Genomic DNA, 51,009 nt, shown 5'->3' with positions numbered 1-51,009 from the left:
GACGATGACCTTGGCGCCGGCCTCCACCGGTTCGGCTGCGGTTTGCGCGGACGCGGAACCCGCCACCAGCATTTCGGCGATGAGCGCCGCCAGTACGGTCTTCCGCATGTGGGATTTTTGCATTTTCGTCTCCGTTGGTTTTTATGATTGCGCTTTTGCCAGCGCTGAATTCATGCTACGCAATTGCAGAATGGCCAACCAATCTCCAATTCGATCAAACGTATGATCATTTCGTATAGCTCAGGCCGCCAAGGCGATGTGCGCGCGCGCGCAAGCGCACCGGGCGCCGCGGCGCCCGGTGGCAGAGGTATGGCAGGCCTTAGAACTTGTACGTCAGGCCGAGGTTATAGCGGCGGCCGAACTCGGTCACTTCCTGCTGGTATGGATTGTTGGCGCTGGTGTAGACCACCTTCTGGTTGGTCAGGTTCTCGATGCCGAAACGAAGCTGCAGCTGCGGCGTGAGCTGCCTGGCCAGGTTCATGGAGACAAAGGTTTCGGCCTCGTTCTCGATCAGCTGCCCGGCGTTCCAGGTCGGATTGCGTACGAAAGCGCTGTGGTAGTTGGCCGACAGGCGCGCCTCGTAGCCGTTGCGCTCATACCAGAGCGTGGCGCCGCCGTTGTGCCGCATCAGGCCTTCGATCGGGAAGCGGTTCCCAGCCGGGAAATGCTCCTTGATATCGCTGCTGGTGTACGAGTAGTTGCTGGAGATGCCGAAGCCGTTGGCGAAAGACTGCTGGTAGATCAGCTCCAGCCCGCGCACATAGCCGCCCTCGCCGTTTACCGAGCGCGTGATTTCCGCTGCGCGCCCGTTGATGACGGTGGAGTCGGTGGTGATGCCGATGTAGCGGCTGATCTTCTTGTAGAACAGGCCCGCCGACAGCAGCGAACCCTTGTCGAAGTACCACTGGTACGCCAGGTCGGCCTGGTTGGCCATCATCGGCTTCAGGCCGGGATTGCCGGCGCTGCCGGTGAGCGGCTGGACGGGGTTGGAATCGACGTTCAGGTTGCGCGAACCGCGCATTTCATCCAGCGGCGCGCGCGACATGGCGCGGGCCAGGCTGAAACGCACCTGGCGCTCCTGCTTCTCGTCCAGGTTGAAGATCAGGTTCAGGCTGGGCAGGAACTCGGTGTAGCTGCTGTTCTCGCTGACAGCGGTGGGCGCGGCGCCGTTCAGCGACTGCATGCCGGCGCCGGTCTGGCGGGTGCGCAGCACGCGCAGGCCGATATTGCCGCGATAGTTAGCGCCTTCCAGTTCGCCCTGTCCGTACAGCGAAGTGCTGCGTTCGGTGACCTTCCAGCCGGACAGCAGGTCGTTCTGCGTCGGCGTGCGGCCGGCCGGATCGAAGGCACTGGCGCCGAACACCTTGGAGGTGGTGCCGAGGAAGTCCCTCAACGCGACGTAGGGTGCGAAGCCGCTCACCACCACGCGCTCGTAGTCGGCATCGGCGATGCTGGCGCCGGCGGCCGGCGACAGGCTCCATGTGGTCTGGCCGTAGCGCTTCTCCCGATCGGTGGCGCGCGCGCCCAGCTTGATGCGCTTGAGCGGACCGGCTTCCACGTCGCGGGCTGCGCTCAGGTGCAGCGCGGCAAGCTTGTCGTTCAGGTGGCCGTCGGTATCGACATACAGCGTTGCCGCGCCGAAAGCGGCCGGGTTGCCGGTGTCCTGGCCGAAGGAATAGTCCTGGCGCTCATTGCCGGTGAATGCCCAGCTGATGGTGCCGGTGCCCTTGCTCACCTGGCGCAGGTCGCGCCACTGGCTGTCGCGGCCTGAGCGCGAGCTCGACAGGTCGCCTTCCAGTTTCCAGGCGCCTGCGTTGAACTTGCCGTTCAGGCCCAGGGCCAGCGTGTCCATGTCCTGCGTCCACAACGTGTCGTTGGTGGTCAGGCCCACGTCCTTCACGCTGGCGCCGACCACATAGCCGTCGCGGATGTCCACGTTGCTGTAGTTCGGCTTCTGCCAGTTGTCCCAGTTGCCCACGTCGCCGCTCCAGTGCGACAGGCCCGGTTCACGGATCCTGGCCGACGAGTAGTAGGCGTCGGCCGTGATGAAGGCGTCCGGGCTGGCCTTGAACTCGACCTTGCCCAGCACGCTGGAACGCTTGTCGGTACCGCGCTTGACGCCGTCCTCGAAGCCCCATGGCGACTTGTCCACCTTGCCGTCGCCATTCAGGTCGCCGGAATTGAATTCGTTGAAGCCCCAGTGCTTGATGTTCTTCTGCACCGAAGGCTGGTCCTGGTAGCTGAAGGCGAGCGCCACGCCCAGCGTGCGGTCGTTGAACTGGTCGATGTAGACGCCGCCCACGCGCGGCGCGGTCTTGTCTGCGCCGGGAACGTCCCTGGCGATCGGGTAGTACAGCGCATCGGCGCGCAAGCTGGCCTGGCGGCCGTTGTACTTCAGCGGCTGCACGGTCTGCAGGTCGATGGTGGTGGCCACGCCGCCTTCCACCAGTTCGGCCGACTGCGTCTTGTACACGGTGGCGCCGCTGAGCGACTCGGACGGGAACTGCTCGAAGCGCACCGCGCGCGCCGGTTCGGAAGAGGCCAGCTCGCGGCCGTTCAGGGTGGCGCCGATGAAGCGCGGGCCGAGGCCGCGCGCCACGATCTGGCTGGCGTTGCCCCGGTCCAGCCCGGACGACAGGCCCGGCAGGCGCGCCAGCGATTCGGCGATGGTGGTGTCGGGCAGCTTGCCGATGTCTTCGGAGGCGATGACTTCGACCATGCTGTTGGACGCTTCCTTGACGGCCAGCGCGTTGCGCACCGAGCTGCGGATGCCGGATACGGTCACTTGCTGGACCGCTTCAGCCGCCTTGGCGTCGGCCGTTGCCTGCGCCATCGCTTCCGTGGAGGCGAGCGGCATCGTGAACAGACTGGCGATCAGCCAGCTGAGCTTCTTTTGTTTCATGGAGATCTCCCTCGATTTTGTTTGTATGCGTTTTTTATGGTTGTATTGCCAGCGTGTAGACCGGCGTGACTTTCACGCCGCGCAGCTCCGCCACCTGCTGCTTGCCGCCGAAATCGGGACGGCCTTCCCTGGGAAGATAGATGGGCGCGTCGGCGCGCAGCGGCAGCACCGACAGTGTCAGCGGGCCGGCGCCCGCCTGCGCCACCGGGTACTGCCAGCCATAGCCGCTGTAGTACCAGTCGTCCAGCATGCGGGTACCGTTGAACAGGCGGCCGATATCGCCCACGAAGTCCAGCTCCATCAGCGCGTTCTTCTCGCCCTGCGGCAGCTCGATGCGCCAGGCGGCCGCGTTGCGGAACGATTCCGGTATCGGCTGGATGGCGGCGCGCGCCAGGCCGCCGACCACCACGGGCGCTACGTTTTTCGCTTCGCGCAGCGGCGTGATCCTCGCTTCGACGCGGCGCTCCGGCAGCTTCGCTTCAAAGGCCTGGAACACGCCGTCCGCGCTGGCGCGCAGCGGCGTGCCCGACTTCGGCGCTTTCGCCAGCGCAGGGTAGACCGCGAAGCGGAACGCAGGATCGCCGTCCGAACGCATGCGCAGCGCGCGGCCGTCGAACCAGGCCTGCTGCCCGCTCAGCACCAGGCGGCGCTGGCCGGCGAACTGCTCCACCGTCATGCTCTCGGCCTGCTGCGGTGTGAGCACCAGCAGCGTGACGGGCGGCTGCTGCGGACGCTGTATCGTCACGGCCGCGCCGGTGCCGGGGGTAATGCCTTCAACGACCAGGTCGCCGTTCGCGGCGCCGTTCGCCGTCACCATCCGCGCGCCGGGCGCCGACAGCCGGCCGGCTGCGCCGCCTTCAAACGCCAGCTCCACCGGCACGCCGGCGCTGGCGGCGAACACGTAGGTAATGCCGGCCTTGCCGCTGTCCAGGCGTGCCACCGGCTGCGCAGTGGCGTAGGACAGGCGCGTACCGTCCAGGTCCATATTCACCGGCCAGATGAAATAGCTGCCGTTGGCAAGGTCCACCGGCTGGCGCGGGAAGGTCTTGGTGCCGCCGGGCAGCTGCACCGAAAAGCGCAGCTGTTTCTGGGCCGGCATGGCGTACTGGCGCACATGGTTGCTGACAAAGAGGAAACCGCTGTCGCCCTTGCTGCGCAAGGCGAAACGCGGCGTTGCCAGGTCCGCCGGAGTGCTCGGCGTGACGTCCGGCTTGCGCACCGTCATCGGCGCCAGGCGGTCGCCGAAATCGCGCATGAACAGGTGGTAGGGGCGCAGCTTGGCCAGCACCGGGCGCTGCTGGCCGTCCGGGCCGAGCGGCGCCTGGAAGTCGTAGCTGATCATTGGCGTGTCGTTGTAGCCGCCGCTCAGCGAGCTTTCCTCCAGCGAGGTCAGGTCCATGGGATTGCGGCCGCCGTGGAACATGTAGTAGCCGATAAGGTTCACGCCGGAGCCCAGCTGCACCGGCAGCATGGACGCGATATCGTCCGGCGACACCACGGTGCGGCGGCGGTACATGAAGGGCAGGCCCGCACCGTATTCGGCGCCGAGGAAAGGCGTGGTTTCCATGTCGGAGTCCGCCGTGCCCTTGCCTTTGGCCTTGGTCTGGGCACCGAGGTCGCCGCTGACGCGGCTGTCGAAGCGGAAAGCGTAGGTTTCCTTCGGCGGCAGCTCCTTGGTGCTGACTGCCCACGGCTCGTCGGGATAGCCGCCGAACACCGGCGTCACTTCGCCGGACGGGTAGACGGTCTGGTCCCAGCCGGTGACCGTGTATAGCGGCACGTCCACGCCGGCCTTGCGCGCCAGCTGCTTCAGCGCGCTGATGTGCGCAGCGCCCTCGCCCGGGCCGTCCAGGTTGTATTCATTCTCCAGCTGCACGCCGACCACCGGGCCGCCGTCTTTCCACAGCAGCCCCTTGATCTGCGCGGCGATCTGCTGGTACAGGCGCTCCGTGTGGCGCATGTATTGCGGGTCGTTGCTGCGGGTCGGCATGGCGTTCACCACCCAGTCGGGAATGCCGCCGTAGCGCACTTCCGCGTGCACCCACGGCCCCATGCGCACCACCACTTCCAGCCCGGCCTTGGCGGCCAGCTGCACGAAGCGGCGCAGGTCGCGCTGGCCCTTCCAGTCGAACTGGCCGTCGCGCGGCTCGTGGTGGTTCCAGATCACGTAGCTGGCGACGATGTCGATGCCGGCCGCCTTCATTTTTTTCAGCTCGGTTTCCCATTCGGCGGCGGGCGTGCGGCTATAGTGGAACTCGCCCATCACGGGCAGCCATGGCTTGCCGTCGCGGGTCAGGTACTGGCTGTTGGCGCCCAGCCTGACGCCAGCCGGCGACACGGAAGCGCCCATTTGCAGCTTGTTTTCGAGTGGGGTCTTGGCGGGGGCGCTGGCGTCGATGCGCAGCAGTGTTTCGGCGTTGGCCATGCCTGCGGCCAGCAAGACGCTTAACGCGTATGCTTTTTTCATTACGTTTCTCCGGAAGTCTAGTTATGTTTATTGCCAGTGAGTGTAAGTTCACCAACTAGAACGGAAATATGAATAATGACGCAAGATCTATACAATAATCACATAGGTGATTATTTATCCGCGAGCTGCGCGGCGCGGCAGCCCCACCACGCGGCTTCCTCGAACACGGAAAAACCGGACAAGTCCGCGTGCGCAAACAGGATGGGACCATCCAGTTCGCGCAACGCTTTCAGGCCGGCGTTGCTGCGGAATCCGGGCAAGGGCGCGGCCATGGCATGGCCGCGCAGCGTGATGTCGACACGCTCGACGCACGACGCGAACTGCGCCCCGTAAGCGGTCTTCAAATCGGCGCTGGCCAGTTCCAGAAGCTCCTCCGGTCTCGCCGTCACCATCCAGCGGCGCGCGCTGACGGGCGTGCGGTGCGACAGCGCGACGTAAGCGCTGAAGACGGTTTTCTCCGGCGGCGTCACGCGGATGTCCTGATGCGTGGATACCACAAAGCCGAGGCCGGGCTCCTGATAGACCACGTTGTCCCACGACAGCGGCGCATGCGGCAGCTCGGCCGGGAAGCGCTTGAGCAGGAAGTTCGCCACCATCCACGGCGCGTAGACCGGCGTATCGCGCTGCGCCTGATAGCCCATCTCGCCAATGCCCTCCACTACGCGCTCGGCGACGTACAGCGGCATGGCGCATATGGCCTTGCGCGCTCTCACCAGGTAGCTGCGCGGCTTACCATTTTCGAGGCGGAAGCAAAGCGCCTCGACACGCGCTCCGGCGCCGCTTCCAATGCGCTTCACCGACACCACCGTGCCACCCACGCGCTTGACTCCCGATGCGCGCTCCATGCCGGAAGCGAGCGGCTGCAGGCCGCCCGGCCACGTGAGCCAGGTGCCGTTCTCGGCGTTGGCCGCATGGCCCCAGCGGCTGCAGTAGTAGTGCAGGCCAGCCCATGCCGAGACCTGGTCGTAGCGCGCGCCGTAGTCGTCGCGGCAGCAGTAGTTCAGATACCAGTGCAAGGTGGGCGAACGGTAGCCGTTCTGTTCCAGCCACTGCTTGAGGGTGACGTCGTCCAGCTTGCGCCACTCGGGATCCTCCGACGACTGCACGGTGGGGAACACGAAAATCCGGCGTCCGTCGCTGCCGCGCGTCTGCCGCAGGCGCTCCACTTCGGCGAAGAAGCGTTTGTGCTCGGCCAGTTCTTCCGGTCCCACGCCCTCGGTCGGAATAAAGCCTTCCTGCCACTGGCCCTTGTACAGCAGGCGCTCCTCCGGCGCGTGCAGCAGGAAGCGCTCGTCGTAGTAAGGCTTATCGCCATACGGATCGCGCTGTATCACACCCAGGTCGGCCAGGATTTCCCGCACATGCAGCGACTCCGGCGACGGCAGCGGCAAGTAGTGGCCGCCGGTCGGATATTCGAGGTCGCCGAAGCGGCCCCCGGCCGCGTTGCCGTAGGGCTGCGGTCCGTCCACCATCAGAAAATCCTTGCGCCCCAGCTTGTTCAGCTTCCACGCGGCCGACAGGCCGGCGATGCCCGAGCCGAGAATGGCGACGTCCGTCTCCAGCACTTCGGACGGCGGCGGCAAGGCGCGGCCGCCGTGTCCTGGGCCACGCATCAGGTCGCGCATGAAATGGCCTTCATCGCGCCCCGGGAAATGCAGCGTGGGCGTGATCTCCTGCCAGCGCTGGAAGGCTGCCACGCTGCCGGCGGCGGCCAGTCCGCTGGCGCCGGCCCAGGCCAGGAAAGAACGGCGCAGCATCAGCGTATCACCCGTCGCCAGTCCTGCTCGAACTCGTGCACCAGGGACTGCGTGTTGAGCCGGTTGGGCTCCATCTTCAACGGCTTCATATCCGGCGGGAAGATGAACATTTCGCGCGTGGTGTCCGCGTTCAGATAGCGCATCGGCAGCTTGTAGCTGGTGGGCGGCGCGTATTCCAGCTGCGGCGACGCCAGGATGAAGCCCCATTCCCCGAACGAAGGAACATAGGCGTGATATGGATGCGTTCTGAGGCCCACCTCTTGCAGCGTGGCGTTCACAGTCCAGTAGGCGTGCGGCGCGAAGAACGGCGAGGTCGATTGCACGACCACCAGCCCGTTGGCGGCCAGGTGCTTCTTCACCAGGCCGTAAAAAGGTACCGAATACAGCTTGCCCAGCGCGAAGCTGGACGGATCCGGGAAGTCGATGATGACCGCGTCGAACATCTCGGTGGAATCCTGCAGCCACACCGCTGCGTCGGCATTGATGACGCGCGCGCGCTTGTCGCGGAAAGAGCCGCCATTCAGCTTCACCAGCTCGTCGCGCGTGGTGAAGGCGCCGGTCATGGCCGGGTCCAGGTCCACCACGGTGGCTTGCTCGATGTTCGGATAGCGCAAAATCTCGCGCAGCGCCAGGCCGTCGCCGCCGCCCAGCACCAGCACCCGCCTGGCCCACGGCAGCGCTTCCATCACCGGGTGCACCAGGGCCTCGTGGTAGCGGTACTCGTCGCGCGACGAGAATTGCAGGTTGCCGTTGATGTACAGGCGCAAGTCGTCCTTCCAGCGCGTGATGACCAGGCGCTGGTAGGGCGTGGTGGTGGAGTAGACGATTTCGTCGCCGAACAGGCCCTGCTCACCCCAGTGCGTCATGCGGTCGGCCGAGGCAAAGCCGAAGATCAGCACGCACATCACCGCCGAGGCGCGCAGCACGCGGCCGGTGAGGTTGGCCAGCTCGGCGCGGAACACGTAGATGGTCCACAAGCCCACGCCGACGTTGAGCATGCCGAACAGGAAGCCGGTGCGCACCAGCCCCAGGTAGGGCGCCAGCACCAGCGGGAACAGCAGCGACACCGCCAGCGCGCCCAGGTAGTCGAAGGTCAGCACGCGGCTGACCAGCTCACTGAATTCGGTGTTGCGCTCGTTGAGCGCGCGCATCACCAGCGGCACTTCCATGCCCACCATGCAGCCGATCATGAACACGGTGGTATACAGCAGCGCGCGGAACGGCGCGGTCATCCAGCTAAAGGTGAGGAACAGCAGCGCGGCCGAGACGCCGCCGATCAGGCCCACCGCCAGCTCGATGTCGACGAAGCGCGCCAGCACGTCCTCGTCCTTGACGTATTTGGACAGGTGCGCGCCCACGCCCATGGCGAACAGATAGCATCCAATGATGGTGGAGAACTGCAGTATGGAGTCGCCCAGCAGGTAGCTGGACAGCGCCCCGGCGATCAATTCGTACGCCAGCCCGCATGACGCGACCACGAAAACGGACAGGATCAGAATCTTTTTTGTCATGTGGGTGCGAATGTTTTATGATGAACAATTATCAGGATAGCCACTTTAACCGAGGAACGCCGTGCCGCCCATCCTAAACTACGTAATTCACCTGTTTCTGGCCGCTGTGCTGCTGGTGATGTTCTTCATGATCTACACCCGCCTCACGCCGTACAACGAGGTGCTGCTGATCCGCCAGGGGAACAACGCGGCCGCCCTGTCCCTGAGCGGTTCGCTGCTTGGCTTCTCGATGACAATCGCCTCCAGCCTGATGCACACGGCGGATTACCAGCAGTTCTTCCTGTGGGCTTTCGGCGCCATGGTGGTACAAATCCTGGCGTACTTCTGCACCACGCGCGCGCTGCGCATGGCGCAGGACCATATTGAATCGGGCAACACGGCGTTCGGCGGCCTGCTGGGCGCCATTTCACTGGCGATCGGCGCCATCAACGCCGCCTGCATTTCCTGACACCGCTTTACTTTAAGGACGACTATCATGGGTCTCGGCAGCTTTATCAAGAAGCAGTTTATCGACGTTCTGCAATGGACGGAAGACAAGGAAGGCGTACTGGCCTGGCGCTTCCCCATGGCGGATATGGAAATCCAGAACGGCGGCGTGCTGGTGGTGCGCGAGTCGCAGGTGGCGGTATTTGTCAACGAGGGCCAGATCGCCGACGTGTTCGGCCCCGGCACCCACACCCTGACCACGCAAACCCTGCCGCTGCTGACCAACCTGAAGAACTGGGACAAGCTGTTCGACTCGCCGTTCAAGTCGGACGTGTACTTCTTCAGCACCCGCGTGCAGACCGGGCGCAAATGGGGCACGCAGCAGCCGATCACCATCCGCGACAAGGACTTCGACATGATCCGGGTGCGCGCCTTCGGCATGTACTCGTACCGCGTGGCCGATCCGCGCAAGTTCTACACCGAATTGAGCGGCACCCGCGAGGAATACACGCGCGACGACGTGGAAGACCAGCTGCGCGGCATCCTGATGGCCACCATGGCCAGTTCGCTGGGCTCGGCCAACGTGGCCTTCCTCGACATGGCCGCCAACCAGGCGCTGATGGCGCAGGAAGTGCGCGGCGACCTGGCCGACGCCTTCGCGCGCTACGGCATCGGGCTGGACGAATTCAACGTGGCCAGCGTGAGCCTGCCGGAAGAACTGCAGGCGGCGCTGGATGAACGCATCTCGGCCGGCATGAAGGGCGGCCTGAGCGCCGACAAGATGAGCGGCTTCACCAAGTTCCAGACTGCCACCGCCATTCCGCTGGCGGCGCAGAACGAAGGCGGCATTGCCGGCATCGGCGCCGGCCTGGGTGCGGGCGTGATGCTGGGCCAGGCCATGGGCCAGGCGGTCGGCTCCACGCTGGCGCCGGCCAGCTCGCACCCCGGCGCACCGGCGGCAGCCGCAGCCCCGGCCGAAGAAGGCATCGAAGCGCGCCTGGAAAAACTCAAGGGCCTGCTGGACAAGGGCCTGATCTCGGCCGCCGACTACGACAGCGCCAAGTCCGAGCTGCTCAAGAAACTGATAGGCTAAGACCGCGTACATGCAAATTGTTTCCTGTCCCAGCTGCGGCGCGGAAGTCCAATTCCGCTCGCACGCCTCGGTCATGGCCGTGTGCGAGTACTGCAACACGCGCGTGCTCAAGGATGCGGACGCGGTCAAGGACCTGGGCAAGATGTCCTCCGTGCTGGAGGACTACTCGCCGCTGCAGATCGGCACCTCCGGCGTGCTGGGAGGACGCGCATTCAATGTGATCGGCCGCATCCAGCTGCGCTATGCGGCGGGGATGTGGAACGAGTGGTATCTGATGTTCGACGACGGCGCCACGTCCTGGCTGGGCGATTCGTCCGGCCTGTACACCGTCACTGCCGCCCGTGAAACACCGGCGCCGTTGCCCGCGTTCGACGAACTGCAGGCCGGCGAAATGGTGCGCGTGGGCGCCGAGCGGCTGATGGTCTCCGAGGTGCGCACCGCCGATTGCATCGGCGGCCAGGGCGAGTTGCCGTTCAAGGTCGGCGACGGCTGGCAAGCCAAAGTGGCCGACTTCCGGCGCGGCGGCACCTTCCTCACGCTGGACTATTCGGACGGCCCGGAGCCGGTGGTGTACACCGGCGTGTCCGTCACGCTGGAAGCGATGCAATGCCAGCTGCTGCGCGACGACGAGCAGATCCAGCGCAGCGCCGGGCGCTACCGCGGCAAACTGACGGCACTGGACTGCCCCTCCTGCGGCGGCGCCATCAACTACCTGCCCGGCCAGACCGCCAACCTGCTGTGCCCCTCCTGCCACGCCCAGATCGACGCGGCCAGTCCCAAGGCACAGGTGCTGGCGGCTGGCGAGCGCGTGGAAAAAGTGGGCACCACCCTGTCGCTGGGCGCTGAAGCCACCATCAACAAGCAGCGCTACCGCGTGATCGGCTTCATGGTGCGCGAAGACGACGAGGGTTCGCGCTGGACCGAATACCTGCTGTCCGGCGCCCGTTCCGGCTTTACCTGGCTGGTGGAGACCGACGACGGCTGGTGGCGCGCCAACGTCATGCCTGAATGGCCGGCCTGGGAACGGGTGGGCGCGGACACGGTAATGCTGGACAAGATCAAGTACGCCAAGCTGTACGACTACGACGCCAGGGTCGTCTACGCGGCTGGCGCCTTCAATTGGCGCGTGCAAGTGGGCGACCGCGTGCACGTCTACGAATTCGAGGCCGGCCAGACCCGCCTGGCGGCGGAACTGAGCGCCGAGGAGCTGACCTGGTCGCGCTCGACCCGGGTGCCGGCCGACCAGGTCCACCTGTGGTTCGGCGTGCCGGTGAAAAACCTGATGCGGGCAGCGCCGCCGCAAAAAGGCCGCTACGCCAGCGCGGCGAAAAAATTCATCATGGTGATGCTGGCCGTAAACGCCATTCCCATGCTGGTGAATTTCGGCGGCTCCTTCACCTTCAACCTGCTCGGCGCGCTGGCCATCTACTTGCCCGCCCTGTTCCTGGACTCCATCGATAAAGGGGACAAGTCTTGAGCCGCTACATTATCTATGCGCTGGTGGTGTTCACCATGACCAGCTGCAGTAGCTGGGGGCGCATGTTCAACTCCTTCGGCCCGTCCACCGGCGGCGGCTCCGGCTGGAGTTCGCATACGGGCGGCGGCGGCGGCAGTTTCGGCGGCGGTTCGGGCGGCGGGGGCCACAAGTGAGCGAGGCCGGCGCACACCGCCTCCACCTGCCGGCCGGCAGCCACCTGCTGGCCGACCTGTCCGGCATTGAAGCCAGCCGCCTGGGCGACTGCGACGAGCTGGAGGCCCTGTTGCGTTCGGCGGCTGCGGCGGCCGGGGCGCGCGTGCTGCATAGCCACTTCCACGGTTTCGGCGACGGCTACGGCGTGACCGGCGTGGTGCTGCTGGCCGAATCCCATATCTCCATTCACACTTGGCCGGAAGACGGCTTCGCGGCTGTGGATATCTTCATGTGCGGCGCCAGCCGGCCGCAAACTGCGCTGGAGCTGATCCAGGCCGCGCTGGCGCCACAACATTGCCAGTTAAACACCGTCCGCCGCGCTGCCGGCAATTGACTGTTTCTGCCTCCGGTGCGACACTGGCGGCTTCCCCCACTCATCCACAGGAGACTAAAAAATGCGTACCTTGGACATTGCCCTCCTGTCGGCTGCCTGATCGCCCGTCTACGCCCCTGTTCTGACCGAGCTGGTGTCGAGCCGCGCCTGATCGCGCGCCGGCCTATCCCTGACTTTTCGCGCCTCCGCTTTTCGCGGATGGCTGTGCTCGCGCGCGCCGCGAGCGACCCCGGATACAGGAACACCACTCATCATGATCGAATTCAATTTCGAAGTTTTACGCCGCATCGGATTTCAGCAATTCACCGCCAGCCAATTACATACGCTGGAGCCCGCCGCTGAAGGCGCACGCCTGATGCGAATAACCGAAGTGCAGCGCAGCTGGTTCACGGTTCACGATGGCGAGCGCGAATATAAGGCGCGCGCGCTGCCCCGGGTGTGGGCTGACTGCACGCTCGCGGTAGGGGACTGGATCGTCCTTGAAAACCATGGCGAAAATGAACTGTGGATAAGCCAACGCTTATCCCCAGTCAATCTAATCGCCCGCCGCGCAGCGGACGGGCACCGTCAATCAATCGCCAGCAATATCGATACAGCATTGCTGGTAATGGGCCTGGATAACGATTTCAATCTGCGCAGACTGGAACGTTATATCGCGATGGTGCAATCCGCCGACATTGCGCCGGTTATCGTTCTGACCAAATCCGACATTTGCCGGAATACCGGCCAGCGTATTGACGCTATTCGCGATCGCTTGCCCGCTTATATCCCAATAATTTACACCAACGCATTAAGTCCGGAAGCGATCGGTGAATTAAAACCCTGGCTGGGCGCCGGGCAGACATTATGCCTGCTTGGTTCATCCGGCGCGGGAAAATCGACGCTGACCAATACATTAAGCGCAGCGCATCAGGAAACCGGCGGTATCAGAAAAGGCGACGGCAGGGGACGCCACACGACAACCGCCCGTTCCCTGCATTTGTGCCCGGATGGCGCTTGTATTATCGACACGCCAGGATTGCGCACCTGGCGGCCGGACGCGGATGAAGAAGCCTTGTCATCGGTATTCTCCGATATCGACATACTGGCCGCCGCTTGCCAATTCCGCGACTGCCGACATGAATCGGAACCCGGTTGTGCCGTGCGCGGGAATATCCATGCCGACCGGTTATTAAATTTTCACAAGCTTATGCGCGATGCGCAGCGCAGCCTGCAAACCCCGCTGGAAAGGATTGCGCAGCGGGCGAAGTGGAAAGTGCTGAACAAGGCTGGCACCAAGCGCAGCCACGATAAACGGAACTAAGCCATCAGGCGGACGCTGTGGGGTTTCAGAGCGTCCGCCCGGCCCTTTTCCGCCAAATTCATGCCAGTTTCTGGCTTGATCGTGCCTGATTTGTGCATAATCAACCCGGCACGCTTGAATGCGTGCCGCAAAGCGCCTAGTCTAGGAAAGTCGACTTAGTTCAGGAGGTGAAAATGGCGTTATGCAAAATTGGCCAGATCGCACTGGCCGTATCCGATGCGGACCAGGCCGAGAAGTTTTACGGCGAAACATTGGGAATGCACAAGCTCTACCGTTTCGGCGAGCTGGTGTTTTTTGACTGCGACGGTGTCCGCTTAATGTTGGAAGGCACGGACCGACAGGTTTACCCAGGGCAAGGGACCTGTATTTACTTTACCGTGAAAGACATTGAAGCCGTCGCCGATAAGCTGAAAGAAAAATCCGTCCCATTCGATGGCACCCCGCATTTGGTGACAAAAATGTCGGATCATGAATTGTGGATGGCGTTCTTCCGCGATCCCGACGGCCATTTGCTGGCTTTAATGGAAGAGAAGCGCTGATTTCTGATACCATGCGGGTATTCAACTACTCACCGGTAATCCTTATGCGCCGCTACGCGCCTCTTTTCCTGTTGCTTGCCCTGGCCGCTTGCGGCGATAAGTACACTCCCGCCGACTTGTACCAGGCAAAAACGCCTGATTGCAGGAACTGGGTGGATGAATCGCGTTTTGATCTACCCGATGGCATTTATGTGACGGCCACAGCGCCCGTCGCAATACCGGAGGGCGGTGTGGAGATTGGGCTGGTTTATATGCTGCCTCGGAATACCCAAGCGCAATTCACCAGCCGCGCATTCAAAATTTACCAGCCCAAAGGCGCGCCGCTCATGAATGCAGAAATTGCCAGTATTTACCAGCGCGGCACCAGCGCGCGGCCTGAAATGGTGGAAGTCATCAAGGAAATGCCTGTGCTGATGGTGGCGACCGCAAGGTCGGACGCCACCCAATTCCGCTTCCGCCTGCAATTCAAAGGCAAGCTGCCGGACCGTTTCGATTTCACGCCGCCGCCGATGGTGATCGAACGCGAGCGTTATCCGGTCCGCACATTCACCTACCGTTATTTCGAAGACCGTAAAGCCTATGGCATGTGCAGTTGATTTTTCGCCGGCCGCGTACGGAGCCAGTATGGAGTAGTTGAAGGAGGCAAAAATGCACGCGACTGCCATTCAGGGCGACCCGCAAATCCAGGGGGTTCCAATCTTTGTCGGAACGCGTGTGCCGGTCAGAAACATGTTCGACTGCCTCGCGGCAGGAGATCCGCTTGAGGAGGTCCTCGATCAGTTCCCGTCCGTGAGCAGAAGCGCCGCTGTAGCGACATGGCTCGCCCAAACTGTACTAAACGCTTATGCCTTGGTACGCGACGGGCGGCTCAGTGTTCCTTGAGGGGCTGCTGCTGCAGACTGCGTATCGCTGCGGCCATCAGCGGACGCGCTTCCGCGCAGCTGAGCTTGGCGAGTTGCGCCGGGCTGCGGGATTTGCCCAGTTCCTGGGCGATCAGATAACCCAGCATATAGCCGCGCCGGGGCGGCAGCCCGCCTTCGCTACGGCCGTCCATCAGGAACAGACTCGCAAATTGCTGGCGGTCGCCACTGTCCAACACCTGCTCCAGTTGAGCCAGGCTGGCATAAATCCGGCTCCGGACGAGATCGGCGCTGCCTTTTGGCAGGTCAAGCAGCATTTCCTGGTCGCTGGCCTGCGGGTTCATGACTTTCGACATGTAGGTGGCCAAGCCCTCGGTCCACAGGCGGTCCGCCAGCCTGTCGTCGTCGCAGTTCACCGCCTGGGCCGCATGGTGGATATGGAACAGCTCGTGATGAAAAAAGGCGGCTTCGTCGCCGGCGCCGTGATAGCGCACCATGCCGTCGGCGCCGAAGATCAGATAGTTGCGGCCGTTCAGCTCGCGCGTGCCGCCGTCCATTTCGCCGAGCGAATGAACGAAGTAGGTGCTCACTGTCGGCTTAAACTCGGGAAACGCTGCAGTGAAGGTCGCGATGTGCCGCGGCAGATCCGCATCGAAGCGGGCCACTTTATCCAGGTAAGCCTGCCGCATCGGACCAAAGCCGGCCAGATTGCGGCGTATCAGCTCATCCTGCTCGGCCTGCGTGCGCGTGCCGGCGTAGCGTTCAGTACCGTAGAACTCCGGGAAACGCGCGCCGATCTGTGTTTTAAACGCCGCCACGCGCTGCGCTTCCGGCATGCCCTGGCTGCCGTCCCAGAAGGTCACAAACTCCCGCGCAAGGCTGTGCACCTCGATGGTCGGCGGTGCATCAGCCGCAAAGCAGGGCAGAAAGGCAACCAGGCCCAGGCAGGCGATCAGATACTGTTTCATATGCGAATTTCAACCGGGAAATGCGCAGTTTGCCATAAAAGCAATAGTATAAATATATTTCGAGCAATAAAAAAGGCAGCCGAAGCTGCCTTTTTGGCGTCTGCTGACCGAGCTTATTGCTTGGCGCGCAGTTTGGCGATGGCGGCCAGTTGGCCGATCGCGGCGGCCAGCTCGGCTTGCGCTTTCGCGTAGTCGATGCTGCCGGTGTTGTTGGCCAGCGCTTCTTCCGCCAGTTTCTTGGCGGCCGAGGCTTTGGCTTCATCCAGGTCTGCACCACGGATCGCGGTGTCAGCCAGTACCGTGACGGCGTTCGGCTGCACTTCCAGCAGGCCGCCGGCGACGAAGACGAACTCTTCTTCAGCCTTGCCCGCTACCTTGATGCGTACCGCGCCTGGACGAATACGGGTGATCAGCGGGGTGTGCTTGGGGTAGATACCCAGCTCGCCCTGCTCGCCCGGCAACGCGACGAATTCGGCTTCGCCCGAGAAGATCTGCTCTTCCGCGGAAACCACGTCTACGTGTATGGTATTTGCCATGTGTGTCCTATCGGGATATGACGGCCCCGCCTTGCGGCGGGGCCGAAGCAAACTCAGCGATTAGTTGAGTTTTTTGGCTTTTTCGATTGCTTCTTCGATCGTGCCGACCATGTAGAACGCCTGTTCCGGCAGGTGGTCCAGTTCGCCCGAAGCGATCATCTTGAAGCCCTTGATCGTGTCTTTCAGCGAAACGTATTTACCTGGCGAACCGGTGAACACTTCAGCGACGTGGAACGGCTGCGACAGGAAACGCTGCATCTTACGAGCGCGTGCCACCAGCAGCTTGTCTTCCGGCGCCAGTTCGTCCATGCCCAGAATCGCGATAATGTCGCGCAGTTCCTTGTAGCGCTGCAGGGTGCCCTGTACGGCACGCGCGGTGTCGTAGTGGTCCTGGCCCACGACCAGCGGGTCCAGCTGGCGCGAGGTCGAGTCCAGCGGGTCCACCGCAGGGTAGATACCCAGCGAGGCGATGTCACGCGACAGAACCACGGTCGAATCCAGGTGGCCGAAGGTGGTCGCTGGCGACGGGTCGGTCAAGTCATCCGCTGGAACGTACACGGCCTGGATCGAGGTGATCGAACCGGTCTTGGTGGACGTAATACGCTCTTGCAGGCGGCCCATTTCTTCGGCCAGGGTAGGCTGGTAGCCCACTGCGGAAGGCATACGGCCCAGCAGTGCGGATACTTCGGTACCGGCCAGGGTGAAGCGGTAGATGTTGTCCACGAAGAACAGAACGTCTTTGCCTTCGTCACGGAACGCTTCGGCCATGGTCAGACCGGTCAGCGCGACGCGCAGACGGTTGCCTGGTGGTTCATTCATCTGACCATACACCATCGCGACTTTGGAGTTTTCCGGGTTTTCCAGATCCACCACTTTTGCATCGGCCATCTCGTGGTAGAAGTCGTTACCTTCGCGGGTACGCTCGCCCACGCCGGCGAACACGGACAGACCCGAGTGCGCTTTGGCGATGTTGTTGATCAGTTCCATCATGTTCACGGTCTTGCCCACACCTGCACCGCCGAACAGACCGACTTTACCGCCTTTGGCGAACGGGCACACCAGGTCGATCACCTTGATGCCGGTTTCCAGCAGGTCTTGCGATGGCGACAGTTCGTCGTACGCAGGGGCCGTGCGGTGGATCGAAGCGATCTGGTCGTGCGCAACTGGACCGCATTCGTCGATCGGGTTGCCCAGCACGTCCATGATGCGGCCCAGCGTGGCTTTACCCACGGGAACCATGATTGGTTTGCCGGTGTTCTGGATCATCATGCCGCGGCGCAGGCCGTCGGACGAACCCAGAGCAATGGTACGGACCACGCCGTCGCCCAGCTGTTGTTGTACTTCCAGGGTCAGCTCGGAGCCTTCCATTTTCAAGGCATCAAATACCTTAGGCATCGCGTTGCGTGGAAACTCAACGTCCACCACAGCGCCGATACACTGAACGATTTTGCCATCAGCCATGTTCGTTCCTTCAAATATAGTTAAATTCGTTTAAACCGCAGCCGCACCGGCAACGATTTCGGAGAGTTCTTTGGTAATCGCAGCCTGACGCGTCTTGTTATAGATCAGCTTCAGTTCACCGATGACGCTACCTGCGTTGTCGCTGGCGGCTTTCATCGCCACCATGCGGGCCGATTGCTCGGACGCCAGGTTTTCCGCCACCGCCTGGTATACCAGCGCTTCAATGTAGCGCTCCAGCAGTTCGTCAATCACGGTCGCTGCATCCGGCTCGTAGATGTAGTCCCACTTGAGGCTACCCTTGTCGGCCGTGATGTTGTCCGCCGTCAGCGGCAGCAGCTGCTGCACTTGCGGCTCTTGCTTCATCGTGTTGATGAACTTGGTATAGCACAGGTACACTGCGTCGAGTTTGCCTTCCGTGAACTTCTCGAGCATGACCTTCACAGGCCCGATCAGTTTCTCCAGATGCGGCGTGTCGCCGATCTGCGTTGCTTGCGCAACAACAGGGACGCCTACCCGATTCAAGAACCCCAAACCTTTGTTACCGATGGCTACCGCTTCAACCTTGACGCCGGCCGTTTCCAGCTCGCGCGTTTTCGCCGTCACCATGCGCAGCACGTTGGTGTTCAGGCCACCGCACAGACCCTTGTCGGTCGTGACGATGATGAAACCCACTGCCTTCGCTTCGGTTCCCTGGGCTTGCGCCAGGAACGGGTGCGTGTATTCAGGGTTGGCGGTCGCCAGATTAGCGGCGATATTACGAACCTTGTCACTGTAGGGACGGGCGGCGCGCATGCGATCCTGCGCCTTGCGCATTTTCGATGCGGCGACCATTTCCATCGCCTTGGTGATCTTTTTCGTATTCTCTACGCTTTTGATCTTGCCACGTATCTCTTTGCCTACTGCCATGAGTCCTTACTCCTTCTGCGCTGAAGGCGGCCCGGGGTCGCAACCCCGGCCGCCGTGCCGCTTAAAATGCGCCGGATTTCTTGAAATCAGCAATGGCGGCCGACAGGGCGGCTTCGCCGTCTTTGTCCAGTTGCTTGGTTTCTTCGATCTTGGCCAGCAGAGCAGCTTGCTTGGTCTTCAGGTAGGCGTGCAGGCCGGCTTCGAATGGCAGTACTTTCTTCACTGCCACGTCGTCCAGGAAGCCCTTGTTCACTGCGAACAGCGATGCGCCCATCAGGGAAATCGACAGCGGCGAGTACTGCGCCTGCTTCAGCAGTTCGGTCACGCGTGCGCCGCGGTCCAGCTGTTTGCGGGTCGATTCGTCCAGGTCGGAAGCGAACTGCGCGAACGCAGCCAGTTCACGGTACTGCGCCAAGTCGGTACGGATACCGCCGGACAGGTTTTTGATGACCTTGGTCTGGGCCGCGCCACCAACGCGCGATACCGAGATACCCGCGTTAATCGCAGGACGGATACCGGAGTTGAACAGCGAGGTTTCCAGGAAGATCTGGCCGTCGGTAATCGAAATCACGTTGGTTGGCACGAACGCCGAAACGTCGCCAGCCTGGGTTTCGATGATAGGCAGTGCGGTCAGCGAGCCGGTCTTGCCTTTGACTTCACCCTTGGTGAAGGCTTCGACGTAGTCGGCGTTCACGCGTGCTGCGCGTTCCAGCAGGCGGCTGTGCAGGTAGAACACGTCGCCTGGGTACGCTTCGCGGCCTGGTGGGCGGCGCAGCAGCAGGGAGATCTGACGGTAGGCAACTGCTTGCTTCGACAGGTCATCGTACACGATCAGGGCGTCTTCGCCGCGGTCGCGGAAGTATTCGCCCATGGTGCAGCCGGAGTAGGCCGAGATGTACTGCATCGCTGCCGATTCCGACGCGGTGGCAGCCACGACAATGGTGTACTCCATCGCGCCGTGCGTTTCCAGCGAGCGCACGATGTTCTTGATGGTGGAAGCTTTCTGGCCGATTGCAACGTAGATGCAAGTCATGCCCTGGCCTTTTTGGTTGATGATCGCATCAACCGCCACCGCCGACTTACCAGTCTGGCGGTCGCCAATGATCAGCTCACGCTGGCCACGGCCAATCGGTACCATCGCGTCGATCGACTTCAGGCCGGTCTGCATAGGCTGCGACACGGACTCACGGGCGATCACGCCCGGTGCGATCTTCTCGATAGGCGAGGTCAGCTTGGCTTCGACCGGACCTTTGCCGTCGATCGGCTGGCCCAGGGCGTTGACCACGCGGCCGCGCAGTTCAGGACCGACTGGCACTTCCAGGATGCGGCCGGTGCACTTGACGGTGTCGCCTTCCGAGATGTGCTCGTAAGCACCCAGGATCACGGCGCCGACCGAGTCGCGCTCCAAGTTCATCGCCAGGCCGAAAGTATTGCCTGGGAATTCCAGCATCTCGCCTTGCATTACGTCCGACAGACCGTGGATGCGGCAGATACCGTCGGCTACGGAAATAACCGTGCCTTGATTGCGCACTTCAGCGCCGCCATCAATGCCTTGGATCCGGCTCTTGATCAGCTCGCTGATTTCAGATGGGTTGAGTTGCATACTAACTCCTAAATGTAGTTCTCTCCGCTTGCGCGAGGGTATATTTGGTCTGCCGTAGCGGCCAGCGGGTCTTAAGCGACCAGCGCGACGCGCATCTGCTGCAGCCTGGCGCGGACCGAAGTGTCGAGCACTTCGTCACCGACGACCACGCGCACGCCACCGATCAACGATGGGTCTACGGTCACGCTCGGGTTGATCTTGCGGCTGAATTTCTTTTCCAGCGTGGCAACCAGCTCGGCAACCTGGGCGGCGCTCATGTCGAACGCGCTCGTGATCTCGGCATCCGCCGCACCTTCCGCGCTGTTTTTCAACAGCTGGAATTGGGCGCCGATCTCCGGCAGCAATTCGATACGATTGTTGGCGACCAGCATGCCGAGGAAGTTATTGGCTTCCGCGTTCAGCGGCGATTTCACCAGAGACTGAATGGTGGCGATGACATCGCTTTCCGAAACTTTCGGATTGCGGGCATAGTCCAGCACATCGGCGTTGCCGCCGATCTGGGCCAGTTCGGACACCAGATCGGACCACTGCGCGAGGTTGCCGGCTTGGGCTACGCGGAAGAGGGCTTCCGCGTAGGGACGGGCGACGGTTGCGAGTTCAGCCATGATTACAGCTCAGTCGCGAGGCGGGCCAGCAGGTCGGCGTGGGCCGACGCGGTGACTTCACGCTTCAAGATCTGCTCGGCACCTTTGACCGCCAGGTCGGCCACCTGGGCGCGCAGAGCTTCGCGGGCCTGGGTAACTTGCTGTTCGGCTTCAGCTTTGGCTTGCGCAATGATGCGGTCCGCTTCGGCTTTGGCGTTGGCCTTGATTTCTTCAGCCACCAGTTGCGCACGCTTCTCGGCGTCCGCGACGCGCTGGGCAGCTTCGTCGCGGGCGGAGGTCAGGGCTTCGGAAGCACGCTTTTCAGCGATTTCCATCGAAGCCTTGCCCTGGTCGGCCGCAGCCAGACCATCGGCGATACGCTTGGCACGCTCGTCCAGCGTGGAATTCAACGCTGGGAAAACGAATTTCATCGAGAACCAAACGAGCACCGCGAAGGTGATCATCTGGCCGATGAGCGACATATTAATGTCCATACCTTGCTCCTAAAAAGTTTCCCCGGTTGGAGCGGTGATTACTGCGCTACAGCGGCGGTCAGGGCGGTCAGGAACGGGTTGTTGAACGTGAACAGCAGAGCAACACCAACGCCGATCATGGAGATCGCGTCCAGCAGACCGGCGATAACGAACAGTTTGGTTTGCAGTTGTGGCATCAGTTCTGGTTGACGTGCCGAAGCTTCCAGGAACTTGCCACCCAGGATAGCGAAGCCGAGTGCGGTACCGATGGCGCCCAGGCCAATGATGATTGCTACGGCCAGAACGGTCATGCTTTGTACTTGTGCGATCAGAGCTTGCATTAGATTTCTCCTAAATTTAAAAAAAACGAAAGATACTTCAAAAACTAAAAATAAAGTTGCTGATTAATGCTTCTCAACCGCGAGGGAGAGGTACACAACCGTCAACGCCATAAACACAAAAGCTTGCAGAGTTACAATCAGGATGTGGAAGATTGCCCATGGACCACCCAACAGCCACTGCGCCCACCAAGGCAACAACGCGATCAGAATGAAAATCAGCTCGCCGGCGTACATGTTGCCGAACAGTCGCAGCGACAGCGAAATTGGTTTGGCCAGCAGTTCCAGCATCTGGAAGATGAAGTTGACCGGCGCCAGGAAGATGGCGGCGATGCCGTGCGCGTGGAACGGGGCGGTAAACAGTTCCTTACCCCAGCCGCCGACGCCCTTGGCCTTGATCGAGAAGCCGATAATGCACAGCAGCACGCCGATCGACATGCCGAAGGTGTGGTTCACGTCGGCCGTCGGCACCACGCGCAGCTTGTAGACGCCGAAGAATTCCAGCACTTTCGGCAGCAGGTCAACCGGCAGGAAGTCCATCGCGTTCATCAGCCATACCCAGACGAAAATGGTGATGGCCAGCGGCGCGATGACGGCGCTCTTGGCGTGGAAAGCGGAATTGACGGTGTCGTTGACCAGTTCCATGATCCATTCGACGAAATTCTGCAGCTTGCCCGGCACGCCGGGGGTGGCGCGGCGCGCAGCCATGGCGAACACGCCGATAAACACCAGGCCCAGAATGGCCGAAACCCAGAACGTGTCCAGGTTGATGGTGGCGTCCGCATTTTTCAGGTGCGACAAGTGGTGCTGAATGTACTCTGTGGCGTTAGCCGGGGCCGCGTGGCCCCCGTGTTCAGTGGTCATAATGTTTGCCAGATATTGTTAATTAAACTGCTAGCAGCGCGAACCAGTAAGCCAGGGTCGCTACCGCGAAACCTATGATCAGCCATAACCATGCGGCCGACGAGAACAGTACCAGCGCCGCAATGAACAGCGCTGCCGTTATGAAAACTTTAACCATCTCGGCGCGGAAATGCGTCCGGAATGCTTTCTTGGCGTCATTCGTTTCGCCCGCGACAATCATCGCGTACACCAGGCTCCCGATGACTGCGATCGCTCCGCCTAAAGCGGCAGACCAGCCTCTCTCAACGCTGCCGAAATATGCGGTGGCGGCGGAAAAAAACGTGGCGATTGTGAACTGCAAGGCAACTACTTTAAACACCGGAGAGGCAATGCGCTGAAAAAAATCACTCACTTGCCGGGTTCCCAGAGAAAGCGTATACACCTAAAGACACGGGATTATATTAGGAATTGCTTAGTTTGGTCAAACATGGTGCGCCGCAACATGGCTGTTTGGGCAAGAAAGATACGGTTTTGCACCGCTTTTAGAGTAGATGCACCAAGATAGCGCACGGTGTGCGCGCTATCATAGTGTCAACGTTGCCACGACTTCTGGTTACCGGCTTGTAACTTAGCCGCGCAAGCGTGTCAGCAATCCGTCCAGCACATCCAGGTCGGCAAAATCGATCACCATCTGGCCGCGGCCCTTGGCGCCCATCTTGAACACCACTGGCGTGGCCAGCAGGTCGGCCAGTTCTTCCTCCAGGCGCAGGATGTCGCCGGACTTGTCTTTTTGCTTGCGCTGGGCCTGCTCGGATTGCTCCTCCTGCGCGCGCTGCACCAGCTTTTCCGTTTCGCGCACCGATAGGCGTTTCGCCACAACAACGTTAGCCAGGGTGATCTGGGTGGCGGCATCGACCGCCAGCAGGGCGCGGGCATGGCCCATGTCGATGTCGCCGGCCATCAGCATGGTCTGCACCGGCGCCGCCAGGTTGATCAGCCTTAACAGATTGGACACGGCGCTGCGCGAGCGGCCGACGGCCGTGGCCGCCTGCTCGTGGGTGAAATCGAAGTCGGTGATCAGGCGCTGGATGCCCTGCGCCTCTTCCAGCGGATTCAGGTCCTCGCGCTGGATGTTCTCGATCAGCGCCATGGCGGCGGCGGTCTTGTCGTCCACCTCGCGCACCAGGACCGGCACGTTTTCCAGGCCGGCCAGCTGCGCCGCGCGGAAACGGCGTTCTCCGGCGATGATTTCATATTTGACCACACTGCCCTTGGCCGGCGCGATCGGCCGCACCAGGATGGGCTGCATGATGCCCTGGGTCTTGATGGAGGCGGCCAGCTCGGCCAGCCCACCCTCGTCCATGCGCGTGCGCGGCTGGTACTTGCCGGCTTGCATCTGTGCCACGGCCAGCTCGGTCGGCGCGCCGCCGTTCGCCGCCGGGTTGGATGGATCGCCGTCGCCGCCCAACAGGGCGTCCAGGCCGCGACCCAGGCCTTTCAGTTTCTTGGTTGCCATAGTTTTATCCTGTTACATCTTCTTGATGCGCTTGACCATCTCGGCGCCGAAGGCGATGTACGCCTGCGCGCCCTTGGAGGCGGGATCGAAGGTCACGCCCGGCATGCCGTAGGACGGCGCTTCGGCCAGGCGCACGTTGCGCGGAATGATGGTCTTGAAGACCTTGTCGCCGAAGTGCTGCTCCAGCTGCGCCGACACCTGCTGCGACAGCGTCATGCGCGGATCGAACATCACGCGCAGCAGGCCGATGATCTTCAAGTCCGGGTTCAGGTTGGCGTGCACCTTCTTGATGGTGTTGACCAGGTCGGACAAGCCTTCCAGCGCGTAGTACTCGCACTGCATCGGGATGATCACGCCGTGCGCGGCGCACAGGCCGTTCAGCGTCAGCATCGACAGCGCCGGCGGGCAGTCGATCAGGATGAAGTCGTATTCCTTGTCGACCGCGGCCAGCGCATCCTTCAGGCGGCGCTCGCGGTTGTCCAGTTCCACCATCTCCACTTCGGCGCCGGCCAGCTCGCGGTTGGACGGCAGCACGTCGAAGCGCCCGGCTTCCGAACGCTGGCGCGCCGTGGCCACGTCCGACTGGCCCAGCAGCACTTCATAGGTCGATGCCGCAAGGCCGGCCTTGTTGATGCCCGCGCCCATGGTGGCGTTGCCCTGCGGGTCCAGGTCCACCAGCAGCACGCGCTGGTTCAGTTTGGCCAGTCCGGCGGAGAGGTTGACCGTGGTGGTGGTCTTGCCCACGCCGCCCTTTTGATTCGCTACACAAAAAATTTTGGCCATGTACTTTTCTTATTCGCTATATCGTTTATTCGGTATAAATCGTTTATATGGTTTATTTCGTTTATACGGTATAAATGATTTATACCGTTTATATCGTTACTGTCTGGCGATGAAAACCAGGTGGCGCTCCGCCGCCAGTCCCGGCACTTTCAAAGCCTGCAGCCGCTCCACCTTCCACGGCTCCGGCAGGCGCTCGCGTTCGTCCTGTGGCGCTGTGCCTTTCAGGGCGATAAAGCGGCCGCCTTCGGCCAGCAGGTGCCCGGACCAGTTCACGAAGTCGCTCAGGTCGGCGAAGGCGCGCGACGTGATCACGTCGAACGGCTGCTTGACCTCCAGTTCCTGCACCTTCTTGGTGTACACGGTCACGTTGGCCAGGCCCAGCTCCGCCTTCACCTGCGTCAGGAAGGCGGTTTTCTTGTGCACGGTGTCGATCATGGACAGCTTCATGTCCGGCTTCGAGATCGCCAGCACCACGCCCGGCAGCCCGCCGCCCGCGCCCACGTCCAGCACGTTCTGCGCCCCCTGGAAGGCCGGCACGGCGGCCAGCGAGTCCAGCAAATGCAGCGTCATCATCTGCATCGGATCGCGCACCGAGGTCAGGTTGTAGACGCTATTCCACTTGTTCAGCAGCGCCAGGTAATCCAGCAGCTGCTCCTGCTGCGCGGCGGACAGCTCCAAACCCAGTTCCGCCACGCCCTTGTTCAACACTTCGGCCAAAGCTGCACGGTCGAATACCTTCATTGCACTGCCTCATCTTTCAAATTCACGAAACCGCCGAAACCGGTCTTTTTCAGGTGCACCAGCAGCAGCGAAATCGCCGCCGGGGTCACGCCGGAGATGCGCGAGGCCTGGCCCAGGGTCTCCGGGCGCTGCGCGTTCAGCTTCTGGCGCACTTCCACCGACAGCGCGGTGATGTCCAGGTAGTTGAAACCTTCCGGCAGTTTCAGGTTCTCGTAGTGCTCGTGGCGCTCCACTTCCTTGCTCTGGCGGTCGATATAGCCCGAATATTTGAGCTGGATTTCCACCTGTTCCTGTACCGCCGCATCGTCCACGCCGGGGCCGGCCAGGGCCTGCCCTTCCATGCCGGACATGGTCATCAGCTTATCGTAGGCCACGCCCGGACGGCGCAGCAGGTCGGCCAGCGAGTACTCGCGTTCGATGGCCTGGCCGATCACGCGTTCGGACTCGTCCGCCGCCAGGATGCGCGGGTTCACCCACGTGGAACGCAGGCGCTCCAGCTCCCTGGCCACGGCTTCGCGCTTGCGGTCGAAGGCTTCCCACTGGGCGTCGCCGACCACGCCCAGCTTGCGGCCGATCTCGGTCAAACGCATGTCCGCGTTGTCTTCGCGCAGGCTCAAACGGTACTCGGCGCGGCTGGTAAACATGCGGTACGGCTCCTGCACGCCCTGCGTCACCAGGTCGTCCACCAGCACGCCCAGGTAGGCTTCCGAGCGCGCCGGGGTCCAGGCGTCCTTGCCCTGGGTCTGCAGCGCGGCGTTGATGCCGGCCAGCATGCCCTGCGCGGCCGCCTCTTCGTAGCCGGTGGTGCCGTTGATCTGGCCGGCGAAATACAGGCCGCCCACGGCCTTGGTTTCCAGCGACGCCTTCAGGCCGCGCGGGTCGAAATAATCATATTCGATGGCGTAGCCGGGGCGCAGGATGTGGGCGTTTTCCATGCCTTTCATCGAACGCACCAGCTCGATCTGCACGTCGAACGGCAGGCTGGTGGAGATGCCGTTCGGGTAGAACTCGTTGGTCGTCAAGCCTTCCGGCTCCAGGAAAATCTGGTGCGATTCCTTGGACGAGAAGCGGTGAATCTTGTCCTCGATGGATGGGCAATAGCGCGGGCCGACCCCCTCGATGACGCCGGTATACATCGGGCTACGGTCCAGGCCGGCGCGGATGATGTCGTGCGTTTTGGTGTTGGTGTGCGTCACCCAGCACGGCATCTGGCGCGGGTGCATGGCGGTGTTGCCCATGACGGAAAACACCGGCACCGGGTCCAGGTCGCCCGGCTGTTCGGTCATGGCCGACAGGTCGATGCTGCGGCCGTCGATGCGCGGCGGGGTGCCGGTTTTCAGGCGGCCCTGCGGCAGCTTCAGCTCCTTCAGGCGGGCCGACAGCGAGATCGCGGGCGGGTCGCCGGCGCGGCCGGCCGAGTAGTTCTGCAGGCCGACGTGGATCTTACCGTCGAGGAAAGTGCCGGCCGTCAGCACCACGGCAGGCGCCAGGAACTTCAGGCCGATCTGGGTGACGGCGCCGACCACACGGTCGCCCTCCACCATCAGGTCGTCCACGGCCTGCTGGAACAGCCACAGGTTGGGCTGGTTTTCCAGGCGCGAGCGGATCGCCTGCTTGTACAGGATGCGGTCGGCCTGGGCGCGGGTGGCGCGCACGGCGGGACCTTTGGAGGAATTCAGGATGCGGAACTGGATGCCCGCCTCATCGGTGGCGATCGCCATGGCGCCGCCCATCGCGTCGACTTCCTTGACCAGGTGGCCTTTGCCGATACCGCCGATGGAAGGGTTGCACGACATCTGGCCCAGCGTCTCGATGTTGTGCGTCAGCAGGAGCGTCTTCTGGCCCATGCGGGCAGAAGCAAGGGCCGCCTCGGTGCCGGCGTGACCGCCGCCAACGACGATGACGTCGAATTGGGTAGGAAATAACATTTTTGGTATTGGGGTGAATGCGAGGAATGAGATCAGATTATAGAGTCTTTTTGCTGCTGCGACTTTTTTAGGCAGAAATATCGCCATGAAATTTTCTGATTGTTCCACGTGGAACACTGCGATTGGCCAGGCCAGGACGTAAAAAAGGGCGCCGAAGCGCCCTCATCCACTGTTCCACGTGAAACAATCACTTCAGGAACGCGTCGTACCCGGTCTTGAAGATCAGTATCGTCACCACCACCAGGAAAAGGCGGCGCACAAAGCCGCTGCCATGTTTCAGCGCCAGCTTGGTGCCGAGGATGGAACCGCACACCTGGCACACGGCCATCATCAGGCCCAGCTGCCACAGCAGGTGCCCGCTGTAGCCGAACCACACCAGCGCCGCGAAATTGCAGGCCACGTTGACCACCTTCGCCACGGCGGACGCCGCCAGGAAGTCGAAGCCGAAAAAGCGCACGAACAGGAACACCAGGAAGCTGCCGGTGCCGGGGCCGAAGAAGCCGTCGTAGAAGCCGATCAGCGCGCCGATCACCACCGCCCAGGCCTGCTCGCGGAAACCCGTGTGCAACGGCGCATGCACGCTGCCCAGATCCTTCTTGCAGAACGTGTAGACAGCCACGGCGATCAGCACCACCGGCAGCAGGCTGCGCATGAAGTCGGGCGGAATCCTGGTGACGGTGTAGGCGCCCAGGAAGGCGAAGATCAGCGCGGCCGCCGAGGCCGGCGCAGCGGTGGACCAGGCGATGCGCACCCGGCGCGCATAATTGACGGCGGCAGCGGCGGTGCCGAAGATGGAGGCCAGCTTGTTCGTTCCCAGCAAGGTGGCCGGTGCCGTGGTGGGAAATACCGAGAACACTGCCGGGATCTGTATCAGCCCGCCCCCGCCCACCACCGCATCGACCAAGCCCGCCGCGAACGCCGCCACACCCAACACCAGATAATCAACCATAACGCCCCACTGAACACCGCCTGCACGGAAACAACCAAGCCCATCATTGTACGGAAGAAACAGCCCCCCTGCCGAGCTGAGCCGCATTACCCCCGATCCGGGGTCAGACCCCGAAGTGGGGCGAATGCGGCTCAGCTCGCCAGGTTTTGGTGTAAGCTGGAATGCCAACATTCCACGCCAGCTACTAGCCGACCTCGCCATGAATGACTTCCCTGCTTTCGCTTTCAGCACCGTTGCCCACATCGTTTCTGAACTGGGCGCGGCCCGGAAACTGGGGGAGCATGTGCGCTCCCGCTTCCCGTCGGCGCAGCGCGCGCTGCTGGTGACCGATCCCGGCTTCCTGAAAACCGGACTGGTGCAGGCGCCGGCCGACAGCCTGGCGGCGGCAGGGTTCCACGTGAAAATCTATTCGGACGTGGTGGCCGACCCGCCGGAGCACATCGTGCTGGCTGCCGTGGCTGCCGCGCGCGAGCATGGCGCCGACGTGGTCATCGGCCTCGGCGGCGGCAGCTCAATGGACGTGGCCAAGCTGATTGCCGTGCTGGCGGCAAGCGAGCAGCCGCTGTCGGCGATCTACGGCATCGGCAACGTGAAGGGCGCGCGCCTGCCGCTGGTGCAGATTCCCACCACCGCCGGCACCGGCTCCGAAGTCACCAACATCGCCATCGTGACCACCGGCGAAACCACCAAGATGGGCGTGGTGGCGCCGCAACTGTATGCGGACCTGGCCATCCTGGACGCCGAGCTGACCATGGGCTTGCCGCCCATGGTGACCGCGGCCACCGGCATCGACGCCATGGTGCATGCGATCGAGGCCTACACCAGCCGTCATAAAAAGAATCCGCTGTCGGACATGCTGGCGCGCCAGGCGCTGGGGCTGCTGTCGCGCAATCTGATCCCGGCCTGCGAGAACGGCAGGAACCTGGCCGCGCGCCAGGCCATGCTGCTGGGCGCCATGCTGGCGGGGCAGGCCTTCTCCAACGCGCCGGTGGCAGCGGTGCACGCGCTGGCGTATCCGATCGGCGGCATTTTCCACGTGCCGCACGGCCTGTCGAACTCGCTGGTGCTGCCGCACGTGCTGCGCTTTAACGCGCCGGCGGCGGCGCCGCTGTATGCCGAGCTGGCCGGCATCGTGGTACCGCATGCGGCGGGATCGGTGGAGGCGAGGGCGGAAGCGCTGGTTGTTGCAATGCAGCAGATCGCTGTGATGTCGGGGATAGAGCGCACGCTGCAGCAGGTCGGCATCGCGGAAAGCGACCTGGACCGGCTGGCCGACGACGCCATGCTGCAGACACGTTTGCTGGGCAATAACCCGCGCGAACTGACCCGCGCCGACGCGCGCGCCATCTACGCCGCAGCATTGTGATGCCTTGTGGTTTATTGTCGCCAATCGCCCCCCACCTGCGTTCGCAGGCGAGAGGCGGCCGGCAGGCTTAGTTGGGCACGTCCACCGTGGTGCTGGTGACGGTGATGGCGTTGGCGCCGGCCGAGGCGGCAATTGGCGGCAGGTTGGCGACCGTGATCGGCACCGCGTTGCTGGCGCGCGTGGTGGTGCGCACCAGCTGCGACGGCGGCAGCGGCGCACCGGCCGGGTTGCGCAGGTTGGCGTACACCGCGTCCAGTGCGCGGAACAGGTACACGTGCAGCGGCACCACCGCCGTCGGCAGCGCATTGCTGAACGAGTCGAAGTGGTTGGCGTTGGTCACCTCGATGTAGCGCAGCTTGCTGGCACTGCCCTCCACGCTGGCGTTCAGGCCCAGGTAGGCACGCGCCGCATGGTTGACCGGAATCAGCGCGTCGCTGCGGCCGGACACGATGATGGCCGGCTTGCCCTTCAGGTTGCCGCTTGCCAGCACTTCGCCGATGCCGGCTTTCACCCGGGCGCTCTGCTCGGCCAGCGTGCCGCTGAGCGCGGCGCCGGTGACCGGATTCGTCCCCGTGGCCAGCGAACGCAGGCACAGGAAGCCGTCCAGCGACTGGTCGGCCGCATTGGTCGACGGCGACACGCCCAGGTTGTAGGCCTTGGCGCCCCCTACCGAGTTTTCATAGATCACGCTGCCGATGATGCCGTTCTGGCTGGCGAAGCTGGACGCCTTGACGGCGGCCGCCATCGGCGCCGGCGCGCCGCTGGCGTCCACGCCGGCGAAGCTGAAGCCGCATACCTTGTCGAGCACGCTGAACTTGCCGTAGGCGTAGGCGTAGGTCACGGCCACCAGGATGTTGGTGCCGGCGTGGGCCGCCTGCAGGACTTCGGCCTCCGGCGTCCAGCCGTAAGCCTTCAGGCGCGCGCGGGCGTCGTTCTGCTGCTCGGCCAGGCTGCTGCCGGTCAGCAGGCCCTTGGCGGCCAGCGCGCTGCAGCGCCCGCCAGCGGCCACTTCGGCCAGGCAAGGCTGGTACAGCGCGGCAAAGGTCGAGTAGTCGAACAGCGGCTTGCCCTGGGAAGGCACAGAAGCGCCGCCAAGGCGCACGGAGTAGCCGGTGGCTGTCCTGGGCTGGATTTGCGGCTCGGTGGCCGCCACGGCGCTGATAAGGCCCTTGGTGTCCTGCTCTGCAGCAAGCAGGGCCGCGCCGGCGCCGTTGGAGATGCTGGAGGCGATCGCCACGCTGTTCTTCGGCGTCAGCCGCACCAGGTGGCTTTTGCCGTCGGCCGCCAGCTGGCCATAGCGTTCGTTCAGCACGTAGTAGGCGAACTCCACCGCCTGCAGCGTGAGCTTGCCCCAATCCTTTTCCGGGTTCAGCTGCGAGTGCGCATGCTTGAAGGCGACCCGGCCAGGGTTGGCGGCGGCGAACGCGGTGCGCTCGGCCTCGCTGATGGCCGGCGCAAAGTTGGCGTTCTTGCCGGCCGCGGCGCGGGTGGCGCGCTGGCCGTTCTGCAGGTTCACGCTGTCGTCCTCAAAGGTGTAGAGACCAGTCCCGCTGCCCTTGTCGGCGTAGGCCACGGCGCAGTTGTTCTTCAGGCCCCACTCCCCTGCGCTGCCGATGGCGCCGTAGATGCCGCGCGAGCCGCTGGAGGTGCCGGTGACGATGCAGGGGTTGACCGGGTCGAAGGTGGCCGGCACCTGCACCAGCAGGGTCACGTTCTGCTTGCCGGTGCCGTCGTCCGCATAGGCCACGTATTCGGTGCCCGCCACCTTGCCCTCGCCGCTGCCGGCCACGCCGGCCGCGTTCACGTTGGGGCCGTACATGGTGCCGTAGCCGCTGTTGGCGTTAATGTCGAGCACGGCGCGGTAGTTGGCATAGATGGCGTTGCGGCGCAGTTCGGCGGCGGTCGGCTTGAGCGGGTCGGCATACGCAGGCGCGGCGGCGGCGGCCAGGCCGGTGCGGCCCAGGCCCGCCGTCAGCAAGTCGTCCGAATTGCCGTCGTAGCTGGTGCTGGTGACCGTGCCCAGGTAGGACGGCAGCACGTTCAGTTCTTCCGGCGCGTTGTTGCTGTCGCCGCAGGAAGCGAGGGTGGCCACGGCGGCGGCCATTGCGGTGAGCCTGGCCATGCGGATGTTGTTCTTGTTCATGTCTCCTCCATGCTTGCAGTTGGTTGTGGTGGTTGTGTTGGTTGTAAATAAGAAGTGAAAAAAAACGCCGGACGAGTCCGGCGTTCTTGCTTGTTCAGGCTGGCTTCTTGTGACCGAAGCGCGCCACCATCTCCCCTATTATTCCGCGCCGGAACAGCAGCACGCAGGCCACGAAGATCAGGCCGGTGACCATGCTGACCGCTTCGCCCAGCGTGTTGAACCACTCCACGCCAGTCAGGCTGGCGAGCAAGGTGCCGATGTCGCCCAGCTTGTTCTCCAGCAGGATGATGATGACGGCGCCCAGCATCGGGCCGGCCAGCGTGCCCATCCCGCCCACCAGCGTCATCAGGATCACCAGGCCGGACATGGTCCAGTGCACGTCGGTCAGGGTTTCAAAGCCCAGCACCACGGTCTTGGTGGCGCCGGCCAGGCCGGCCAGCGCGGCCGACAGCACGAAGGCCATCAGCTTGTACTTGTCGACGTCGTAGCCCAGCGAGATGGCGCGCGGCTCGTTCTCCTTGATGGCTTTGAGCACCTGGCCGAACGGCGAATGCACGGTGCGCACGATCAGCGCGAAACCGGCCACGCAGATGGCCAGCACGATGAAGTACAGCACGGTGTCGTTGGCCAGCTCGACCGTGCCCAGCAGTTTTCCACGTGGAACGCCCTGCAGGCCGTCCTCGCCGCCGGTGAACGGGGCGCGCAGCGCGCCGAAGTACACCATCTGCGCCAGCGCCAGCGTGATCATCGAGAAATAGATGCCCTGGCGGCGGATCGCCAGGCCGCCCATCACCAGGCCGATCAGCGCGGCGGCCGCCACGCCGGCCAGCAGGCCCAGCTCGAACGGCCAGCCCAGGTCGCGCAGCACGTAGCCGGCCACGTAGCCGGCGCCGCCGAAGAAGGCCGCGTGGCCGAAGGACAGCAGGCCGGTAAAGCCGATCAGCAGGTTGAAGGCGCAAGCGAACAGCGAGAAGCACAGCAGCTTCATCAGGAATACCGGATAGCCGACGAAGGGTGCGGCCAGCGCGATGGCAAAAGCGATGGCATAGCCTATGTTTTTATTCATGGATGCTTCCTCTTATTTCTCTTTGCCGAACAGGCCGGCGGGACGCAGCAGCAGCACGATGACCATCACCACGAACACCACCACGGACGATCCCTCCGGATAGAGCACGCGGGTCAGGCCCTCGATCACGCCCAGCGCCAGGCCGGTCAGGATGGAGCCCATGATGGAACCCATGCCGCCGATCACCACCACCGCGAACACCACGATGATCAGGTTGGAGCCCATCAGCGGCGAAACCTGGATGATGGGCGCGGCCAGCACGCCGGCGAAGCCCGCCAGCGCCACGCCGAAGCCGTAGGTCAGGGTGACCATCAGCGGCACGTTGATGCCGAACGCTTCCACCAGCTTGGGATTCTCGGTGCCGGCGCGCAGGTAGGAGCCGAGCTTGGTTTTCTCGATCACGTACCAGGTCAGCAGGCAGACCGCGAGCGAGGCCGCCACCACGAAGGCGCGGTAATTGGGCAGGAACATGAAGCCGAGGTCGGTGGCCCCCTGCAGCAGCGCCGGCGTCTCGAACGGCTGGCCGGACACGCCGTAGAAGGAGCGGAACACGCCCTCCACCACCAGCGTGATGCCGAAGGTGAGCAGCAGGCCGTACAGGTGGTCCAGCTTGTAGAGCCAGCGCAGCATGGTCTTTTCTATGACGATGCCGAACAGCCCGACCACGATGGGAGCCAGCGCCAGCATGGCCCAGTAGTTCAGGCCGAAATACGTCATGCCCATCCAGGCCAGGAAAGCGCCCATCATGTACAGCGCGCCGTGGGAGAAATTGATGACGTTCAGCAGGCCGAAGATCACGGCCAGGCCGAGCGACAGCATGGCATAAAAGGAACCGTTGACGAGTCCCAGCAACAGCTGGCTCATCCACGCGGACAGGGGAATATCGGTTATAGCCATGGCTCGCGAGATAAAAAATCACCGGGACCGGTGATGTGGTAGAGACATGCCGCCCCCTGCGGGGGGCGGCGCGGGTGCAGCTAAGTTATTTCCAGAGCGCGCACTTGGTTTCGGCCTTGGTCACATACGCCTGGTCGCCGGGTATGGTGGCCACCACCTTGTAGTAGTCCCAAGGATATTTCGAGTCCGCCGGCTTCTTCACTTCCATCAGGTACATATCGTGCACCATGCGGCCGTCCTGGCGGATCACGCCGCCCTTGGCGAACATGTCGTTGATCGGGGTCTTCTTCAGGTGCGCCATCACCTTGTCCGAATCATCCGTGCCGACCGCCTTCACGGCCTTCAGGTAGTTGGCGGTGGCCGAGTAGTCGGCTGCCTGCAGCATCGACGGCTCCTTCTTCATCTTCTCGAAGTAGCGCTTGGACCAGGCGCGGGTGTCCGGGTTCAGGTCCCAGTACCAGCCGTCGGTCAGGTACATGCCCTGGGTGGTGTTCAGGCCCAGCGAGTGCACGTCGTTAATGAAGATCAGCAGGCCGGCCAGCTTCATCTTCTTGGTGATGCCGAACTCGTTGGCCGCCTTGATCGAGTTGATGGCGTCGCCGCCGGCGTTGGCCAGGCCCAGGATCTGCGCGCCAGACGACTGCGCCTGCAGCAGGAAGGAGGAAAAGTCCGACGCCGACAGCGGATGCTTGACGCTGCCCAGCACCTTGCCGCCGGCCGCTTTCACCACGTCCGACGTGTCTTTCTCCAGCGACTGGCCGAAAGCGTAGTCGGCGGTCATGAAGTACCAGTTCTTGCCGCCCTGCTTGGCGATGGCGCCGCCGGTGCCGCGCGCCAGCGCCACGGTGTCGTAGGCGTAGTGCACGGTGTAAGGCGTGCATTCCTCGTTGGTCAGGCGGGCCGAGCCGGCGCCGATCGAAATGAAGATCTTTTTCTTCTCGCCCGCCACCTTGGCCATGGCCAGGTTGGCGCCCGAGTTGGTGCCGCCGATCAGCAGGTCCACGCCCTGCTGGTCGAACCATTCGCGCGCCTTTGAGGCGGCGATGTCGGCCTTGTTCTGGTGGTCGGCGGAGATGAATTCAACTTTCTTGCCGGCGATGACCACGCCGGCATCGGCGATCGCCATCTTGATCGCTTCCGCGCCACCCAGGCCGTCGATGTCGGAGTACAGGCCGGACATGTCGGTGATGAAGCCGATCTTGATGGTGTCGCCGGACACCTGTGCTTGCGCGCCGCAGGCCAGGCCCAGGGCGCACGCTGCTGCGGTTGCGGTGGCGATAGTTTTGAGTTTCATATTTTTGTCTCCGTCCTAAGGGTTTTGTAGTGGTACGGTAAAAATCAGACGCCGAGCAGTTCGGTCAACACTGGCATCTTTGCGCTCAACTCGGATGCAGCAAAAGTCTCGACAATCTGACCATGCTCCATCACGTAAAACCGGTCCGCCAACGGAGCGGCGAAGCGGAAATTCTGTTCCACCATGACGATGGTGTAGCCCTTCGCTTTCAGGGTGGTGATCATGCGCGCTAGGCCCTGCACGATGACCGGCGCCAGGCCTTCGGAAATCTCGTCCAGCAGCAGCAGGCGCGCGCCGGTGCGCAGGATGCGCGCCACCGCCAGCATCTGCTGCTCGCCGCCCGACAGCCGGGTGCCCTGGCTGTGCTTGCGCTCCTCCAGGTTGGGGAACATGGCGTAGATCTCCTCGACCGGCATGCCCTTCTCGCCGGTGGCCAGCTGCGGCGGCAGCAGCAGGTTTTCCTCGGTCGACAGCGAGGCGAAAATGCCGCGCTCTTCGGGACAGTAACCGATGCCGAGGTGAGCCACTTTGTGCGTCGGCAAATCGATGGCTTCCACGCCGTTCACCTTGATGGAACCCTTGCGCGCGCCGGTCAGGCCCATGATGGCCCGCAGGGTGGTGGTGCGGCCAGCGCCGTTACGGCCCAGCAAGGTCACCACTTCGCCCGGCTGCACCGTGATGTTCACGTTGTGCAGGATATGCGATTCGCCGTACCACGCCTGCAGATTGCTGATTTCCAGTGCGGCCGCCATCAGTGCGCCCCCACCAGTTCGCTTGCCTCGGTGCCCATGTACGCTTCCATCACTTGCGGGTTCTTCGATACCTCGGCATAGCTCCCCTCGGCCAGCATGGCGCCGCGCTGCAGCACCGAAATCTTGTCGCAAATACCAGATACCACGTTCATATTGTGTTCCACCATCAAAATGGTGCGGCCGGCCGATACCTTCTTGATCAGCTCGGTTACCCGGTGCACGTCCTCGTGGCCCATGCCCTGGGTGGGCTCGTCCAGCAGCATCAGCTCCGGCTCCATCGCCAGGGTGGTGGCGATCTCCAGCGCGCGCTTGCGGCCGTAAGGCATGTCCACCGTGACGGTGTCGGCGAATTCGGTCAGGTCCACCTCGGCCAGCAATTGCATGGCGCGCGCGTTCAGCTGGTTCAGCGAGCGTTCGCTCTGCCAGAAATGGAACGTGGTGCCCAGCTGGCGCTGCAGGCCGATGCGCACGTTCTGCAAGACGGTAAGGTGGGGAAATACGGCGGAAATCTGGAAGGAACGGATCACGCCCATGCGCGCGATGTGCGCAGGCCTGGCGGCCGTGATGTCATTGCCGTTGAACAGGATCTGGCCCGAGGTCGGCACCAGGAACTTGGTCAGCAGGTTGAAGCAGGTGGTCTTGCCGGCGCCGTTGGGGCCGATCAAGGCGTGAATGTGGCCGCGCTGGACCTTCAGATTCACGTCGTTAACAGCAGTGAAACCCTTGAATTCCTTGGTCAAATTTCTTGTTTCCAAGATGAAGTTTGACATCGTATCTCCTGGTTATTCTTTATAAACTGCCAAATTTTCAACCGATCATACACACAAAAAAAATCGTGAACAATACAGTATAAATACCATCAAGATAGCAAGTTTGGCTACAAACTGGGCAGTTTGATCTGGCTCAAAGTATGGCGCAAGGATCAGGAGTCTTTCCAGGTAGAACGTATGATCTGCGCGGCTTTCTCGGCAATCATGATGGTCGGGGAGTTGGTATTCCCGGACGTTATAAAGGGCATCACCGAGGCGTCCACCACCCGTAGTCCAGCTACACCGCGCACGCGCAATGCGCTGTCGACCACAGCGGAAGTGTCGTTTTTTCGCCCCATGCGGCAAGTGCCCACCGGGTGGAAGATGGTGGTGCCGATGGCACTGGCCGCCGCCGCCAGTTCCTCGTCGGTCTGGAACGCCGGCCCCGGCTTGAATTCCTGCGGCGAATACCTGGCCAGCGCGGGAGCGGCGGCGATGCGGCGCGTCAGCTTCAGCGCGTTGGCCGCCACCTGGCGGTCCTCCGGCGTGCTCAGATACATCGGCGTAATCTTGGGCGGCGCATAGGAATCCGCGCTGGCGATGCGAATATGGCCGCGCGACGTGGGGCGCAGATTGCACACGCTGGCAGTGAAGGCCGGGAAAGCATGCAGCGGATCGCCGAACTTCTCCAGCGACAGCGGCTGCACGTGGTATTGCAGGTTCGGCGTGGCCTGGCCGGGGTCCGAGCGGGCGAACGCGCCCAGTTGCGACGGCGCCATCGACATCGGTCCGCTCTGGAACATCGCGTACTCCATGCCGATGCGCATCTTGCCGAACCAGTTGCTGGCCAATACATTCAGCGTCTTCACGCCGTTCACCTTGAACACCATGCGCAGTTGCAGATGGTCCTGCAGATTGGCGCCCACGCCGGGCAGGTCCGCCACCGGTGTGATGCCGAGATCGCGCAGCATACCCGCCGGCCCGATGCCCGACAGCTGCAGCAACTGCGGCGAGCCGACCGAGCCGGCCGCCAGGATGGTTTCGCGCGTGGCCTGCGCCTGCCAGCGCGTGCCGCCCCCGGTGAACGCCACGCCGGAGCAGACGGGCCCCTGCTCGCCCTGCTCCACCAGCAGCTTTTCCACGTGGCAGCCGGTCATCAGGGTCAGGTTGGGGCGCGTGGTGGCCAGCTTCAAGAACGCCTTGGCCGTGTTCCAGCGGATGCCGCGCTTCTGGTTCACCTCGAAATAGGCGCAGCCCAGGTTGTCGCCGCGGTTGAAATCGTCCACTTTGGGAATGCCGGTCTGGTCGGCCGCGTCGCGGAAAGCATCCAGGATCTGCCAGGACAGGCGCTGCTTTTCCACCCGCCACTCGCCGCCCGCGCCGTGGAAATCGCTGGCGCCGCCGTGATGGTCCTCGCTCTGGCGGAACAACGGCAGCACCGCGTCCCAGCGCCAGCTGTCGTCGCCGCATTCCTCGGCCCAGCGGTCGTAGTCGCCGGCCTGGCCGCGCATATAAATCATGCCGTTGATCGAGGAACTGCCGCCCAATACTTTGCCGCGCGGATAAATCAGGCTGCGCCCGCCCAGGCCGGGATCGGCCTCGGTGCGGTACAGCCAGTCGGTGCGGGGATTGTTGATGCAATGCAGATAGCCCACCGGGATATGGATCCACAGATAATCGTCCTTGCCGCCCGCCTCGATCAGCAGCACTTGCACGTTTTTATCGCGCGTAAGGCGGTTGGCGAGAACACAGCCGGCAGTGCCGGCGCCGATGATGATGTAGTCGAACTGTCCTGCAGATTCCAAAATCCACTCCTTGCGCCTAGGGCTAAGTCAGACTGCTTGCATTTCCTTCACCAGCGTTTCCACCAGCCGGGCCGCCGGCATGCCGCGCGCCCGGTCCACGCTGCTGCCGCACCACAGCGACATCCACTCCGTGTCGCCGCGCCGCGCCGCCTCCGCGCGGATGCTGCCGGTCAGCGCGTTCTGCACCGGATAGGCTGGCACTTCCAGTTCCACCTCCGCCATCATCTGCATGAAACGGTTCTCCAGGCCGCGCGCATAGCGGCCGGAAAACGCGCGCGTCTGCCGGGTCGGGCGCGCGCCGGCCGTCAGCAAAGCCTGCTTGTACGCCGGGTGGATGCCGGATTCATTGGTCACCAGGAAAGCCGTGCCCATTTGCACCGCTTTGGCGCCGGCCGCCAGCGCGCGCCGGATATCCTTGCCGTCCATGATGCCGCCGGCCGCGATCACCGGTATCCGCACCGCCGCCACCACCGCCGGCAGCAGCTCGAAGGTGGTCAGTGTGGCGTCCTTCTGCGCGCCGATGAAGGTGCCGCGATGGCCGCCCGCTTCCACTCCCGACGCCACCACCGCGTCCGCACCCGCCGCCTGCCAGGCCAGCGCCTCGGCGATGGTGGTCACCGTACCCACCACGGCAATGCCAGCGGCATGCAGCCGCGCGACCTGGGCCGGCGTCAGGATATCGAAAGTAAAACTGGCCACGGCGGGACGCAGTTCCAGCAGCGTTTCAAACTGCGCGGCGAAATCCTCGCACCACTTGGCAGGCGTCGGCAACTGGTCCCAGCCCAGTTCCTCGTAAACCGGCTTCAGCAGTTCCTTGGCGCGCGCCAGATCCGCTGCGGACGGCGTGGGCGTTCCCTGGACAAAGAAATTGAGCAAGAAAGGCTGCGCCGTCAGGGCGCGGATGGCCGCCACCTGGCTGCGCAGCGTGTCCGGCGACAGCAGCGAAGCGGCCAGCGAGCCCAGCGCGCCGGCGTTCGATACGGCCGCAACCTGCTCGGGCGTATTGCCGCCGCCGGCAGTCGGCCCCTGGATGATGGGATGGGAAAACAGGGACAGCAACTCCATAACAGCCTCCTGAGGCCTGTTGATAACTATCTGGATATCCACAGGCATGATTTGTGAGTAAGCAAAAGCTAAACCTGGACGCCAAAAATTGTCCAGATACAGTCCTTTCGCCGTACACCGTTTACGCGCCGCCTTGTACAAGACGCAAACGACTGATTCTAATCCAGTTAACCCGGTTATCCACAGAAAAGTGGCGACGTTAACAACTACTATTATTTTGTATACACAGCTTTAAAGTAAACCAAAGGCCGACGCTGCGTCACTTCCGCAACGAAAGCCACTGCGAATGTTGGCTTCTTGAAAAATTTGATTCTCGCCAGCTTGGCCTTTCCCCTATACTGAAATGGCAGCGATCACTCAGCCGGAAGCCGGAGTTGCCGTGGCCATACAGCGCAAAAAAACGGAAATCGTCCGCTCCAAAGCCTACCTGCGCTTTCGCCAGCGCTTGTTGTCCGGCTTGCTGACCATGGCGCTGATCGCCATCGGCATAGTCGCCTGGCAACTGCACACCGCCTATCTGGACCGGGAAGCCGGCTTGCGCCGGCAAACCCAGCACTTCGCGCGCGCCATGGAAGCCCATGTGCTGTACGCGATCCAGTTTGCCGACCTGTCGCTGATCGGTTTTTCCAATGCCATCAAGGTCTTGCCGCCCAACAGTTCGGCAGAGTCCATCGCCGCCCTGCTTTCCTCGCGCAGCAGCTCCTTCACGCACGATTTCTGGATCAGCTTTATCGACGCCAACGGCAAAGGCGTCGCCACCTCCAACCATCTGCCCATTAACGGCGTCGACTACAGCGACCGCGACTATTTCCAGTTCCACCAGGACAGCGCATCGCCGCACCAGCTCTTCATTGGCGGCCCCACGCTGGGGAAAGTATCGAAGAAAAAATTGTTTTACCTCAGCCGCAGAGTGGAAAGCAGCGACGGCCGCTTCCTCGGCGTCATCGTCGCCCCGCTGGATGCCACGCGGTTCGCCGCCGTCTTCGAGAATTCCCGGATCACGGACGACGTCTCCATCACCCTGGTGCACCGCAACGGCCGCATCATCGCGCGCGCGCCGCTGTTCGAAGAGGCCTACAACCTGGACCTGTCCAGCGGCGTGTTGTTTGCGAGCCTGAAAGACAGCCTGATCGGCACCTTCCGCACGCCCAGCCAGGTGGACAAAGTGTCCCGCCTGTTCAGCTACCGTGCACTGAACAATTTGCCGCTCATCATAGTTGTCGGCGGAACCGACAAGGATGCGGTCTGGTTCGCCAGCCCCACCTTCATCGTCGCCGGCGGCGGCCTGGCCCTGCTGCTGTTGCTGATACTGCTCAGCGGCATGTTTGCGCTCAAATCCTATGCAAAACTGGAAGAACGCGAGCTGCGCTACCGCCAGCTGTACGAATCGAGCCGCGAAATGGAAGCCAAACTGTCGGCCAGCGAGCAACGACTGCGCCTGATCGCCGACAATCTGCCCATCCTGATCACCTACATCGACCGCCAGGAACGCTACACCTTCACCAACCGCCGTTTCGATGAAGTGTTTGAAATCGGGCCGCAGGCGGCGCTGGGGCGCAAAGTGGAAGAAATCGTGGGTCCGGCTGCCTACGCCTTGTCCCAGCCGCACCTGCAGCGTGCCATGGCCGGCCAGGTGGTCCATTTCGAGCGTCCGATCCAGACCCGGCACGGCCAGCGCTGGGACGGTATCACCTATGTGCCCGATTACGATGCAAACGGACAAGTACGCGGCCTGTTCGTCATGGCCGAAGACATCACCGCCCGGCGCGCCACCGACGAAACCATGAAGCTGGCCAGCCTGATGTACCAGAACAGCAGCGAAGGCATGATGGTGACGGACGCCGACGGTAAGATCCTGTCGGTCAATCCGGCCTTTTCCCGCCTCAGCGGCTATAGCGAAGACGAAGTGAAGGGCCACTGGGCCTACGAACTGACCTCCGGCCGGCAGGACCAGGAATTTTTCCGCAAGATGCAGCACGCGCTGCGCCAGACCGGAGAATGGGAAGGCGAAGTCTGGCACCAGAACAAGCAAGGTGAGCACTACCTGGTATCGCTGCGCTTCAACGCCGTGTTCGACGAGCGCGGCCAGGCCTACCGGCGCGTGGCGCTGTTCTGCGACATCACCAAGCGAAAAGCCACCGAAGAACTGATCTGGCGCCAGGCCAACTTCGACGCCCTGACCGGATTGCCGAACCGGCGCATGTTCCAGGAGCGCATGCGGCTGGAAATGAAGAAGTCCGACCGCGCCGCCTTGCCAATGGCGCTGGTTTTCATCGACTTGGACGGATTTAAGGCCGTCAACGACAGCCTGGGCCATTCCATGGGCGACGTCCTGCTCAAAGAAGTGGCGGACCGGCTCAGCCACTGCGTGCGCGGCACCGACACCGTGTCCCGGCTGGGCGGTGACGAGTTCACCGTCATCCTTGGCGAGCTCAAGGACAGCACCGACGTGCAGCGCATTGCCCGGGACATCCTCGAGAACCTCGCTACGCCCTTCAAATTGGGGCCGCAAATCGTCCACATATCCGCCAGCATCGGCATTGCCTTGTATCCGGAAGACGCGGTGGACCCGGAAACCCTGCTCAAACAGGCCGACCAGGCCATGTATTCAGCCAAACAGCAGGGGCGCAACCGCTACCACTACTACGCAAGCAGCTAGCCTGTTGATAAGTCCATGGATATCCACAGGATGAGATGTGAGTAAGGAAGTGGAAAGTCCGGCGCTCAACATTTGTCCAAGTTTTACCCCTGCACTGGTACAAGCCTTGTCCAGCACCTTATCTTTTCTCCAAATCCCTGTTTTTTAAGCAGTTAACGTAGTTATCCACAGCGAAGAGGACGTTTACTATTACTATCATTTTATATAAAAGCCTTAGTTAACAAACTAAAGAAGCCGCTGATTTGCATGCAAGGGACTGCAGGACAAAAAACTGCGAAAAACACGTAATGTGGATAACCTCATGCATATCCACAGGATGACTTGTGCGTAAACCAGCCACTTCTGCACAGTGAAAATCTTGTCCAGAAGTCGTCCTGCGTAGATACAATGCTTGTTCAGGTGCTTGTAAACGCTGTAAACCCCTGATTCTTAGCTTGTTAACAGACTTATCCACAGAAAAGCGCTGGTTTACTATCTACTACTATTTTTTATATATATCTTTGTTGTAAACCTATAAAAAAACGCGAAGCCCAAAAACGGAGGAAAAATGCGTCTTGGCATCATCAGCGCACTCGCTGAAGAGCAAAACGGACTGATAGAAGCCATGGAAAGCCCGAACAAAGCGAGCCACGGCATGCGCGACTACACCGCAGGCAAGCTATGGAACGTAGACACGGTCTGCGTGCTGTCCCGCATAGGCAAAGTAGCTGCCGCCATGACTGCCAGCATCCTTGTGGAAAAGTTCGGCGTTACCCACATCGTCTTCACCGGCGTTGCCGGCAGCGGCGACCTGGGCGTCAGGGTGGGAGATGTGGTGGTTGCAGACAGTCTGGTGCAGCACGACATGGACGCCAGCCCGCTGTTTTCGCGCTTCGAAATCCCGTTAACAGGCCAATCGCACATTGCCAGCGACCGCGAACTGACGCGCCGCCTGGCAGCGGCAGCGCGCGACTTCCTGCAAAACGAGCCCGGCAGCCCCCAATTTCATCGCGGACTGATTGCCAGCGGAGACCAATTCATCAACAAACGCAGCCAGATCGCCGCGCTCAAGGATGCATTGCCCGAATTACTGGCAGTGGAAATGGAAGGCGCAGCGGTTGCGCAAGTGTGTTTCGAGCTGGGCATACCGTTCAGCGTCATCCGCACCATCTCCGACAACGCCAATGAAGACGCCGCGGTCGACTTCATGCACTTCGTCCAGACAGTCGCCTCCCGCTACGCCTACGGCATCCTCAAAAGCTTCTGTGGACAAACCTGAAGTTATCCCCACGCGCGCTCATTTCCTGCCCGACAAATGGGGTCAGGGTTAATTATCCCGGGCGCAAGGTCTGCCGGGCAGCAAGATGTCGCACCGCACTTCCGTCATTTTTTCCACCTTGTGGAGAAACTCCGGGTTACCCACAGGCTTGTTGTGGTTGAGTGCGTTGCGTATTGCGTGCAGAAGATCGTCGCCTAGGCGGCTGCCGAAGATAGCGCGATAAGTGGACTGCCTTTCAGCGGCGTCTTTTCCCAGGCCCATGTACAGCTCGTGCTGCGTGAGCAAAGGATTCCGTTCTCCCAGCGCGTTGGCGCGAAAGCTGCTCCAGCGGTAGAGGTCCGGCGCCTTCACCATGCGCGCCCGCACCGGATTGAGCTCGATGTAACGGTGACAATGGAACAAATAGGCTTCGGCCTGCACCAGCGAAGAACGATAGCGACCCTCCCACAGCGTGCCGGACCTGTCGTACTTTTCGTTGATGTAGCGTACATACCGCCGACCCATGGACATAAACAGCCTGGCCACGCTGTCGCGATGCTCGGGCGTGAGGAGCAAATGCACGTGGTTCGTCATCAGCACATAGGCATGCAGCGAGCATGCATGCTCGTCGAGCGCACGGCCCAGGCAATGCAGATAGAACTCGTAGTCGTCATCGTCGAAAAAGCAGTCGGCGCGATTGTGTCCGCGCTGCACCAAGTGCAGGGGAACGCCGTCTAGCTGGATGCGGGGTGGGCGGGACATTTGGCAAGCTTATGCCGGGCAGCAATTGGCGTCATGACGTGACGCAATAATTGCAAAATTAATTAACCCTGACCCCATTTTGGTTTGGGGCAAAAAAAAGCCAGGCGGGGTGCCTGGCTTGAGGGGAGACGCCGGAAATTTAGGCGCTGAGGGTCATCAGGCTGGCGTTGCCGCCGGCCGCCGTGGTGTTGACGCACAGGGCGCGCTCGGCTACCAGGCGCCACAGGGGGATGGCTTCTTCCGCCGAGGTGTCGATAACGGCCACCAGAGCCCCGTCACGGGCCGCCAGCTGCTCGCGTACCCCCGGGGCCAGGGCGGACTCAACCAGAGCCACCTGGAAGCTGCAATCGATGCTGGCGAGGCTTGCCGCCTGCTTGACCTGGTCCAGCACCGCCGCCGGCAGGTCCGCCGGCAGCGATGCCGATACCACCACCGCCCGGTTGCCCGTCGCCAGCACAGCGGCGATCTGGTTCAGCAGCACCTCGGCCGAGTTGGCCAGGCAGACCACGTTGCCGCGCGAAGCGAAGCGCAGGGTGTTGCGCTCGCCCGTCGGGCCCGGCAGCTCGATGGTGCTGCCCAAGGTGGTGCTGTGGGCGTACTGGTCGGCCAGCGAGACCAGGCGCTCGCGTCCCTGCCCCTTGGCCCACACTTCCAGCGCGTCCAGCGCCGGCGTGGCCAGGCGGGCGTGCTGGGCCGGCGCGGCGGCGCCGCGCTGCAAGCGCTTGAGGTACAGCGGGCCGCCGGCTTTCGGGCCGGTGCCGGATTTGCCTTCGCCGCCGAACGGCTGCACGCCCACCACCGCGCCGACGATGTTGCGGTTGATGTAGATGTTGCCGACGTGCGCGCGGGCGGTGATGAAGTCGATCGTCTCGTCAATCCGCGAGTGCACGCCCAGCGTCAGGCCGTAGCCGCTGGCGTTGATCTGCTCGACGATCTTGCCCAGGTCGGCGCGCTTGTAGCGGATCACGTGCATCACGGGGCCGAACACTTCCTTGCTCAGCTCGTCAAGCGAGCGGATTTCCAGCACGGTCGGCGGCACGAAGGTGCCGGCCGAGGCCACCGGCAGGTTCAGCGAGAAGTGATTGAGCGCGGATTTTTTCATCGCGTCGATGTGGTTCAGCAGGTTCTGCTGCGCTTCGCTGTCGATCACGGGGCCGATGTCGGTGACCAGGCGGTCCGGGCTGCCGATGTTGAGCTCGCTCATCGCGCCCTTCAGCATTTTGATGGTCTTGTCGGCAATGTCTTCCTGCAGGAACAGCACGCGCAGCGCGGAGCAGCGCTGGCCGGCGCTGTCGAACGCGGACGAGATCGCGTCCTGCACCACTTGCTCGGGCAGTGCGGAGGAGTCGACGATCATGGCGTTCTGGCCGCCGGTTTCGGCGATCAGCGGGATGTCCGCGCCCTCGGCCACGGCGCGCTTGGCCAGGGTGCGGTTGATCAGCTGCGCCACTTCGGTGGAACCGGTGAAGATCACGCCTTTGACGCGCGCGTCGTTGCACAGGCCGGCGCCGACCACTTCGCCGCGGCCCGGCAGGAATTGCAGCGCGGCGCGCGGGACGCCCGCTTCGTGCATCAGTTCGACCGCGCGGTGGGCGATCAGCGGGGTTTGCTCGGCCGGCTTGGCCAGCACCACGTTGCCGGCCGCCAGCGCGGCGGCGGCCTGGCCGGTGAAGATGGCCAGCGGGAAGTTCCACGGGCTGATGCAGGTCACGGGACCAAGCGCCAGCGTATTGGCGGACGAGCCCACCTGCTGCGCGTAGTAGCGCAGGAAGTCCACCGCTTCGCGGATCTCGGCGACGGCGTTGGGCAGCGACTTGCCCGCTTCGCGGATGGCCAGCGCCATCAGCTCCAGCATGTTTTTCTCGAACAGGTCGGCCGCGCGCATCAGCGCGGCGGCGCGCAGCGACGGCTCGGTGGTTTGCCAGTCCATGGCGTAGGCGCTGGCGCTGGCCAGCGCGCTGTCGACATCGGCGGCGGTCGCTTCGGTGACGCTGCCGACCACGTCGCTGCGCTGGGCCGGGTTGATCACCGCTTGCGATGGCTGGCCGATGGTCAGCGCGCCCGCCAGCAGCGGGCCGGCGCTCCAGCTGCGCGGCTCGGCCAGCGCGGCGGCCACCTGGCGCAGCACGTCCTCGTTGGACAGGTCCAGGCCGGCCGAGTTGCGGCGCTCGTCGCCGAACAGGTCCAGCGGCAGGCGGATGGCCGGATGCGGCAGGCCGCCCTGTTCGCGCGCGGCGTCGATCGGGTTCTTGATCAGCGATGCGACCGGAATCGCTTCGTCCACGATCTGGTTGACGAAGGAGGAGTTGGCGCCGTTTTCCAGCAGGCGGCGCACCAGGTAGGCCAGCAGCGTTTCATGCGAGCCGACCGGGGCGTAGATGCGGCAGGCCTTGTCCAGGTTGTCCTTGCCCACCACCTGGTCGTACAGCGATTCGCCCATGCCGTGCAGGCACTGGAACTCGTAGTTGCTGACGCCCGCTTCCTTGGCCCAGGTGTAGATGGTGGCCAGGGTTTGCGCATTGTGGGTGGCGAACTGGGCAAAAATGCGGTCGGTGGCGCCCAGCAGCTTCTGCGCGCACACCAGGTAGGACACGTCGGTGTACACCTTGCGCGTGTAGACCGGGTAGCCGGGCATGCCGTCCACCTGGGCGCGCTTGATCTCGGCATCCCAGTAGGCGCCCTTGACCAGGCGCACCATGAATTTGCGGCCGCTGCGCTTGGCCAGGTCGATCAGGTAGTCGAGCACGAAGGGGCAGCGCTTCTGGTAGGCCTGCACCACGAAGCCGATGCCGTCGAAGCCTTCCAGCGCCGGGTCGAACGCCATGGCTTCCATCAGGTCCAGCGACAGTTCCAGGCGGTCGGCTTCTTCGGCGTCGATGTTCAGGCCGATGTTGTATTGCTTGGCCAGCAGCACCAGCGCGGTCAGGCGCGGCAGCAGTTCTTCCATCACGCGGGCGTGCTGGGCGCGCGAGTAGCGCGGGTGCAGCGCGGACAGCTTGACCGAGATGCCCGGGCCGTCCTTGATGCCGCGGCCGTCGGACGCGCGGCCGATGGCGTGGATCGCTGTCTCGTAGGCGGCGTAGTAGTTGGCCGCGTCCGCTTCGGTCAGCGCCGCCTCGCCCAGCATGTCGTAGGAATAGCGGTAGCCGCGGGCTTCGTTGGGCTGGCCGTTCTTGATCGCCTCGGCTATGGTCTGGCCGGTGACGAACTGGTTGCCCAGCATGCGCATGGCCAGGTCCACGCCTTTGCGGATCAGCGGTTCGCCGCCCTTGGCGATCAGGCGCGTGATGGCCGAACCCAGGCCCTGTTCGCTGCTCGAGCCGACCAGCTTGCCGGTTACCAGCAGGCCCCAGGTGGCGGCGTTGACGAACATGGACGGCGATTCGCCCAGGTGCTTGCGCCAGTCGCCCTTGCTGATCTTGTCGGCGATCAGGCGGTCGGCCGTGGCGCTGTCGGGGATGCGCAACAGTGCTTCGGCCAGGCACATCAGCGCCACGCCTTCTTCCGACGACAGCGAAAACTCGTGCATCAGCGCGTCCACGCCGGAGGCGCGGGTGCGTTCCTTGCGCACCGACGACACCAGGCGGTGCGCCAGCGCCTGCGCGTCGGCGGTGCCGCTTTCGCGCACCTGCCCCAACAGCCACTGCACGGCGCCGGCTTCGTCGCGGCGGTAGGCGGCTGTGATGGCGGCGCGCAGCGGGCTGGGCTGGCGCAGGATTTCGGCTTGCAAGGTGGAGAACGGAGTGGCCGGAGCCGGGGTGGCTGCTTGCATGAAGAGAGGCTTTCTACAATGAGGATTTCAACGCGCACACAGTAAAAAACGCCCGTCCGGCACCGGGCTGGGCGAGCGTAATCGTCTGTTTTGCTACCGCGCTGCTAATGATTCGATTGTAGAGTGAAATCTTCTGGATTAATTCTGGTATTACTAAAGACTAGCCATACATAGTTTTTGATGAGAGAATTTAACCAAATATAATTTGAGGGGGATAACTCATGCTGGACAAGATCAGTAAGAAGATACTGATGGAGCTACAGAGCGACGGACGCATCAGCAACGTGGAGCTTGCTGCGCGTGTCAACCTGTCGCCTGCGGCATGCCTGGAACGGGTGCGCAAGCTGCACGAGTCCGGCTACATCATGGGCTACACCGCCCAGCTCAACCCGCAATTGCTGGATGTGTCGCTGCTGGTGTTTATTGAAGTGGTGCTAGATCGTACCACGCCCGAAGTCTTTGATGCATTCAAACATAGCGTCCAGGTGATCCCCGAAGTACTCGAGTGCCATATGGTGGCCGGCGGTTTCGACTACCTGGTGAAGGCGCGCGTCAAGGACATGGCGGCCTACCGCGAGTTCCTGGGCAAGACCTTGCTGCAAAAAGGCGTGCGCGAGACGCATACATATGCTGTGATGGAGGAAGTAAAAAATACGAGCAAGCTGCCGATCAAATAACTGATTTGCAAGCCTAAGCCGCTACTAGGGAGGTCAGATGAAGTTGCAGCACAAGCAGGTGCGACAGATTTTACGGATACTCGGCGCCACGGCGGCGGGCGCTTTGGCAGCGTGGCTGGCACAGACGGCTGGCGCCGGCGCGCTGTGGCAGGCCACCCTGGCTGGCCTGGTGGCGGCGCTGACGGCGCAGCTGGCCCAGGCGGCGGCCGGCAACGGCGACGACGGCACGCGCCGCTTCGCGCACACGGTGGGCGAGGAAATCGACGCCATCATGATAGGCGCGGCGGAGACCTCTTACTTCGTCGATTCCGTCAAAAAGAAAATCGAAAGCGACGTGCGCACGGCCAGCGAGATCGTGGCCAGCTCCAGCCACAACGCGCGCGCCACCGAGCAGATCGCGGCCAACGCCGAGCGCGCCGCGCAGGTGGCGGCGCGGGTCCGCGCCGAAACCGAAACCGGCCGCGCCGAGGTCGACCAGGGCCTGTCCCGCATCAGCCGCGCCCGCGGCGACGCGCAGCAGGCAGCGGCCACCATGGTCAGCCTGCAGGAAAAGGCCAAGCGCATCTACGGCTTCACGGAAGCCATCACCGAAATCTCCGCGCGCACCAACCTGCTGGCGCTGAATGCCGCCATCGAGGCCGCGCGCGCCGGCGAACAGGGGCGCGGCTTTGCGGTGGTGGCCGGCGAAGTGCGCCAGCTGGCGCAGCGCACCAAGGAAGCTACCGACGAGATCAGCGCCATGGTGCGGGCCATTAACGAGCAGGCCGTGTCGGCCACCGCCGGCATGGCTTCGCTGGCCGGCATGGTGAGCGAGGCGGCCGGCAATGTGGAAACGGTGCACGGGCTGCTGAGCAGTATCGAGCAGTCGTCCGGCGTGTCGGAAAAAGAGATCGGGCAGATCGCCCAGGCTTCGCGCGAGCACGTGGAAACCACGCGCGTGATCGCGGACGCCATCACCCAGATCCGCGACAGCATGCTGTCCACCGACGCCGAGCTGCCGCGCGCCACGGGTTCCGCGATGGCGCTGGCCGAGCGCGCCGAAGTCATCACGGCGGCGCTGGGCCTGTCGGAGATACCGACCGCGCACGATGAAATCCGCACAGCGGCGCAGACAGCCGCGAAGGAAGTGGGCAAGCTGTTCGAGGCGGCCATCGCCAGCGGCAAGATCACGCACGCGGCGCTGTTCGACCGGCAGTACACGCCGATCCCGAACACCGACCCGCCCAAGCACAACACCAGGTTCGACGCCTTCACCGACCGCGTGCTGCCGGACTTGCAGGAAAGCCTGCTGGCGCGCATGCCGCACCTGGCGTACGCGGGCGCGGTGGACAACAACGGCTACTTCCCCACCCACAACAAGAAGTTCTCGCAGCCGCTGACGGGCAATTACGATGTCGACATCGTCAACAACCGCACCAAGCGCATCTTCAGCGACCGCACCGGCAAGCGCTGCGGCTCAAACACCAAGCCCTTCCTGCTGCAAACCTACAAGCGCGACACGGGGGAAGTGATGCATGACTTGTCGGCGCCTATCTTTGTCAACGGCCAGCACTGGGGCGGGTTCCGCATCGGCTACCGCTCGGCTGCGCACTGATCGGCGCGCGGTGGCGGGTGAGCGGTGACGGGTGAGCGGCACCGCCGCTTAACCCGCCGGCTCAGTAGGTATCGCTGCGCGGGCTGGTGCCCGGCGCGGTGCGCTGGGCCACGCTGTTCATGCCTTCCAGGTTGGCACGCAGCCATTTATGCGCCGGGCTGCGCGCGTCGCGCTCGTGCCAGAGCATGTCCAGGTGCACCGCCGGTAGCGTGAACGGCAGTTCCTTGTGGATCAGTGCCTCCGTCATGCCGGTGGAGGCGATCAGGTGCTTGGGCAGCACGGTGATCAGGTCCGAGTTGGCCACCACGCGTCCGGCCGTGAAGAACTGGTTCACCGTCAGCAAAATGCGCCGCTCGCGCTGGATCTGCGCCAGCGCTTCGTCCACCAGGCCGTGTGCGCGTCCCGAGAAGCTCACCAGCAGGTGGTTGGCCGCGCAATAGTTCTCCAGCGTCAGGTCGCTCTTGGCCAGCGGATGGTCGCGCCGCATCACGCACACATAATGTCCGGAATACAGGCGCTCATGGCGAATCGGCGAACTGGTGTCGCTCGACAGCTGGGCCGCCACGCCGGGGAAAAAGCCCACCGCCAGGTCCACGTCGCCGCGCAGCAGCATCGGGCGCGGTTCGCGCGTGGTCAGCGGCACCATGCGCACGTTCACCC

44 protein-coding genes (1 of these 44 only partly in view) are annotated in these 51,009 nt (G+C 63.0%); 14 read left to right on the top strand and 30 right to left on the bottom strand.

Annotation, left to right across the window (positions count from 1 at the left end; all coding sequences use genetic code 11):
• Window positions 1–319 precede the first annotated feature (319 nt).
• The 4 genes from ASD15_RS08095 to ASD15_RS08080 all read right to left on the bottom strand — a co-directional run bounded on the left by ASD15_RS08095 (window position 320) and on the right by ASD15_RS08080 (window position 8,637).
• Entirely contained in the window at window positions 320–2,902 is a 2,583-nt protein-coding gene (locus tag ASD15_RS08095) for a TonB-dependent receptor (RefSeq protein WP_057154305.1), read from the bottom strand.
• A gap of 34 nt (window positions 2,903–2,936) precedes the next feature.
• Complete coding sequence (locus ASD15_RS08090; protein WP_057154304.1) at window positions 2,937–5,369, bottom strand: beta-galactosidase; 2,433 nt, start codon at window positions 5,367–5,369, stop codon at window positions 2,937–2,939.
• A 110-nt stretch (window positions 5,370–5,479) separates the two neighbouring features.
• On the bottom strand, window positions 5,480–7,126 hold the full coding sequence (locus ASD15_RS08085) for an NAD(P)/FAD-dependent oxidoreductase (protein WP_057154303.1): 1,647 nt from the start codon (window positions 7,124–7,126) through the stop codon (window positions 5,480–5,482).
• Entirely contained in the window at window positions 7,126–8,637 is a 1,512-nt protein-coding gene (locus ASD15_RS08080; RefSeq protein WP_057154302.1) for a polyamine aminopropyltransferase, read from the bottom strand. Before ASD15_RS08080 ends, ASD15_RS08085 begins: the two co-directional genes overlap by 1 nt.
• Window positions 8,638–8,698: 61 nt before the next feature.
• Between ASD15_RS08080 and ASD15_RS08075 the strand changes: the two genes are divergently transcribed.
• From ASD15_RS08075 to ASD15_RS31580, 9 genes are all read left to right on the top strand, one after another.
• The gene (locus ASD15_RS08075) at window positions 8,699–9,085 is read left to right on the top strand and encodes a DUF350 domain-containing protein (RefSeq protein ID WP_082551664.1); all 387 of its coding nucleotides are present in this window, start codon (window positions 8,699–8,701) and stop codon (window positions 9,083–9,085) included.
• Between the two features lie 27 nt (window positions 9,086–9,112).
• Window positions 9,113–10,156 carry an SPFH domain-containing protein gene (locus tag ASD15_RS08070; protein WP_057154301.1) on the top strand — a complete coding sequence of 348 codons (1,044 nt, stop codon included), beginning with the start codon at window positions 9,113–9,115 and terminating at the stop codon, window positions 10,154–10,156.
• A 10-nt stretch (window positions 10,157–10,166) separates the two neighbouring features.
• On the top strand, window positions 10,167–11,633 hold the full coding sequence (locus ASD15_RS08065) for a DUF4178 domain-containing protein (protein WP_057154300.1): 1,467 nt from the start codon (window positions 10,167–10,169) through the stop codon (window positions 11,631–11,633).
• Window positions 11,630–11,806, top strand: a complete 177-nt coding sequence (locus ASD15_RS32880; RefSeq protein WP_200953936.1) for a hypothetical protein — start codon at window positions 11,630–11,632, stop codon at window positions 11,804–11,806. Before ASD15_RS08065 ends, ASD15_RS32880 begins: the two co-directional genes overlap by 4 nt.
• Window positions 11,803–12,180, top strand: a complete 378-nt coding sequence (gene speD, locus ASD15_RS08060; protein ID WP_057154299.1) for an adenosylmethionine decarboxylase — start codon at window positions 11,803–11,805, stop codon at window positions 12,178–12,180. Before ASD15_RS32880 ends, speD begins: the two co-directional genes overlap by 4 nt.
• A gap of 253 nt (window positions 12,181–12,433) precedes the next feature.
• Window positions 12,434–13,483 (top strand): ribosome small subunit-dependent GTPase A, encoded by a 1,050-nt coding sequence (rsgA, locus tag ASD15_RS08055; protein WP_057154298.1) that lies wholly within the window; start codon window positions 12,434–12,436, stop codon window positions 13,481–13,483.
• Window positions 13,484–13,656: 173 nt separating this feature from the next.
• Window positions 13,657–14,022, top strand: coding sequence for a VOC family protein (locus ASD15_RS08050; protein ID WP_057154297.1), 366 nt, complete (start codon window positions 13,657–13,659; stop codon window positions 14,020–14,022).
• A 44-nt stretch (window positions 14,023–14,066) separates the two neighbouring features.
• Window positions 14,067–14,618 (top strand): hypothetical protein, encoded by a 552-nt coding sequence (locus ASD15_RS08045; RefSeq protein ID WP_057154296.1) that lies wholly within the window; start codon window positions 14,067–14,069, stop codon window positions 14,616–14,618.
• Between the two features lie 52 nt (window positions 14,619–14,670).
• Window positions 14,671–14,904 carry a DUF433 domain-containing protein gene (locus tag ASD15_RS31580; protein ID WP_082551663.1) on the top strand — a complete coding sequence of 78 codons (234 nt, stop codon included), beginning with the start codon at window positions 14,671–14,673 and terminating at the stop codon, window positions 14,902–14,904.
• On the opposite strand, the gene ASD15_RS08040 is transcribed toward ASD15_RS31580, so the two are convergent.
• The 15 genes from ASD15_RS08040 to ASD15_RS07970 form a co-directional block, all read right to left on the bottom strand.
• Entirely contained in the window at window positions 14,891–15,850 is a 960-nt protein-coding gene (locus tag ASD15_RS08040; protein ID WP_057154295.1) for a hypothetical protein, read from the bottom strand. The genes ASD15_RS31580 and ASD15_RS08040 overlap by 14 nt on opposite strands.
• A gap of 113 nt (window positions 15,851–15,963) precedes the next feature.
• Window positions 15,964–16,386 (bottom strand): F0F1 ATP synthase subunit epsilon, encoded by a 423-nt coding sequence (locus ASD15_RS08035; RefSeq protein WP_057154294.1) that lies wholly within the window; start codon window positions 16,384–16,386, stop codon window positions 15,964–15,966.
• Window positions 16,387–16,446: 60 nt separating this feature from the next.
• Window positions 16,447–17,847: a F0F1 ATP synthase subunit beta gene (gene atpD, locus ASD15_RS08030; protein ID WP_025595448.1), complete on the bottom strand. Its 1,401-nt coding sequence runs from the start codon at window positions 17,845–17,847 to the stop codon at window positions 16,447–16,449.
• Window positions 17,848–17,877: 30 nt separating this feature from the next.
• Entirely contained in the window at window positions 17,878–18,753 is an 876-nt protein-coding gene (gene atpG, locus ASD15_RS08025; protein WP_057154293.1) for a F0F1 ATP synthase subunit gamma, read from the bottom strand.
• 61 nt (window positions 18,754–18,814) lie between these two features.
• A complete protein-coding gene (gene atpA / locus ASD15_RS08020) occupies window positions 18,815–20,356 on the bottom strand; it encodes a F0F1 ATP synthase subunit alpha (RefSeq protein WP_057154292.1) in 1,542 nt (513 codons plus the stop codon).
• A 71-nt stretch (window positions 20,357–20,427) separates the two neighbouring features.
• Window positions 20,428–20,961, bottom strand: coding sequence for a F0F1 ATP synthase subunit delta (locus tag ASD15_RS08015; RefSeq protein ID WP_057154291.1), 534 nt, complete (start codon window positions 20,959–20,961; stop codon window positions 20,428–20,430).
• Between the two features lie 2 nt (window positions 20,962–20,963).
• Entirely contained in the window at window positions 20,964–21,434 is a 471-nt protein-coding gene (locus tag ASD15_RS08010; RefSeq protein WP_057154290.1) for a F0F1 ATP synthase subunit B, read from the bottom strand.
• 38 nt (window positions 21,435–21,472) lie between these two features.
• Window positions 21,473–21,754, bottom strand: a complete 282-nt coding sequence (gene atpE / locus ASD15_RS08005; RefSeq protein WP_057154289.1) for a F0F1 ATP synthase subunit C — start codon at window positions 21,752–21,754, stop codon at window positions 21,473–21,475.
• 63 nt (window positions 21,755–21,817) lie between these two features.
• Entirely contained in the window at window positions 21,818–22,615 is a 798-nt protein-coding gene (gene atpB / locus ASD15_RS08000; protein ID WP_057154288.1) for a F0F1 ATP synthase subunit A, read from the bottom strand.
• A 22-nt stretch (window positions 22,616–22,637) separates the two neighbouring features.
• Window positions 22,638–23,006 carry an ATP synthase subunit I gene (locus ASD15_RS07995; protein ID WP_057154287.1) on the bottom strand — a complete coding sequence of 123 codons (369 nt, stop codon included), beginning with the start codon at window positions 23,004–23,006 and terminating at the stop codon, window positions 22,638–22,640.
• A 216-nt stretch (window positions 23,007–23,222) separates the two neighbouring features.
• Window positions 23,223–24,110 (bottom strand): ParB/RepB/Spo0J family partition protein, encoded by an 888-nt coding sequence (locus ASD15_RS07990; RefSeq protein WP_057154286.1) that lies wholly within the window; start codon window positions 24,108–24,110, stop codon window positions 23,223–23,225.
• A gap of 12 nt (window positions 24,111–24,122) precedes the next feature.
• Window positions 24,123–24,893 carry a ParA family protein gene (locus tag ASD15_RS07985; protein WP_057154285.1) on the bottom strand — a complete coding sequence of 257 codons (771 nt, stop codon included), beginning with the start codon at window positions 24,891–24,893 and terminating at the stop codon, window positions 24,123–24,125.
• A 96-nt stretch (window positions 24,894–24,989) separates the two neighbouring features.
• A complete protein-coding gene (gene rsmG, locus ASD15_RS07980) occupies window positions 24,990–25,634 on the bottom strand; it encodes a 16S rRNA (guanine(527)-N(7))-methyltransferase RsmG (protein WP_057154284.1) in 645 nt (214 codons plus the stop codon).
• Window positions 25,631–27,562: a tRNA uridine-5-carboxymethylaminomethyl(34) synthesis enzyme MnmG gene (gene mnmG / locus ASD15_RS07975; protein WP_057154283.1), complete on the bottom strand. Its 1,932-nt coding sequence runs from the start codon at window positions 27,560–27,562 to the stop codon at window positions 25,631–25,633. Before mnmG ends, rsmG begins: the two co-directional genes overlap by 4 nt.
• A gap of 187 nt (window positions 27,563–27,749) precedes the next feature.
• Window positions 27,750–28,511, bottom strand: coding sequence for a TSUP family transporter (locus ASD15_RS07970; RefSeq protein WP_057154282.1), 762 nt, complete (start codon window positions 28,509–28,511; stop codon window positions 27,750–27,752).
• Between the two features lie 199 nt (window positions 28,512–28,710).
• On the opposite strand from ASD15_RS07970, the gene ASD15_RS07965 reads away from it, so the two are divergent.
• Window positions 28,711–29,877 (top strand): iron-containing alcohol dehydrogenase, encoded by a 1,167-nt coding sequence (locus ASD15_RS07965; protein WP_057154281.1) that lies wholly within the window; start codon window positions 28,711–28,713, stop codon window positions 29,875–29,877.
• A gap of 67 nt (window positions 29,878–29,944) precedes the next feature.
• Here the strand turns inward: ASD15_RS07965 and ASD15_RS07960 are convergent, their stop codons facing one another.
• The 8 genes from ASD15_RS07960 to ASD15_RS07925 all read right to left on the bottom strand — a co-directional run bounded on the left by ASD15_RS07960 (window position 29,945) and on the right by ASD15_RS07925 (window position 39,648).
• Window positions 29,945–32,020 (bottom strand): 3-hydroxybutyrate oligomer hydrolase family protein, encoded by a 2,076-nt coding sequence (locus ASD15_RS07960; RefSeq protein WP_057154280.1) that lies wholly within the window; start codon window positions 32,018–32,020, stop codon window positions 29,945–29,947.
• Between the two features lie 94 nt (window positions 32,021–32,114).
• Window positions 32,115–33,086: a branched-chain amino acid ABC transporter permease gene (locus ASD15_RS07955; RefSeq protein WP_057154279.1), complete on the bottom strand. Its 972-nt coding sequence runs from the start codon at window positions 33,084–33,086 to the stop codon at window positions 32,115–32,117.
• 12 nt (window positions 33,087–33,098) lie between these two features.
• Entirely contained in the window at window positions 33,099–33,983 is an 885-nt protein-coding gene (locus ASD15_RS07950) for a branched-chain amino acid ABC transporter permease (protein WP_057154278.1), read from the bottom strand.
• A gap of 85 nt (window positions 33,984–34,068) precedes the next feature.
• The gene (locus ASD15_RS07945; RefSeq protein WP_057154277.1) at window positions 34,069–35,277 is read right to left on the bottom strand and encodes an ABC transporter substrate-binding protein; all 1,209 of its coding nucleotides are present in this window, start codon (window positions 35,275–35,277) and stop codon (window positions 34,069–34,071) included.
• Window positions 35,278–35,321: 44 nt separating this feature from the next.
• Complete coding sequence (locus ASD15_RS07940; protein ID WP_057154276.1) at window positions 35,322–36,029, bottom strand: ABC transporter ATP-binding protein; 708 nt, start codon at window positions 36,027–36,029, stop codon at window positions 35,322–35,324.
• Window positions 36,029–36,799, bottom strand: a complete 771-nt coding sequence (locus ASD15_RS07935; RefSeq protein ID WP_057154275.1) for an ABC transporter ATP-binding protein — start codon at window positions 36,797–36,799, stop codon at window positions 36,029–36,031. Before ASD15_RS07935 ends, ASD15_RS07940 begins: the two co-directional genes overlap by 1 nt.
• Before the next feature lie 152 nt (window positions 36,800–36,951).
• The gene (locus tag ASD15_RS07930) at window positions 36,952–38,583 is read right to left on the bottom strand and encodes a GMC family oxidoreductase (protein ID WP_057154274.1); all 1,632 of its coding nucleotides are present in this window, start codon (window positions 38,581–38,583) and stop codon (window positions 36,952–36,954) included.
• A gap of 27 nt (window positions 38,584–38,610) precedes the next feature.
• Window positions 38,611–39,648 carry a nitronate monooxygenase family protein gene (locus ASD15_RS07925; protein WP_057154273.1) on the bottom strand — a complete coding sequence of 346 codons (1,038 nt, stop codon included), beginning with the start codon at window positions 39,646–39,648 and terminating at the stop codon, window positions 38,611–38,613.
• Window positions 39,649–40,027: 379 nt separating this feature from the next.
• Here ASD15_RS07925 and ASD15_RS07920 point away from each other — a divergent pair, with 379 nt between their 5' ends.
• Complete coding sequence (locus ASD15_RS07920; RefSeq protein ID WP_057154272.1) at window positions 40,028–42,307, top strand: diguanylate cyclase domain-containing protein; 2,280 nt, start codon at window positions 40,028–40,030, stop codon at window positions 42,305–42,307.
• A gap of 547 nt (window positions 42,308–42,854) precedes the next feature.
• The gene (locus tag ASD15_RS07915) at window positions 42,855–43,565 is read left to right on the top strand and encodes a 5'-methylthioadenosine/adenosylhomocysteine nucleosidase (protein WP_057154271.1); all 711 of its coding nucleotides are present in this window, start codon (window positions 42,855–42,857) and stop codon (window positions 43,563–43,565) included.
• A gap of 48 nt (window positions 43,566–43,613) precedes the next feature.
• On the opposite strand, the gene ASD15_RS07910 is transcribed toward ASD15_RS07915, so the two are convergent.
• Together ASD15_RS07910 and putA are read right to left on the bottom strand one after the other, a co-directional pair.
• The gene (locus ASD15_RS07910; protein WP_057154270.1) at window positions 43,614–44,306 is read right to left on the bottom strand and encodes a transposase; all 693 of its coding nucleotides are present in this window, start codon (window positions 44,304–44,306) and stop codon (window positions 43,614–43,616) included.
• A gap of 139 nt (window positions 44,307–44,445) precedes the next feature.
• The gene (putA, locus tag ASD15_RS07905) at window positions 44,446–48,078 is read right to left on the bottom strand and encodes a trifunctional transcriptional regulator/proline dehydrogenase/L-glutamate gamma-semialdehyde dehydrogenase (protein ID WP_057154269.1); all 3,633 of its coding nucleotides are present in this window, start codon (window positions 48,076–48,078) and stop codon (window positions 44,446–44,448) included.
• A 221-nt stretch (window positions 48,079–48,299) separates the two neighbouring features.
• On the opposite strand from putA, the gene ASD15_RS07900 reads away from it, so the two are divergent.
• Window positions 48,300–48,755: an Lrp/AsnC ligand binding domain-containing protein gene (locus ASD15_RS07900; RefSeq protein WP_028833852.1), complete on the top strand. Its 456-nt coding sequence runs from the start codon at window positions 48,300–48,302 to the stop codon at window positions 48,753–48,755.
• Window positions 48,756–48,792: 37 nt separating this feature from the next.
• Window positions 48,793–50,349, top strand: coding sequence for a methyl-accepting chemotaxis protein (locus ASD15_RS07895; RefSeq protein WP_057154268.1), 1,557 nt, complete (start codon window positions 48,793–48,795; stop codon window positions 50,347–50,349).
• Window positions 50,350–50,410: 61 nt separating this feature from the next.
• Here ASD15_RS07895 and ASD15_RS07890 read toward each other — a convergent pair whose 3' ends face one another.
• Window positions 50,411–51,009: the 3' portion of a LysR family transcriptional regulator gene (locus ASD15_RS07890; protein WP_057154267.1), read on the bottom strand. The gene runs 370 nt beyond the window's last position; the window shows 599 of its 969 coding nt (coding positions 371–969); its start codon lies beyond the right edge, outside the window; it ends in the stop codon at window positions 50,411–50,413.

It is taken from the genome of Massilia sp. Root351, assembly GCF_001425045.1.
Classification (GTDB): Bacteria; Pseudomonadota; Gammaproteobacteria; order Burkholderiales; family Burkholderiaceae_D; genus Rugamonas.
This window is presented reverse-complemented; position numbering and strand designations above follow the sequence as displayed.

What these genes read in the sequence shown, in the direction of transcription:
- ASD15_RS08095 (WP_057154305.1), bottom strand. Translation starts at nt 2,902, where the DNA reads ATGAAACAAAAGAAGCTCAGCTGGCTGATCGCCAGTCTGTTCACGATG.
- ASD15_RS08090 (WP_057154304.1), bottom strand. Translation starts at nt 5,369, where the DNA reads ATGAAAAAAGCATACGCGTTAAGCGTCTTGCTGGCCGCAGGCATGGCC.
- ASD15_RS08085 (WP_057154303.1), bottom strand. Translation starts at nt 7,126, where the DNA reads ATGCTGCGCCGTTCTTTCCTGGCCTGGGCCGGCGCCAGCGGACTGGCC.
- ASD15_RS08080 (WP_057154302.1), bottom strand. Translation starts at nt 8,637, where the DNA reads ATGACAAAAAAGATTCTGATCCTGTCCGTTTTCGTGGTCGCGTCATGC.
- ASD15_RS08070 (WP_057154301.1), top strand. Translation starts at nt 9,113, where the DNA reads ATGGGTCTCGGCAGCTTTATCAAGAAGCAGTTTATCGACGTTCTGCAA.
- ASD15_RS08065 (WP_057154300.1), top strand. Translation starts at nt 10,167, where the DNA reads ATGCAAATTGTTTCCTGTCCCAGCTGCGGCGCGGAAGTCCAATTCCGC.
- rsgA (WP_057154298.1), top strand. Translation starts at nt 12,434, where the DNA reads ATGATCGAATTCAATTTCGAAGTTTTACGCCGCATCGGATTTCAGCAA.
- ASD15_RS08050 (WP_057154297.1), top strand. Translation starts at nt 13,657, where the DNA reads ATGGCGTTATGCAAAATTGGCCAGATCGCACTGGCCGTATCCGATGCG.
- ASD15_RS08045 (WP_057154296.1), top strand. Translation starts at nt 14,067, where the DNA reads ATGCGCCGCTACGCGCCTCTTTTCCTGTTGCTTGCCCTGGCCGCTTGC.
- ASD15_RS31580 (WP_082551663.1), top strand. Translation starts at nt 14,671, where the DNA reads ATGCACGCGACTGCCATTCAGGGCGACCCGCAAATCCAGGGGGTTCCA.
- ASD15_RS08040 (WP_057154295.1), bottom strand. Translation starts at nt 15,850, where the DNA reads ATGAAACAGTATCTGATCGCCTGCCTGGGCCTGGTTGCCTTTCTGCCC.
- ASD15_RS08035 (WP_057154294.1), bottom strand. Translation starts at nt 16,386, where the DNA reads ATGGCAAATACCATACACGTAGACGTGGTTTCCGCGGAAGAGCAGATC.
- atpD (WP_025595448.1), bottom strand. Translation starts at nt 17,847, where the DNA reads ATGGCTGATGGCAAAATCGTTCAGTGTATCGGCGCTGTGGTGGACGTT.
- atpG (WP_057154293.1), bottom strand. Translation starts at nt 18,753, where the DNA reads ATGGCAGTAGGCAAAGAGATACGTGGCAAGATCAAAAGCGTAGAGAAT.
- atpA (WP_057154292.1), bottom strand. Translation starts at nt 20,356, where the DNA reads ATGCAACTCAACCCATCTGAAATCAGCGAGCTGATCAAGAGCCGGATC.
- ASD15_RS08015 (WP_057154291.1), bottom strand. Translation starts at nt 20,961, where the DNA reads ATGGCTGAACTCGCAACCGTCGCCCGTCCCTACGCGGAAGCCCTCTTC.
- ASD15_RS08010 (WP_057154290.1), bottom strand. Translation starts at nt 21,434, where the DNA reads ATGGACATTAATATGTCGCTCATCGGCCAGATGATCACCTTCGCGGTG.
- atpE (WP_057154289.1), bottom strand. Translation starts at nt 21,754, where the DNA reads ATGCAAGCTCTGATCGCACAAGTACAAAGCATGACCGTTCTGGCCGTA.
- atpB (WP_057154288.1), bottom strand. Translation starts at nt 22,615, where the DNA reads ATGACCACTGAACACGGGGGCCACGCGGCCCCGGCTAACGCCACAGAG.
- ASD15_RS07990 (WP_057154286.1), bottom strand. Translation starts at nt 24,110, where the DNA reads ATGGCAACCAAGAAACTGAAAGGCCTGGGTCGCGGCCTGGACGCCCTG.
- ASD15_RS07985 (WP_057154285.1), bottom strand. Translation starts at nt 24,893, where the DNA reads ATGGCCAAAATTTTTTGTGTAGCGAATCAAAAGGGCGGCGTGGGCAAG.
- rsmG (WP_057154284.1), bottom strand. Translation starts at nt 25,634, where the DNA reads ATGAAGGTATTCGACCGTGCAGCTTTGGCCGAAGTGTTGAACAAGGGC.
- mnmG (WP_057154283.1), bottom strand. Translation starts at nt 27,562, where the DNA reads ATGTTATTTCCTACCCAATTCGACGTCATCGTCGTTGGCGGCGGTCAC.
- ASD15_RS07970 (WP_057154282.1), bottom strand. Translation starts at nt 28,511, where the DNA reads ATGGTTGATTATCTGGTGTTGGGTGTGGCGGCGTTCGCGGCGGGCTTG.
- ASD15_RS07965 (WP_057154281.1), top strand. Translation starts at nt 28,711, where the DNA reads ATGAATGACTTCCCTGCTTTCGCTTTCAGCACCGTTGCCCACATCGTT.
- ASD15_RS07960 (WP_057154280.1), bottom strand. Translation starts at nt 32,020, where the DNA reads ATGAACAAGAACAACATCCGCATGGCCAGGCTCACCGCAATGGCCGCC.
- ASD15_RS07955 (WP_057154279.1), bottom strand. Translation starts at nt 33,086, where the DNA reads ATGAATAAAAACATAGGCTATGCCATCGCTTTTGCCATCGCGCTGGCC.
- ASD15_RS07950 (WP_057154278.1), bottom strand. Translation starts at nt 33,983, where the DNA reads ATGGCTATAACCGATATTCCCCTGTCCGCGTGGATGAGCCAGCTGTTG.
- ASD15_RS07945 (WP_057154277.1), bottom strand. Translation starts at nt 35,277, where the DNA reads ATGAAACTCAAAACTATCGCCACCGCAACCGCAGCAGCGTGCGCCCTG.
- ASD15_RS07940 (WP_057154276.1), bottom strand. Translation starts at nt 36,029, where the DNA reads ATGGCGGCCGCACTGGAAATCAGCAATCTGCAGGCGTGGTACGGCGAA.
- ASD15_RS07935 (WP_057154275.1), bottom strand. Translation starts at nt 36,799, where the DNA reads ATGTCAAACTTCATCTTGGAAACAAGAAATTTGACCAAGGAATTCAAG.
- ASD15_RS07925 (WP_057154273.1), bottom strand. Translation starts at nt 39,648, where the DNA reads ATGGAGTTGCTGTCCCTGTTTTCCCATCCCATCATCCAGGGGCCGACT.
- ASD15_RS07915 (WP_057154271.1), top strand. Translation starts at nt 42,855, where the DNA reads ATGCGTCTTGGCATCATCAGCGCACTCGCTGAAGAGCAAAACGGACTG.
- ASD15_RS07910 (WP_057154270.1), bottom strand. Translation starts at nt 44,306, where the DNA reads ATGTCCCGCCCACCCCGCATCCAGCTAGACGGCGTTCCCCTGCACTTG.
- putA (WP_057154269.1), bottom strand. Translation starts at nt 48,078, where the DNA reads ATGCAAGCAGCCACCCCGGCTCCGGCCACTCCGTTCTCCACCTTGCAA.
- ASD15_RS07900 (WP_028833852.1), top strand. Translation starts at nt 48,300, where the DNA reads ATGCTGGACAAGATCAGTAAGAAGATACTGATGGAGCTACAGAGCGAC.
- ASD15_RS07895 (WP_057154268.1), top strand. Translation starts at nt 48,793, where the DNA reads ATGAAGTTGCAGCACAAGCAGGTGCGACAGATTTTACGGATACTCGGC.